Below are 47,760 nucleotides of genomic sequence, written 5' to 3' on the forward strand. Positions count from 1 at the left end.
GCCTCAACTCCTGTTATTCTATTGCTCCTAAAACAATATCTTGGTTGAAATAATGGAAAAATATTATCATTTTCCAATCCTTCCTTGAGATCTGTTTTTATAATAATATCAAAAGAATCAAGGTTATCGTATTGTTTGCTGTAAAAACTGATTCTGCTTTTGTCTGTTTTTGATTTATTAAGAGCAAGATTAGCTTTACGAATTAAATCTGAAGTATTTTCAGCATCTTTTGGATAAAGAGAAATTCCCATTGAAATATCTATTTGAAATTTTTGCTTATCAAAAACAAAGGTTTTTTCACAATTTAACAAAATTCTTGAAGCTATTTCCAAAGACTCTTCTTCTGTTTCAATTCCAGGAAGAACAACAGCAAACTCATCTCCCCCCAATCTGCCCACAATATCATGAACTCTGCAGGATTCTCTAATCCTTGCTGAAACCACCCTCAGTACAAAATCTCCGGCCCGATGCCCAAAATTATCATTAACTTCCTTAAATCTATCCAGATCCAGTTTTATAAAAGCTGTGGAACTGATTTTTTTATTTTCCAAAATTGATTTAAGTTTTTTAATTATAAAAGTTCTATTGGGAAGCAAGGTAAGAGAATCGTGGTAAACTCTGTGTCTTAGTTGCTTTGTCCTTTCTTTTACAGTCTTTTCAAGTAAAACATTATTTTCTCTTAAAATTTCGTACAACTCAATACTTTCAAGAAAATTTGAACATATAAGAAGAGTAATTGAAAGAAGAAGAAGGGAAATATCTGGAATTTTTTCCCTCTCCTTTTTTGCAAAGCTCCCTATAAATATTCCACTTATTCTGGAAGAAGTTGTCATAACATGGAGCAAAAGATCTATTTCAGGATCAAGAGAGCTGGTAATTACAGACCTTTTTTCCCTTAAAGCCCTGGCAAATGTCCAGTCCTCTACAAGCCTTTCAACTTCCCGGAGTATATCAGCTTCTTTTAAACAATCGCTTTTATAGGCAAGTTTGAAATCGGAGCTGCTTTCATCAACAAGAAAAAAGGAAATATTTTTAAGAGGAAGAATTTTTTTTATTCTGGATTCAACATCTTTTAAAAAATTTAACTTATCATAATCTTTGTTTGTTAACCTGTCCTTAAAACTAAAGTCAAAAAGATTAAGGGCCTGCTCAAGCATTTCAGCAGAATAGCTGTTTGTTTTTTCAAGATGTTTAATTTTTTCTTCCAAAACCCGATCTTTTTTTGTAAAAAGCATTTGCTTTTACCCTAACTTAAAAATTCAAGAACTGTTCGCATTTCAACCTTGAGATCCCTTATTATTACTGGAATAGAGTTTGGAGATAACCCTAAGATACCCCATGAGTAATCGTCAAGAGAAAAAATCAGCTTTTCACAAGAAAAACCAAGTTCAGCCGCATTGACTATTAGTTCTGCAAGATGGACTACAGAACATTGCAAAGGAAATTTAGACTTCCTTGGATTATGATGGTTTTTTACAATATCTGTTAATAAATCAGGGAGTTTTGATTTTAAACAGATTTTTGCTCCAACTTCACAATGGGTAAAGCCAAGATATTTTTTCTCTGCTTCAAAGAGAAACAAATCCTTTTCCCAGGCTTTTTTAATTATAAACATTGTTTTTAAAGGCATTCTTTTCAAAATCACAAGTTTACCTATATCATGAATAAGACCTCCAACAAAAATCTGGTTGTAATCCTGACAATCAGCCTGTCTTGCAATAATTTTTGAACAAAGCCCAACAGCAAGAGAATAAATCCATAGTTTTTTCATATCTATATATTTTGAAGGAATTCCCTTAAAAGTTTTAATCACTGAAAAACCCATTGCAAGGAAACCTAACTGCCTTATTCCCAAAATAATAACAGCATTGTAAATTGAATCAATTTTTTTAGAAAACCCATAAAACGAACTATTAACAAGCCTTAAAGTACCAAGAGCAAGAGAAGGATCTTTTTCAATAACTTTTGCAATGTCAGAAGCATTTTTTCTTGGGTCATCAAGAACTTCCATTAGTTTAAAAAAAACATCAGGAAAAACAGAAAGTCCTTCTTCATTGTTAACAAAATCTTCCAGGGTTACTTTATCATAGATTTCAATATCTTCATTTGATGGAAAATTATGAATAAAATTTTTGAGCCCGGAAATATTCATTTGATTTTCATAGGGCAAAAGAAGTTTAATTAATTTTTTTATACAAGGATTATCTATATTTGAACGACAAAAACGGGCATTTAATCTTTTGGCTAATCCTTCTAATCTTAGATTTTCTCCAAAACTCTTTTCTTTTAAATCTTCTTTAAAAACAATATCAACCTCATAAACTCCCCACATTTTGAGTATGCGAAGATGGGAAATTTTTACTATTGAATCTTTATTTAAAAGCACCCGCCCGTTTCTGTCTTTAATATCTTTTTTTACAATCATTCCTGGAACGAGATCGGATGTTGATATTTTTGCCATAACTGATTCCTGTAAAAAAATTTACAATAAATTTAAACCTGAGCTTTAATGACTCACAATTCATCTGCCTGATTTCAATTTAAAACCGGATAATTGAATTTATCTTATCTAAAGAGTTTACTGCCTCCACAATTTCCAATAATTAACTTCTGACTGACGAGGTTCCATAAGATTTCCAGCAGAAGGGGGGGGAACTCCAGGAACAAAACCAATTAAACCACCATTATTAAAATCATCTTGGCCATAGTCTTTTATATCACCCCTTGAAAGCTGAATAAGATACCTGAATTTTGTTTTAGGATTGATTGTAAATGGATCGTTGTCATCATCGCTAACACTACATAAGCTTTTTAAAATCGTCTTGCCTGTGGCACAATTTAAAGCCCAGGATCTTGACTGCCCTCCGCATTCACAAACTGCATTGGTAGGCATGGCTGTGTTAAAAAACACAAGATTATTACTTCCGATTACAGCATCTGAATAACATCTTTCCCTTAAATATGGTGAATCATTTAAATCCAAAGGGATTTTCCACCCAAGATTTCCAGATTTTATATCATCAAGATCGCTGCATTTAAGATCATTTGCTTTCTTAATTGATTTAGTTCCTATAATTTTTGACTCGTTTTTTTCATTAAATGGAAATGGGATTCCATACAAATAATTCCTGTTTTCCGAACCTTTCTGAGTGTCATCATTTGGAACAAAATATCTGCCTGTACCAAAATAAACATACGGATACTTGGTCAGGTTGGTAAAGCATCTGGACACAAGAATAGAAGCTGTAACAGGGTTCCCTTTTGCCCCTTCAAAAAAACTAGTATCATATTCCCACTCAGAGGGGCTGGCTGAACCTGTGTGTATTTTAATTATCCCGCCACCCATTTTTTTATACTTATCATCATTTTTTCCATTGGCATTATCTGTATAACCAAGAAAAACAAAATCTGTCTGTCCGTCATTATCTATATCCAGGCCATCTGTAAAAAGGCTTCCTCCAAAGGCATTTTCTATACCTGTTGAATGTTTTTTTAATTCTGCCCCTGTTAAAAGATCAATTGTAAAGATTGAAAGGGGCTGAACTGAAGTGCCATCATATCCTGTAGTGCCTGATGCAAAAATTAAAAAATGCTTGTATTTTCCATCTGTTAATTTTCTTTTTACATAAGCTGGCCCTGAATATGAAAAACCAAGTTCATCAGGAGCGTATCTCCAAAGATATTTAGGATTCTGAGGATCGGTAATGTCTAAAGCAAAATATGCTGAACGCCCCACAGTTCCAGTATCTGAAGGAGGTTTAATTAAACCATTTTCTGTCCCCCCGCCCAATCTCATTCCGCCTATAAGTATTATTTGTGAGTCTGTATTGACTATGTATGGTGCCAGATCAACAGTATAAATATGTTCATAATCAGGTGATGCCAGGTAACGAAGGTAAGGCATTGAATCTTTAGGAACAAAAGCCCACTCCTCTTTACCGATTTTAACCTGGGTGCAGTCCACAGACTTTTTATCACAAATTTCTGAGGGATTAAGTTTGTCTCCTGTACTTTTTAAATATCCCAGTCTAAAAGCATGGAGCATTCCGGAGTTGCTTCCAAGATAGACCATTGAATAATCACCATAGCCTACTATAGTTGGTGTAGAATAAATAATATCTCCTAGTTTCCACACATTTTCTGAAAAAGAATCACTGGTTGTTCTTAAGCGGCATCCATCAAAATCTTTGCCCCTTGTATAATTTATAAGCTTTTTAAAATCAGGGTTTCCAGCTTGGTCCAAAAGGCATGGCTCATAACCAGCATTTCCTAAATTTGACTTGAACAAATGACTATTGGAATCCTTAAATTCTTTCAGTTTATCGTCTTTATCCACTCCCCAAATTTTTCTGTCCTCTGGTTTGGTTGTTTTTAACTTTTCTCCGCAATCAAAAAGATTATTAACCTTCTGAAGACTTGAATGAGAACCTTCAGGATCTGTATCTGCTTTAACTCCATGTTTATTTGACTTATAATAATTAACCTTGAGAGAATCATTTTCCACTAAATATTCAATTATCCTGTCTTCTTCAATATTAAGAATATAATTTTTATTTGTATCTTCCCTTATATTTTGAACTATTTCTGTTACACCTGAAGCATTTTTAAAATAATCGTTCAAATACCAATTGGCAACAAAATCACTTGCCCAGTTTATCTCTTTTTTATTCTCAAATTCTTTATTTGGATAAAAAGCAGCCTGGCCAAGAACTGACCCCCCTGAAACCCTTGATGTAAGTGAAGTTACAGCAGTTCCTGAAGATGCTCCGTGGCGAATTTCGCTAAAAATTGCTGTAAAAGCACTTGCCATTGCATCTCCGTCACTGGCTTCAAAATAATTATCCGGGACTCCATCTCCATCTTTATCCCATTCTTTGCAGCAGTTGTTATATTTGCCTTTAGGATTGCAATTATCCGTAGGAAATTCAAACGTCCTACTATCTTTGACTTTATCAAAATCGTAGGGTTTATCAGAGGAACAACCGTCCAAGTCTTCGTATTTACCAAAGGCTGCAACAGTTTTCATGGAATTTTGACCTTTTTCATCATCTGAAAAAGCAAAAAGGGAATAAACCTCTGCATTTTGTTTGCCCGGAAAATCATCTTCAGTTCTTAAATCATTTAAATGAAGATTGTGTGCAGGTTTATAAGGATCTAAAGCTCCATCATTATATTCACCATCTGAAATTAAAACTACATAGCTTTTTCTGCACCAGGCAGCCTCTAAATTACCATTGGAATTTTTTTCATAATATGGATCTTTTTCAGTTTCCGGAGCAAAATATGAACTATTATAGTCTTTCATCTTAGATTCAAAAGAAGTTTCATACCAAAAATTATGAGTAGTATAACTCTGGCTAAGGTAATAATGAGCTTCTCTTAGAGCCTCTCCTGTATGAGTTCCATTATACGGAAGAGATTTTTCAAATTGTTCAATTAATGTATCCATATTTTTTTCATGAAGCCCGAACTTAATTTTCCCCTCTTTAACATTTTTATTACCGCTATTTGCATAGGCCATAAAACCAAATCTGACCTTATTAAAATTCTCCTGAATTATTCCTTTTCTGTCTTCTTTATCTACTTTAACACCTGCATAAACCCACTTCTTTCCAATTTTAAATCGCATTTTTTTATCTAAATAATTACCGCTGCTGTAATTTTCAGGAGCAATTTCAAACTTCCTTTCCTCATAATTACTTATTTTAATTATTCTTCTTGCACCCTGAGGTTCTAAGATGCAATAAGTTGAATAACATTTTCCTTTTCCTCCAAAAAGACCCTTAAATGCAGCATCTACTCTTGACATCAGAATAAAATTAAAAAAATTACCAGACACACTGTCAGTGTAGGAAGTTGGTACATCTTTTCCAGTTCCTGAAGGATTAATTTCCCAATATTCTTCGCTCTCATTATATTTGTAAAATTTGTATGAATCAAAATACCCGTAATATTTTTTTGTCTTGTCATATTCTCGATCCGAACTCCCACAATAGGAAACATTACTGTTGTAATATTTTTTATGACTTCCATAATAAGCAGGAGCCTGCATACTCCCCGAAAAGTCCATAACAAACAAAACATTAGGCTTAACATCAGCACTTATAAAAGGGGGAAGAGCAGCATAATCTGAATTTGCGGCAAAGGCAGAAAAACTATTAAGACAAATAAAACCAAATCCAAGGAAAAAAATTGTTTTTTTAATCAATTTATTAAATATCATTTCTTTTTTCCCTTTCAAAATAAATTAAAACAAGATTGCCCTTATTTGACAAAACATGAACAAAATCATATTTTTTAATGATTTTAAAATTTTCATTTACATCAATTGTTCGAAGGGTTCTATAGTTGACTGGTTTTTGTCTATAAAATAAAATTTGATTTTTTGATTTTCCAAGGTATTGAACAGGCCCTACAATAATTTTATAACCCTGATTTTCAAGCTTAGTTAAAAGAAGGGTTAAAGGAGATTCACTTTCAGGTTCAACCATTTGTTTTTCACAAAAGCCATTGCTGCTAAAGCAAAAAATCAGACAAATTATAATTAGAATATTTTTCATTTTACCCCCGTATTCACCTGTTTAAAATTTATTCCTGCCTTAAAAAAAAGAAAATATTTTCAGGCATTCCAGCACTTGTTATTCCTTGAGGATTTACAACAAAGGGAAATTTATCAATTGAAAGAACCCTTGCCACAAGGCGATTGTAATCTATTGAGTCAAAATTTAAATTTTCATCTTTGATTTCATCATTTAAATTTTCACAGGAGTTGTTTATAAAACATTCAATTGCTTTATTTTTGTCTTTTTGAGCAATTGAAAAAACTTTCCTTGTTTTTTCAATACTGGTTTTAGAAAGAACAGGAACAATTACAAAAAAAACACTGAATTCATTATTTACTTCTGAAAGTTCTTTAACTTCCTTTGCAAGCTTATGACAATAATAACATTCAGGCTCTGAAAAAACATAGGCCTTTTTTTCACCTGTTCCTATTTGCAGCCCAAACATTTTTTCCGGTTTGATGCCTAAAAACTTAAACTCTATTCTGTTTTTAAGATAATCCATTTCAGGTACTGAATTAATTTGTCTTCCATTCCAAATATCAAAAAGCTCTCCTTGAAAAACATATCTTCCCTCATCAGAAATAAGATAATTAATTCCGGCTTTTGTTTTAACAAAATTAAGTTTACCCAGGTTGATTCTAGTTTTTTCGATTATATTTTCAGGGGGAATAAATTCGGAAAAAGATAAACAAGGTAAAAGAAAAATAAAACAAATCACAAGCAAATTTTTGTAAAATTTCATATTTAACAGCCTTAAGTGATTAATAGGAAAAGCCAGCTTCAACAACTACATTACCCCCGTGTTTTTGAGAACGGGCTAAAACAACAAACTCGTAATCCTTAGAGGGATCTGAGCTTATTTTTTTATAAAAAAGAACATAACTAGCAGTTGGATCTATTGAAAGTTTGTCAGGTTTTATTAAAGAACCCCAATCCTTGAGAATATTATCAACCTCAATTGTATTAAAAGCGGACTTGGTATTAGATAAATATTTACCATCCACCTTATCTATATTCAGCCATGCTTCTGATTTTTCGTTTGAAATTTCTAAAAACATTGGTTGAGTGGATATAAAATCTATAAAAAGAGTTTGTCCTTCATTAATAGCTGCGTCTGCAAGAATTAGATTTTCTTTATATACTTTGTAATTACGGGTTATCTGTAAATCTATGGATGAGGTTGAAATGGAAGCTATTCCAATTATTGTTAGAAGTAGCATTATAACAACAGTGGTTAAAAGAACCGAGCCTTTTTCATTTTTACCTGATGATAGTTTGTAAATTAAAAGATTTTTCATAAAAACTCTCTTCTTTTTTAGAAACCTTTTACCCAGGGAAAACTTAAAAAATGATCACGTTCGCCCTCTTTCCAGGAAACTTTAATCTCTATATCTAAAATTAAGCCAGGATTGTTATTTTTATTAACAGTCCATTGAAGATCATAACTTCTATTGCCAGCTTTTTTTACTTCCTTATGGGGAGAGTTTGGGTCAAGGGTTAATTTGAAATCGTCATTAGTAGAGTCTGAGTTGGACAATTCCTCTATTTTATTCATGGCAATATCAGTGGCATGGACTATACTTCGTGAGTCAGCAAGACCTTTTGCAAAATGAGCCTGCATCATGCTAAGAGCAAAAAGGCCAATTGAAAACAAAGCCATTGCAAAAAGAACTTCAACTAAAGTAAAACCTGATTCATTGTTTTTTAACATTGGATACTTCCCCAACTATTTGTTTACCATATTTCTCAGATAAATTTCATTTTCAAAACAATAAGTATTGTCAAACTCCTCTTTATAAGCACCTGTTATTTTTCCACATATTTTTATTGTTACCATTCTTGTTTTATTTAAAGGTTCGTTGGTTCTTGGGATTTTGTTTTTAAGTAAATATTTAAAAACTACAGAATCTATACTACCTTTTTCCGTGATGGCTTTAAATTCTGGATTTTGATCTAAACGATCTTTAAACTTTATAGTTCCTTCGACGCTATCAAACCAGTAAGTAAGATTATAATCACAACTGCCTTTTGTTTCATAACTGTATTTAAAAGAAATACTATTCTCACTTGTCTCATCATTATTAAACCCAGCATTTGCACCTCCTGTAGGATCAAGACCAGCCATCATGATATCCCGAGACATCATTTCCATAACAGCTCTAATATCTTGCTGAACCCCTGCAACTTTTTCATAGACAGTGTTTAATTTATTGGTTGAAATAAAAAAACTTATAAGAGCAACAAGAAAAAAACCTGAAACTGCTAGAGCAACTAAAATTTCAATAAGAGTAAAGCCTTTTTCTTTGTTAAATTTACAACTGAACAGCCACATAAAAATACCACCTTTTTAATTTATTTTAATTCTGCCGGTGGGCGTTACTTCTATAGTTATTCCATAACCAGAATCATTGGTAAATTTTACTTTTGAAGTATCAGTGATATTCGGCAAACCTCTGGAACCAAATAAAAAAAAATTCTTCGCAAAATTAACATTTTTAAATTCAAGACCTGATTTACTATCTGCCTTAAAATTAAAAACAATTTCATCATCTGTACTTTCGCATTTATTGTCTTTATTTCCATCAAAACATGCTTTTGCACTTCTTCCTGAATAATTAAAAACAACAAGACAATTTTGGTTTTTTTTAACTGCGGCCATTTTTGCTTTTTCAAGATTTGACTTAAGCTCCCTTGCAGCTGACTTTACCCTTGCTTTTGGAATAAGTTCTTTATATCCGCCTATGGCAAGGGAAACTACAATTCCAATTATAGCAATTACAATTAAGAGCTCTATCATGGTAAACCCATCAGAGTTTTTTCCATTTAAAAACATATTTGATTTAGCCTGCATTAACATTTAAACTCCGGTTTTTTATGAAAAAATTATTTTACTTTAAACCAGCTGCCAACAATAAAACTTTATTTTACTTAATTTTGAAACTATTTTAAAATATTTAAATACCCTAGAGGCTAAACTTTTGATTTTCCTGAACTTGAATAAATATATATTTTCTAACTAACAGCCAAGCCATAATTATACTTAAAAAACTTTTAAAAAACAAATACATTCATCGCTAGAGATAACAATGTTAACCTAAAGTTTAATATTATAAAGAGCTTAAAATAAACCAAACAAACTTAGTTAAAATATTTATTTTTTGTTAAATCCAAAGACATCAAAGCTTTAACAAGTTTGCCATGAAATAAGGCAAACTTGAAGTTTTAGCTTAAAAGATTGTTTTTACAAAGAATCAAGAACAATTTTGGAAAAATAAATCAAATCTTTATCAAGGGATTTCTTTTTTGAGGCATAGGAAAGATTAAATGTACAAAAAGGACAGGCTGTGGCAATCTGTTCTGTTTTAGAGCTTTTGAGAAGTTTTTCAGCAAGCTTTAATGATAATTCAGGATAAACAGATCTTATTCCCGCCCCTGCTCCGCAGCAAGATGCATCTTTTCCAAACTTTTCCATTTCCTTGAGATTGGCTCCACAGGCTTTTAAAATATCCCTTGGTTCTTTGGTCATATTTTCCATTCTTGCAAGTCTGCAGGGATCCTGGAAAGTAACTTCTCTTTCAACTTTTTTAAGTATGTCTTTTTTATCTTCTAAAAGATTGAAAATTGTTTCAACGGCATGCTCAATTTCAAGTCCTGTATCTCCAAGCATTGCAGGATAAAAATATTTAAAGCATTTAAGGCAGCCATTGCAGGGAACAACTAGTTTTTTTATTCCAAGTGATTTGAATTTTTCCAAATTTTTTTCAAAATATTCCCTGGCAAATTCTGTATTCCCACATTCATAAAAATATGTTCCACAGCAGCCCTCATCTTCAATTACTCTAAAATCATAGCCAAGTTTATCAAGCACCTGCAAGGTTGCATAGGAAGAATCTTTGGCAAGATATGAAGGAATGCATCCAAGATATAAAAGAGTATCTGAGTCTGAATTAAGATACTTTTGTTTTAAGTTTTCATCTTCAAGCCAGTTCATTCTTTTTTGAGGATCACCACCCACAGAGTTTTCATTTTTAATTATACCGTTCATTACTTTGTGGTGATTTTCAAGAGGACCGATTTTATTTTTTACAAGAGTTTCTCTTGTTTTATGGATAATTTCAACAATATCCAATTCCTGGGCACAGATATTTTCGCAAAGCATACATTTTGGGCAGCTGTAAATACTTTCAATTTCCTCATCAGAGATTTTTTCTCCGGAAAAAACTTTTTTTGCAATCGCCACCCTTTTTTGGGGTCCAAAAAGCTCATTTCCAGTAACCTCAAAGGTTGGACAAACATCATTACAAACACCGCATTCAATACATAATTCAACCTGCTTTTTAATTTCTGTCATTTTTAACCCCCAGTATAGTTATTACTGATTTTGATCAACCTTGAAATAAAGCCAGATATTTTTATACAAAACCAGACTTCTATGAAAAGCCTAAAAAAGAAACTATTTTTTCTCAAGAACTATCTTAATTAAATCACCTTCAAAGTCTATAATGTCTCCAGAATAAATTTTTTTGGCTTTTCTTGTTTCAACTTCCCCATTTACTTTAACAAGACTTTCAGAGATTACAAACTTTGCCTCTCCACCGCTTTGAACCTGATTGTCTATTTTTAAAATCTTATAAAGTTCAATAGGCTCTTTTTTTATATAAAACTTTCTTAAATCCACTTATAATTTTCCCCTTATCTTAACTCAATTGGATTTTAAACTTGCAATAATTTTTTTAAAAACTTCCCAGGACTCCTTTTTTAAATCAGGCTGAACATCAAGGGTATCAAGAGAATGGGTGGAAAAAACAGGATATTTTTCAATTATATGATTTAAATCCTTATTAATTATTTCAAACATAGAGTTACCAAGGAAGCAAATACATTGGGGGTTTATAAATTTTATTGTTCTTTTTAAAAAATTTTTACATGGAAGATTTAAAAAATCATTTTTTTTAGCCTGAACATCTTCTGGTAAAAACTGACATTTTAAAGCAGAAATTACAAAAACCTGATCAACCCTAAGGTTCATGGCAGATATAATTTTTCTAAACATCACCCTTTCATTACTGGAAAAAACCCTTTGATTTTCAAAATCTTTTGGCATATCAACAATAAAAAGCAACTTTATATTTAAATTTGAAAACTTAATTGGTTTTATTTTTTTTGCTTTATTGCAAAAAGAACAAGTCATAATTTCATAATTTAAAAGCTTTGGTGAATCTTTTTTTAAATTAAAATACTCAACACCGTATTGTTTAAGCGTTTCAAGATAGTTTACTGAGTCATTCAGAACTTTCTCAAAACTTAAATCTTCATTCATTTTTTGTTTCCAGAATTGAATCAAGGATTAAATTGGCAAGAATTTTTTTATCCATCATTTCAAAAACCTTAGGTTCTTTCTTTTTAGAAAAAACTGTAACCTTGTTTAGATCAGATCCAAAAGCTGAGTTTTTAAAACCTATTTCATTTGCAACAATTAAATCAAGATTTTTTGATTTAAGCTTTTTTAGAGCATTTTCTTCAAGATCTCTTGTTTCAGCTGCAAATCCAACAAAAATCTGCCCCTTTTTTTTAGATTTCCCAAGAGTTTTTATAATATCAGGATTTTCTTCTAAAACAAGATCAAACCTTCCGTCTGATTTTTTTATTTTATTCTCTGCAGTGTTTTTTATTTTATAGTCTGCAACTGCAGCAACCTTTACTATTATATCAATATTATCCATTCTTTCCTGGCACTGGAAAAGCATTTCATCAGCTGTTTTTATATTTACAACTTCAGTGTTATAAGGAGGCTCAATTGATACCGGGCCTGAAACTATTACAACTTCCGCTCCTCTCTTTTCAAAGGCCTCTGCAATTTTATATCCCATTTTTCCTGAAGAATAATTACTTATAAATCGTACAGGATCAATTGCCTCAACAGTTGGCCCTGCTGTTACAAGAATTTTTTTACCTTTAAAATCTTTTTTTGAAAGCATGGCCTCAACTCTGTCTGCAATATAAACCGGCTCAGGAAGCCTTCCAGGGCCTATCACATTACAGGCAAGAAAGCCTTCGTCAGGCTCAAGAATATAAAATCCATCATCACAAAGAGTGTCAATATTTCTTTGAACGGCCATTGATTCATACATCCATGAATTCATTGCAGGACAAATCATTGCAGGAGATTTTACAGCCATTATCATGGTGGAAAGTGCATCATCTGCTATTCCGTTTGCAATTTTTCCGATTATATTTGCAGTTGCAGGAGCAATTACAACTCCATCTGCTTTTTCCGCAAGATCTACATGCCTTATTTTACTAGGAATTTCTTCCTTCATTACATCTGTATAAACATTATTTTTTGAAATTGCCTGAAAGGTGAGCTCTCCTACAAATTTAGATGCATTTTTAGTCATTACAACAAAAACTTCAGCACCCTTTTTCTGCAAAATTCTTAAAAGTTCAATACTTTTATAAGCCGCAATACCCCCAGAAACACCCAAAACTATTTTTTTACCCTCCAAGCCTGACATAACTCCTCCAAAAAAAACTAAAAAATTGCATTCATGCAGTTTACTGCAGATAATAATAAAATTACTGTAGTTAAAACAAAAATCAAAAAAGCTAAAATTGTATTAAAAGCATTGTCTGACCTTTTTTCAATATACCCAAGAACAAAACCTGACAAAAGACCACCTAAAAATCCTCCAAGATGACCTAAATTGTCAATTCCGGGAAATAAAAGCCCAAAAATAACAAGAGAGACTATCCATCCTGAAACCTGTTTATATACAAGAGTTCCATGAAGCCCTCCCCTTGATTTACCATAATAGAATAAAGCACCTATAAGTCCACAAATAGAAGCAGAGGCTCCTATTGTTACTGAAGTTCCTGAAAGATAAGAAAGAACAAACCCTGAAATTCCGCTTATAGAATAAATTATAAAAGTTCTGGTATTCCCATAAAAATGGTAGGCATATTTGTACAATTGGGAAAAGGCAAGCATATTAAAACCAATATGTAAAATGCTTCCATGAAGATAGGAAGCTGAGACAAAACTCCACCAAAGATTGTATGTGTCAACAGGGATCCTTCCTGAAGCACCCATAAAAATAAGGGCTCTTGTATCTGGAGAAAGAAAATTAAGTGGATTTGATGAAAAAGAAATCCCTGAAGAAATAATAAGACTTAAAATATAAAAAAATATATTTACTCCAATAATTAGCTTAATTACAAAATCGCTATCCCTTAAAAAAGTAAAAACCATATTGTTTTTATACCAGATGCCTGGATTTTTAAGCCCGCAATAAGGGCAAACTGACTCATCTTTACTCACAAGCTTTTTACATCTTGGACAAAACACTGAATTCAACCTGCTCTTCCCCCTTTTAGTTTACCTGCAAGCTGACCACAGCCTGCATCAAGATTTTCTCCCTTTGCCCATCTTTTTCTAACAAAAAGCCCATAACTTTCCAGTAAATCAGAAAAATCTCCCAGATCTTTATCATTGCATCCTTTGAAATCACAGCCTTCTACTTTATTATACGGAATAAGATTGACTCTGCAGGGAATCCCTTCAAGAAAATTTACAAGCTTTAAGGCATCTTTTTTTCCATCATTTAAACCTTTGAATAAAGTATAAGTGATAAATATTATTCCTTTGGGTTTTAGAGGATAGTTTAAAAGGGTTTTTCTTAAAGTCAAAAGATTAAACTTATTGGTAACAGGCATGATTGATTTTCTTAAATCATTATCTGCTGAATTTATGGAAACCGATAAGTTGGGCTTTATGTCAACATCTTTGCCAAGTTTTTCAATTTGATTGCAAAGTCCTGAAGTTGAGATGGTAATATGTCTAAAGGAAATATCAAAACCCTGTTGCTCATTTAAAATTAAAATTGCCTTTCTGACATTTTCATAATTATCAAGAGGCTCTCCCATTCCCATGAAAACAATATTTCTTATATCATAACCCAAAACAAATTTAGCCGTATAAAATTGGAGAAGAATCTCATGGGTCAAAAGATTTCTCTTAAATCCCATTTTTGCTGTGGCACAAAACTGACAATTCATTTTACACCCAACCTGAGAAGACACACAAAGAGTATCCCTTGTTTTCATTTTAATGATCACAGTTTCCACTACACTTTTATCATCTAGCTCAAGTGCAATTTTTATTACATCTTCAGACTCTTTTTTTTCTAAAACTACAGGATTTGGGAATTTAAGATCTTCCTTGATTTTAAGGGGAAGATCTTTGGTTGTAAAACAATCTAAGTTTTCCAGGTCAGATTTGCCTGTTTTATAAAAATACCTATAAATACATTTTGAATGAAATTTGCCCTTCCCAAAGTTTTTATTCAAATAACTGGTCAAATCATCTAGGGTAAAGGACAAAATTTTAGACATTTTTATTTTTCTTTCCTTGCAAATTCATCAATCATGGAAAGAATCATTTCTGAAGGCTCAACCTCTCTGTTTTTTGCTATTGTGCAGATTTCTTCCCATAAAACCTTTTCTATTGGAAGAGATACATATCTTTTTGCCTTTTCAACGCTCATTCCTGCAGCAAGCCTGTTTCTATTGTTCATTTCAACAGCTTTTTTGGGATCATTTTTGCTTAAATATCCCTTCATTAAAAATTCAACAAGATCATCAATATCAAGGCCAAGCCCTTCAGCCTTTTTTTCAAACCATTTTACAACTTCGTTATTTATTTCAACACACATTTTCATAAAATTTGCTCTCCTAAATTAATCCATAAAGTTCACCGCTTTTTTTAAAAAGCAAATCAACTTTTTCTTCTGTTTTATCATCTAAAACAAGTTCTTTTGCATGCCAGGGTTTTACTCTTGAATCAATAACAAGAGGGCCTTTGCATCCAAAATGCTTGAATTTTAAAAAACTATTTATTCCGTTTACATCGTGGGAAGGGTTTGAACGGGTAAACACAACCCATAAAAAATTAGCTAAAGATTTTGAAACAAAGTCAGAATCATCACAAACAGCAATAAGAACAAAATCATCTGAACTTAAATTTACCACTCCTGAAGAACAAAAACTTTCAATATCCTCATAACCAGAGTTATCTGTAAACTTAGGGCCCTGAACAGCAATTACTCCAGACATCACCACTTTAGGGTTTGTAAATCCCAGGGGAAGTTTTAAGTTTTCTTTTATTTTTGACTTTAAAACTCTTTTCTTTTTACCGCATGAACAAATAGCAAGCTTTGAGCCCCGGTTTAAACTTTCACCTGAATAATCCAAGGTATCTATTGTTGTTTTTGTGTGAAAATTAAGATCGTTTTCCAAATCTACTCTTTCAAACATATGAGTTAAAAATTCTTTTTCATCATAAATATTCAAGCTTGGGTTGTCTTCTTCTGCTGCAACAAAAAGATATTTGGTTAAAGAGCATTGACCAAAGCCTAAAATTGCGTTGGAAGCTGTAATAAGCTCGGCAGGAATTCTTTTTTCATAAGGAGTGTATCTTTCATGTGCAATGGCAAACATAAGAGGATGAACACCTGCAAGATCAACTGCATGAATTTTTTCCACCCCTGGAATTGTTGCAGAAACAGCCGGTTTTGTAATTTCATGAATAAGCTCACCAAAAACCGAATCTTCCTGGGGCGGTCTTCCCACCACAGTAAAAGGCCAGATTGCATCTTTTCTATGGTAAACATTTTTTATCTTTATAAATGGGAAGTCATGGACAAGGCTGTAATACCCCAGATGATCTCCAAAGGGTCCTTCTTTTTTTGTTGAATCAAGGCAAACCTCACCTGTGATACAAAAATCTGAATCAAGGGAAATAAACTCATCGTTTGTTCTTTTGTAATTAAATCTTTTTCCTCCCAAAGCCCCTGCAAAAAATATTTCAGGAAGATTGTGGGGTAAAGGCATAATTGCAGCAAGTGTGTGTGAAGGAGGCCCCCCAACAAACACAGAAACATTGAGCTTTTTGTTTTTTGACACTGCCCTTTGATGATGAATCCCTATTCCTCTTTCAATCTGATAATGAAGCCCTGCTTCCTTGTCTTTTAGATAATCATTTCCTGAAATCTGAACCCTGTACATTCCAAGGTTTGAATTAAAAACATTGTTTTTATCAGGATTTTCAGTGTAAACCTGGGGTAAAAAAACAAAAGCTCCTCCATCATCGGGCCAGCACCTGATTTGGGGAAGACTTGAAAGATTTGTTTTTGAATACAAAACTTTTCCAGTTTTTGATTTTTTTGGAAGAGCATTGTAAAGAGTTTTTAAAATTTGCGGCCAAAAAAAAGGCGATGCCAAAATTTCAAATGGATCTTTTTTTGACCCAATAAGTTTTTTTACAGGCTCAAGGCTATGCCTAAAAAGATAAGTTGCCCTTTCCATGGTTCCAAAAATATTTGAAGCAGCTTTAAAAGGAGAGCCTTTTACATTTTCAAACAAAATTGCAGGCCCTTTTTTTTCATTTATTCTTCTGTGTACTGCTGCCATTTCCAGGTTTGGATCAATTTCAGTTTTTATTTTTACAAGCATTTTCTTTTCATAAAGATCATTGCATGCCTGATTTAAAGATGAATAAATCATAATTGATCTGCTTTTATTATTGTTTTATTTCCAAATCCCTTAAGATTTTTTGTGTGTACAATATATTCAGGCTCAAAACAAAAAAGCTCAGTTTTAAATTTCTTTTTAAATTTTAAAAATTCATAGCCAGAATCTTTTAAAAGGAAAGAAAATTTTTTTATATATTTTGTAAATATCTTAACTGATTCTTTAAGCTCAGGTTTTAAAATTTTGCCCCTCATTTGAACTCCTGTTATTTTTTTTATTTCATCTCCATCACAAAATATGGAAGATGAAGCTTTCTTATCTAAACCATATAGAATATGAATTGATTGAGGTGAAGAAAAAAAATAAAATTTTTTATCAAAAACAAAATATACAGGAGCACACCATGGCAGATTATTTTCAATTACACAAATATTCATTGTTTTTGCTTTTTTAACAAGCTCAAGAAAACTTTTTTCCATTAACAGCCAATCTTTTCTCTAAATTTATTTTAATTAAGTTTAAACCAGGCAATTTTGATTTTGGGTTGAAAACTTTTATTTAATCTTTATTATATAACACTTTATAATTATTGATTTACAAAAAAGCAATCAAAGGAATTAAAATGAAAAATGAGTACTCAATAAACAAAACAAAGCAGCTTATACTTAAAGACTCAAAGATGCTTTCCAAAATCATGGATGAGTTTATTGAGGGTTTTGAGACCATGACTGAAATTGGCCCTGCCATAAGTATTTTTGGTTCTGCACGATTAAGTCCAAACAACGAAGCCTGTTTAAAAGCTGAAGAAATAGCCTTTAGAATTGCAAAGCTTGGTTATTCAGTTATCACAGGAGGCGGAGGCGGAATCATGGAAGCAGCAAATAAAGGTGCTGCAAGAGCAGACAAAAAATCTATAGGATTAAATGTCAGGCTTCCATTTGAGCAAATCCCAAATCAATATTCAAACATTAACCTTGAATTTAAATATTTTTTCGTAAGAAAAGTAATGTTTGTAAAATATGCCCAGGCCTATGTAATTTTACCCGGAGGTTTTGGAACCCTTGATGAGATGTTTGAAACCTTAACCCTTATCCAGACTAAAAGAATAAGGTCTTTACCTGTAATCCTTGTGGGCAAATCCCACTGGACAGGTCTTGTGGAGTGGCTTAAAAAAGAACTTGTTCCAAAAAAACTTATATCTGAAAATGACCCTTATCTTTTCAGGGTGGTTGATACTCCCGAAGAAGTTGAAAATTCAATAATAGAACTTTTACCTTCAGTTAAATAATGTTATCTAAAAACACTTTTCAAATTGATTTAATTTTATATTTAATATTAATGGAGGAAATAAAATGAAAAAATTTATTATTCTTTTGAGTGCAGCTTCAGTAATGCTTCTTGCAGGATGCAATAACACCCCTGAAAAAGCAGCTGAAGCCCATTACAAAAAAACAATCAAGGCTCACTCAGGCCTTAAAACCGAAGCTGTTGAAGTTACCAAGATAAGTGAAGAAGGCGAAGAAGCTGTTGTTAATGTTTCTGCTGATTTAAAATACAATGAGCAGCTTAAACTTGTTAAAGAAAATGGGAAATGGGTTGTGAAATAATTAGATAAATTATTTTGATCTAAAAAAAGCTCCGGAATTCATTCCGGGGCTTGTAAAAAAGGCTGAAACAGCCCAGTCTTTTATTACAATTACTACAGCTAAAGCTGAAAAATAAGTTGAGTAAATAAATTCTTTTTGAAAATAAAGCTGATTAAAAATAAAAACAATAAACTTTTAAATTGTTATTTTTTTTAAACCATCAATTAAAACATAAATTTCATCTTTTAAAATAAAAAGCTCGGCTTTAAGATTGGATTTACCTGAAAGCTCTTTATGCTTACCCCTTAGACTTATAAGATCTTTTGTTTCAAGAATTTCTTTTAAAGCCTCAACCAAAACTTCAGTTTCTTCATCAGCCTTGTTTTTAAGACAAAGGGAAAGCTTTTTTTCATACTGCTTTTTAATTTCTGTTTTTATACAATGTTTTGAAAGATCAAGATCAAGCTTTTTCATTGAATTTGTTTCCTGATTATTTGAAATCAAATTTATATCTATATTTTTTAAGATAAAATATTTACCCTTGTTTATATTGATGAAGAACAATACCTGAAGGAAGAGATTCTCCAAAAGTTGCAGCTTCCTCCCTAGATTCCATTTCTATTATTTCTTTTAAATATTTTGAGTTTTCAAAATCTTCAAAGGAGTCAAGAAATTTTATTATATCATTTCTTTTTCCTTCATCAATATCCCTTGTTCTGTCTCCGGTAAGTCTTGCCATTCTTGAAATAGCATACCTTGCTTCAGGAATTTTACCCCATTTATCTGTTTTTAAAAAATCAACCCATTTTAATGCCAAATCAGAAGGAACTACTTTGTTTATATCACCATACAAAGGCTCTCTTGCTCCAATCCTTCCAAAAACAATTAAAAGTCTTGGCTCTAATCCTTCAGGTTTAAGCTCGTTTTTAAGCATATTCCCAAACCTTTGCTTGTCATTTGAATGTAAGTACTCAAAGTTTCCCACAGCAGCCCACAGCTCTGTTTTTTCTTTTAAATCAAATTTGTTTTTTTTAAGAACTGAAGAAATGTCCTGAATTATCTGCCTTTGGTATCCAGGTTTAAGTCCAGCAGCTATTCTTCTCCACAAAACCCACCATTCGTTTTTATTTTGAATCTCATTTGGAAAAACAAGACCTTTGGAATAAATTGACCAGATTTTTTTAATTCTTGCCTCATCAAAGGGATCTCCAATTCCAGGCCTTAAACAAAATCCTGAGAAATTAAGCCATCTTGCTTCATGCACAGGAGATTTTTCCCGCAAATGAGAATTATCAACTAAAAAATCACTTATTTTCCTAATAAGCATCAAAGGCCATTTGTTTCTAGACATCTTTAAATGCCTGGAAACATCCTTTGCAACTGAATTAACCTTTGTCTTATCCCCATTAAAAGCTGATTCAACCAGGGATAAAACTTCCATAACCTTTGAATTTTCAATTACAACAGAAGTATCAACTCCTGTGTCAATTTTAGATGAAACTTCCCTGGTTCCCCTTAAATCAAAAGACAAATCCCAAGTATGCTGACTTTTAACAGAATCACACCAGATTTGAAGATTTCCGGTTTCTGTATATTTTGCCTTTAATTCAATTGAAATATCTGTTTTTTCATCTTTTTTCCCATAGCTTATAATAGTGTGCAAAGGAGGCAGCTCTGAAAAGGATTCATCAATATTTTCTATAAAATCGCCGCATTTATCTCCTGACCTATAGCTAGATGAATAAAGAGAAAATCTTACAGGCATATTTGTTTTTACTGAAAACTCATAATCTTTTGGAAGCTTTATTTCACTTCCTTCTTCAAGCCCTCTTTCAACAAGGCATAAAACACCTTTTTTATTATCTTTAGTTTCAATCCCAAGATAATAGCTTCTTGGACTTCCGCTTCCAACTTTTACTCCCAGCCCAAGTTTGACCTTCCCATAATAGGAAGCTCCAAGGGAAACTGCAGACTCAGATTTATTGTTTTCTAAAATTTGGGGTAAATCAGACAAGGGATCAAAAAAGCTTTGAATTGATTTAATTATTGCCTTCTGGATTATCTCTGGTTTTAAAGAACCTCCGTTAAACAAAATCAAATCAGGAAAAGGTGTTTCTTTTCCTGTTGCTTTTTTTACATCTTCACTATGTCTTAAAAGAAATTTAATCAAATGCTTTGTAATTTCCGGTTCAGACTCATAGGGAAGCCCAAATTCTGTAATCCCTTTTCTTTTATTTTTATCTTCAAAAGTCTCTTCGGGCAGCACTTCAGGAAAAAAACCTTTAATAACAATATCTTCAACTTCTTTTTTTTCAAGATAAACTGAAAATGTATTTTTTATAAGTTTTGAACCTTCACCTACAATTGTAAGTCTTTCTTTTTCTGAGTTCCCTTCAAGAATATTTTCCTTTGCCTCCCTTGAAAGATGGCAAAGGGTTTTCCACTTATCACCTTTAAGAAGGTTATTTTTACCCTGGGTTTTTGATTCTGCAAGTCTTGCCAAAGCCAGATCTATATTATCACCGCCTAAAATAAGATGATCCCCAACAGCAATTCTTTCAAATTGTAAAGATTCATCCATTTTTCTAAGGGCAATTAAAGTAAAGTCAGAAGTACCGCCGCCAACGTCACATACAAGAATAAGCTCATTTTCCTTTACATGGGAATCAAACTTTTTTTCTTTTTCATCAAGCCATGAATAAAATGCGGCAAGAGGCTCTTCAAGAAGCACTACATTTTTAAGGCCTGCAAGTTCGGCTGCCTTTAAAGTAAGATTTCTTGCAGCTTCATCAAAGGAAGCAGGAATGGTTAAAATTATGAACTGATTTTCAAAATAAAGCCTGTCATCTTGTTTTTTATCCAGATTCCAGCAATTTTTAAGATGAATAAGATATTGAGCAGAAACCTCAACCGGTGATCTTTTGGGGACATTTTCATCACTTCCCCAGGGAAGAAATTTTGAATTTCTGTCAACCTTGTCATGGCAAAGCCAGCTTTTTGCTGAAGAAACAAGTCTTTTAGGGATTTTACCCCCATAATCCCTGGCAAAGGCTCCTGCAAAATCATCTGTTTTTTTTGGCCAGGGATGATTGATATCTGAAGCTGAAAGCTCATAAGTTCCCGGAATATACAAAAACGAAGGCAGAACTTTTAAAGGTGAAAACTCATTTTTCCTGGTTATCTGATAAATTGGAAACTGTTTTATTTTTGCATTTTTGCCTTCAATAGTATCAATAAAAGATACAGCTGAGTTAGTTGTTCCAAGGTCTATTCCAATTATGTATCTAAAATCGGTTTTATTCAAAAATCCTCCGAGAAAATCAATTGTTTTGCTGTCTTAAATTAAATTCAAGCTTCCATTTTCTATCATCTTCAAGGGATACGCAGTAAAATTCCAGGGTACCAATTTCTGTAACATGGGTTTCAAGTACAACAGGAACCATGTCTCCCTGATTTCCTTCAAGAAAAGTTTCAATTTCAGTAAGTTTTTCAAGATTATTTTGAAAATCTTCTATTGTTTCTCCGGGTTTGTCTTCTTTTCCCATGGAAGATTCAAACAAATTAAAGGAAACATCTTCTCCAAGGGTAAGCATATATTTTTTATCTTCAATTTTTACAAAACTTCCTTCCTCCATTCCAAAAGGAGCCACACAAAGAGCTTTTGTTGGAACCGGAATTCCAGGAATTGCAGGCATGGAAGAGCTTACCTCTATATAATATGTTTTGTTTAGTCCGCTTTTTATTCTTATTCCACCGGAAAGCTTGATAAAGGAATAATAAGCTGCACCAAGGGCAACTGAAATTTCAGAATTGTTATTTTCAAGCTCTTTTATTTCAGAGGAATCATTCCATGAAGAAAGAACTTTAGAAATATGATCTCTTAAATCCTTTGATTTCATTACTCCGCCGTTAAAAAGAACGTAAGCAGGAAAAGAAGCTGAAGCAAAGTTTGAAGTAAATTCTGCCAGATGTTTTGTAATTGCAGGATCTGACTCATAATTAAGCCCTGCTTCCATAAGACCTGTTTTTCTATTATTTACAGGTTTTTCTTCTAATTCACAATTGGGAAAAAACCCATTTTTTACAATTTGATCCAATTCTTTTGATAAAATTTCACTTTTAATTGTACCTGCAATAAGCTTCATCCCTCTGCTGTGAACTGCAATTTCATATTTTTCTTTTGTTCTGTCTGAAAAAAGCTCTTCTTTTGCTTCTCTTGCCTTGTTTACAAGGGATCTTAGCTGCCATTTATCAAGTTTTTTACCTGAGGAGACAATTTTTGAATTTAAAAGATAGGAAATAGAAAGATCCATATTATCACCGCCAACCAAAAGATGGTTTCCAACAGCAGTTCTTTCAAGCTCAAGGTTACCGTCTGTTTCAAAAATTTTAATCAGGGTAAAGTCACTTGTACCTCCGCCTATATCACAAACAAGAACGGACTCGTCTTTTTTAACTTTTTTTCTCCAGGTCTCTTCATTTAAAAGAAGCCAGGAATAAAAAGCCGCCTGGGGTTCTTCCATCAAGGTAAGATTTTTTATCCCGCATTCCCTGGATGCCTTCAAAGTAAGTTCCCTTGCAACAGCATCAAAAGAAGCAGGAATTGTAATAGTTATATTTTGTTCAACAAAAGAGCTTTCCTCTTCATCTGAAAACTTGTAGTCCCAGGCGTTTTTTATATGATTTAAAATTTCAGTCTGAGCTCTTACAGGAGAAAACTTTTCCTCAACCTGATCTGAATCCCAGGGAAGAATTTTATCTTCTCTATTAACATGATTATTACAAAGCCATGATTTTGCAGAAGAAATAACTCTTGAAGGAATTTCAGAGCTTCTTTTTCTTGCATATTCCCCTACAATAAAAGTTTCGTCCTTTGTCCAGTCAAGAGTAAAATTATCCCTGTTTTTTTCATTATCAGCAGGAAAGTAAATAAAAGACGGCAGAAGCGGTCTTGAAAGGATTTCCCCGGGCCTTATAATTTGGGGGATTTCAAAAACCTTGAATTCGGGCTTTTCATCAATCCCTGTTAATTTTGCATATGAAACAGCAGTATTTGAGGTTCCAAGGTCAATTCCTATGAGATATTTTGCGTTCATTGTAAACCTTTTCATTCTAAGTACAAAACTAAAACCAAAATTTCACTTCAACCAAAAAAATCTTTACTTAAGCTGGGTAAGAAACTTTGATTTATAATTATCATTATTCTATTTCTATTTCAGCAGGAACAAGAAAAGAAGCATCTTCAATTTTTTTAAGATCAGGCAGATTTATATTTTCTACTTTCCAGCCCCTGTGTCTTACAATTCCTTTAAAAGGAGGATTTCCAACAACGTTTCCTGTAAGCCTTATTTTGTCAGGATTAAAACTTTCTTCTATTTCAATTTCAGAACTTTCTTCATTATCAAGAAGAGGTTTAAGTTCAAGGTATTTGCTTAAGGCATCCTTACATCCTTTGTGAATGCTTCTTACTGCCGCTCCTATATCATCATCATTATAGTCTGATAAATTTTCATTTAAGAAGTCAAGAAACCTTCCTTCTTCCTGAAGTACTGATAAAATATGAAGAAATTTTCTTTTTTCAAGCTCTGGGTCAATTTTTGAGCTTTGCTTGGGAGTGGAAATTTCAGTTTGAGAAGGAATAAGTGAAATAGTTTTTTTAACAAAAGCTCTTAAGATAATCCAGGAGATAAAAGTAAAAATAAGAACAACTATTCCGGCAAAAGGAATAATAAAAAAACTTATAGGATCTTCCAGATTAATTATTGAGTAAAAAAACTCCTGGTAAGCTTGAGAATCTATACTTTGAGCATCAATAGCTGAAGCTTTGTCAAATATAATAGATGAATAATAATATCCTCCAAAAAATATAAGTCCAAAAAAAATAAGGGATACAAAAAACTGAGTCCAAAAAATTTTTCTTGAAATGGATTTTAAATAAAAATTCTTCTTGTTTATCATAATAAAATCTCCAAATTTATTGGTCAAGAGCTTGGTTTTGCAAGATATTTAAGTATAAGCTTTGATTTAACTGATTTTTCAAGGCTTAAACTTCCATGGTTATTCCCACAGGGCAATGATCAGAACCATAAATATCATTTAAAATCCAGGCATCTTTTATTCTTTTATTTTCAATTAAATCTTTAGTTACAAAAAAATAGTCTATACGCCACCCTGCATTGTTTTTCCTTGCATTAAATCTATATGTCCACCAGGAATATTTTACTTTTTCAGGGTAAAAATGCCTGAATGTATCTACATAACCTCTTTTTGTTATTTCATCGAGCCACTTTCTTTCAATGGGTAAAAATCCTGATCTTTTTTGATTAGGACCGGGATTTTTTAAGTCAATTTCATTGTGGGCTGTATTATAGTCTCCGCAAATTATTATACTTTTGTCTTTTTTAAGCTTATCTGTATACTCAAAAAACTTTTCATAAAATTCAAGTTTATATTCAAGTCTTTCGTCAGACATCTGCCCATTTGGAAAATATACATTGAAAAGTATAAAATCATCATAATCAAGCCTTACAATCCTGCCTTCCTCATCAAACTTTTTTATTCCCATACCTTCTTCAACATTAAGAGGTTTTTCGTTTGAATAAGCCAAAACTCCACTATAACCTTTTTTTATTGTTGAATGGGACCAAATTTCATGCTCATAGTGATAAAGATTTACCATTTCATCTTTTATTTGATCTTTTTGAAGCTTTATTTCCTGAAGCCCTAATATATCGGCATTGATTTCTTTTAAAGAATCATGAAACCCTTTTTTTAATACAGCTCTCAATCCGTTAACATTCCATGATGACAATCTTATTTCCAAAACAACCTCCTGCTAAAAATTAAAATCCTTTGTCATTATTAAAACATTTTCTCTTATTTTTTCAGAAAACTCTTCTAGTTCATAATCTTCTATTTTTAAAAAAACCTTAACTTCATCACTAAGATAAAACAAATTGTTATTCCAATTGTTCTCAGCTGAAAAACCAGCTTTTTTTGAAAGAAAATCAGCAGCATTCAAAATATATGACAGCTCATTTGAAAGCGAATCCATTGGGTTATGATGAAATCCTATAGCTTGAGTTTGAATTTTTGGAAGCTGCCAGCTTTCAAGAAGCTTAAGCCCAATTTCTGAGTGGGAAAACCCAAAAATTTGTTTTTCTGCAGCCCAGGGTGAAAGTTTTTTTTCAATTATCAGACTTTTAAATTTTTCTTTTTCCTTAATTAAATAATCATTTAATACAAGCTTTCCGCAGTCATGAAGTAAACCTGCTGAAAAAGCATCAAGGTGAAATAAAGGCATTTTTTCATATGCAATAAGTTCTGCAGCTGTTGCAGTTGCAACACTGTGATAAAAAAAATCCTCAGCTGAAATCTTATAGCCTTTAAGCTCCTTATCAAGCATTTTACTCATTTGAGCTACAAGGATTATGCTTATAAGGTTTTTTTCTCCCAAAAGCAGACATGCTTCGTCTATTGAAGGAACCGGAGGATTAAAATTAAAATATGCTGAGTTGGCAAGCTTTAAAACCCTTGCTGCAATTGCCTGATCAAGAGAAATCAGCGAACTTAACTCTTTTGTACTGTATCCGTTTGCTTTAATGAGCTTTTTTGCTTTTATAAAAATATCAGGAGTTGGGGGAAGAGATGGATTGTTTTCAAGAATTTCTTTTTGAAGCTTATTTCTAAACAAATTCACCTCAGATTTTGTATCAACACTTAATTTAGGCTTTTTAATAGGATTTATTTTAATTTTTTTACCGCAGCCAGGGCACAAAAATGAAAAAGATCTTTCTTTTGGATAGGAGCCATCCTTAATATTTATATTCTTTTTGCATCCTGAACATTTAATTTTCATCTAATTCTCTTTAACTAAAATATGGATCAATATTTTTAGAATAAAAATTGCTGTCCGCTTAAAAATAAAATCTTATTTTTCAAACGGACAGCAGAAATCATAAATTGCAATTAATGGTAATCATGGGTGCCTAAAATAACATCTATTCCGGTTTTAGCTTTGATGAACTCAGCTTTTTCTTCAGGGGTGGAATAAGGACAATCTGGTTTTGCTCCTACCATACAAGATGAAAGATAAATTGCATCAGGCTTTAGCTCTCCAAGTTTTAAAGTCATTCCAATATTTGGAACCATGGTTCTTCCAGGGCATTCACACTTTACAAAGCCTATCACAGCTGATGGTTTATCAAATTTTCCTTCACCCATGGCAGCAGCCTTAAGGCATCTCCACTCTCCAGGGCATCCATAACCGCTGTTCATATACGCTCCGCAACCAACTACAACAACTTTTTTCATAACCAATCCTCCTTATTTTAAATAAATAGATCAAACTATTTTAACTATATTTGTTAATTCCAAACTTTTTTTTCAATTAGAATTTTAGCAAATTTATATTTATTTATTTACAAACCTTTTTCTATTTCTTATTTTACTTTTTGTATATAAAGGTTTTTATTAATAGCTATTAATTTAAATCTTTGTTTTTTAATTTAAAATTGAACCAAAATAAAATCCCCAGTTTTTGTTCGTTTACCATATATCAACCTGCTTTTAAACTTTTAAAAAAATCAGAAAGACCCTAAAATGAAATGGATAAAATTTTTTATTCGCCCTCCAAAAATCACCTGGGAGCAGGCCATGGAAAAAATTTTCAATGATAAAAACAAAAATATAATTCTTCTTGATCTAAGACAGCCCTTTGAAATTAAAGAAAAAAAGATTGAAAACTCTATTTCAATCCCTCTTTCTAAAATTAACCAAGAATATTTTAAGCTTGAAAAAAATAAAACTATTTTTCTTTTCTGCCGTTCTGGAAAAAGAAGCAGTATTGCAGCAAGGATTTTAAAAACAAAGGGATATGAAAATTTATTTAATATAAAAGGCGGGATCAAAGCATATAAAAAAACCGACCTTAATTAAAAAGACTATTTTATCCTTGATTAAATCAAAGACAAAATAGTTTTAGTCTTTTTATTATTTATTTAAAAAGCTCAATTTTTCCTTCCTTTTCAACTTTTAAAGGAAAGGCTTTAAAAAAATCAGGGCCTGGTTTTATTTCACCTTCAAGATTAAAAGCATACCCTGCGTCAGTGCTGGAGGTTAACATTTTATAAAAAGCAATTCCTGCGTTTGCAAAAGAAACATTAAAAGGAAATTCTATAAGTTTTTCACTTTTTGGCTCAATTATAAAACCTGTTCCAGACTCTCCTCCTGCTAATTGACGCTCATTTAGTTCAAACTTATAATTATAGTTTTTCAAGTTCACTGAAAAATTATTTGGATTTACAAATTTAATGCCAAGTTTAAGTGAGGCAGCAAAAAGATTGATCTGCTCAATTTTAAGACCCTCAACTTTTAAATTGGGAAGCCTGGGAATTGGAATTTCACCTGTTGATAAAAAAGGGATTCTTGGATTACCGCCGCCAGGAAGATTAATACTTACACCTCCTTCAAAAACATAAGCAATTGAATCCTTATCCTTTACTTCCACTGCAGATGAAAAAAGCTTTTTAAAATTCAAACTTAATGGAAAAATAACCTTAGTTGAAGTTTGAGCCTCTAAAACTATTGATTTATTTTGTTTTCCGCTTAAAAGCTCATTTTCATTAATTTTCAATGAATAATCAAGCATACCAATTGAAACTGAATAAATATTATCATTTAAAACTTCTAATTCCACATCAATATCAATTTTTTCAAAATCCAGGGAGGTAATTTCAATTGAGGAAACTTTAACCTCAGGGCTTTTCCATAAACCAGCATCTTTAAGCATTGAACAGCCGTTTAAAACAAGAATTAAAAATAAAAAGATGAAAACCCTGGTCAGTTTTTCCATTTAAATTTTCCTTTATCAAAAATTAAATACTGGGCCTTTTAGAGCTTTAAAATGCAAGGATAGTTCTTATAAAAGTTATTACAAAAACAATTTTATGTAAACTCAGAATTCTTTTTCTTTAACTAAAGTTCATTTTTTAATTACGCTTTTTATCTCAAAGTAAAAATACAGCAAATTCAATTTTAAAAAAATAACTTTAAAAAAACAAAAAGATAAATAAAACAAAAACGAGGCTAGATCTTTTAAAAGATAAAGCCTCGTTTTTTTAAGTAACAACTTATAAATCTGAAACTGTTTTTTTGAACCATTTTTCAAACAAATTTAAACGGACTAAATTCAGTTTCAGTTAAATATTAATTTTAATTAAGTGGCTTGAACTCAACTCTTCTGTTAAGAGCTCTTCCTTCTACAGTTTTATTTGTTGCTCTAGGATTTGAAGGGCCATATCCTTTTGAAACAAGCCTGTTCGATGAAATACCTTTATTTTCAAGATATTTTTTTACAGAATCTGCTCTTTTCTCTGATAATTTATAGTTATAGGCCGAATTCCCTGTGCTATCAGTATATCCCTGAACTTCTAGCTTGATATTTTTGTTCTCTTTTAAAGTAGCTGCCAGTTCGTCAAGAGCTGCTGCTGTTTTTGCATTTATTCCATCCTTCTCGGTACCAAACTGAATACCTTTATATAACCAAGTTCCTCTTTCAGTTATAGTAACTTTATCAGATACTGAAAGAACAGGACATCCGTATTTATCTACTTTAGTACCTTTTGGTGTATTAGGACACTTGTCTAGGCCATCATAAACTCCGTCACCATCTGAATCAATTGGACAGCCGTGTTTGTCTACTATTGCACCTTTTGGTGTATTAGGGCACTTGTCCAGACCATCATAAACTCCGTCACCATCTGAATCAATTGGGCAACCGTATTTATCTACTATGGCACCTTTTGGAGTTCCAGGGCATTTGTCCAGGCTATCTATAACTCCATCACCATCTGAATCCAAAACCTTGGTGTAAACCAAACCAGCAAGCATTCCCTTGATTGCTTCATTATTATTCAAAGACTCAGCTTTATAAAATTTGCCGCATCCTGCTGATGAAGCAATACCTGCAAAAACTTTTTCACCTTCTACAGAATTTCCCACATGCACCGGATAGACGCAGACATTGTTTCCATAGGCTCCCTTGATTTTATCAATAGATGCAAAAACTTTTTCATTGGCATCACGTCCGTCACCAAAAATAAAGATTGCGGTTTTACCTGATGTATTGCCAAGCATATTGCAAGCATCGTCAATACTTAAATCCAAACGAGATGTTCCTCCTGGCTCTGAGACTTTTGCCTGGGCATTGTTAAATCTTGATTTGGAAAACTTGCTTAATTCAAGATTTACAAGGTTTGGCTTAGGAGAAATTGACATAAGATGGCCATATGTAAGATATGCTGAGTTAATGTCAATATCAGACGGCAGAGCTGAAATCATCTTGGTTATAATGTTTTGAGTTGCACTGAAACAAGTATGATTTCCAGAGCATTGCTCCATGGAAGAAGATGTATCAGCTATGATTATAAGGTTATCCACTTTTTTTGAATAGTTGCTCCCATCAAAAACAGGGGGATTCCCAGCGGGAAGATCACTGCATTGTTTTACTGAACAGCCAGAAACCAGAAAACCAATGGCAAATAAAGCTATTGCAGTTGTTTTGAAAAATTTCATATTACCTCCGTTGTTTGTTAAATAATCAATGTTCTAAAATTGAAAATCATTAGTGCCCGCTTTTAGTTTTTAAGGCAAACTGAATTATTCTCAATTTTAATTAAAATTACAATTATATAATCGCTTTTAAAAACATTTTACTCTTTAAGCTAAATTGAGCATTTTATATTTTCAAGATAAAAATGCATTTAAAGGTTTTCAAAAAAGTCATTGCCCTTGTCATCTATTACAAGAAAAGCTGGAAAATCATTTACTTTAATTTTAAAAACCGCCTCCATTCCAAGCTCTTCAAAATCTATAACCTCAATTGATTTTATACAATTTTTTCCTACAAGTGCGGCAGCTCCGCCTATTGCTCCAAGATAAAATCCTTTATATTTTTGGCAAGAGTTTTTTACAATTGAGGCTCTGTTCCCTTTGCCGATCATTACAAGAGAACCTTGGTTCTTTTGAAATGGTTCAGTATATGAATCCATTCTTGCTGAAGTTGTCGGCCCAAAAGAACCAGATGGAAACCCCAAGGGAACCTTTGCTGGACCTGCATAATATACAGGGTGATTTTTTATATAGGCTGGAAGTGTTTTTTCTTTTTCCAAAATTTCCAAAATTTTTGAATGGGCAATATCTCTGGCTACAATAATAGTTCCATTTAAAAGTATAGGGCTTGAAACACTTAATTTTGAAAGCTCTTCTCTTATTTTATCCATTGGCTGATCAAGATTTATTTTAGCAGGATTTTTAAAATCAACTTGTTCGTCGGGAAGATACTTTGAAGGATCTTTTTCTTTTTCTTCAAGAAAAATTCCATCCTCATTAATAAGCCCAAATTGATTCCTGTGAGCATAACAGCTGACCCCTATACTTACAAACACAGAAGCTCCATGCCTTGGAAGGCTTATGGCTTTGGTTGATAAAGCAAAGTATTTTCCTCCGTACTGAGCTCCCATTTTCGTGTTTACGCAGATATCAGAAATAATTTTTTCAATTTCAAAATCTCTTAAAGCATAATATTCACCTGATTTTGAAGGCTTGACATGTTCAAGCGAACCTGAAGTAAGGAGTTTTAAGGTTTTAAGATTCATTTCAGGAGAAGTTCCTCCAATCACAACACCGATATTATAAGGAGGGCAAGCTGCTGTTCCTATTTTTTTTATATTTGCTTCAAGAAAAGTTCTAAATTCAGCTGGCTTTAGAAGGGATTTATTTTCAGTAAAAAAGAATGTCTTATTGGAAGACCCTCCTCCTTTTGCTACAAAGTTGAATTTAAAATCATTTCCTTTTCCTGAATAAATATCTATTTGAGCCGGAAGATTTGTTTTTGAATTTATTTCTTCATAAAAAGATAAGGGAACAAGCTGTGAATACCTTAGGTTTTCATTTTTATATGTTTCAAAAACCCCTTCGCTCAAAGCTTTTTTTTCATCAAAATCTGTTAAGACTAAATTTCCTTTTTCAGCTGAAATTGTTGCAGTACCAGTATCTTGGCATAGAGGGAAAATTTTTGAAGATGAAATCACAGCATTTTCAATTAATTTTCTTGCAACAAATTTGTCATTTTCACTTGATTCTTTATCTTTTAAAATATCTGATAATTTTTGAAGATGAGATTTTGAAAAAAAATAGTTTATTTCTGAAAAACTTTTTTCTGCAATTGTTTTTAAGTCATCATACTCTATTTTAAGATAGTTTTTGTTATCAAACTTTAAAACAGAGCCCCCTTTACCAGAAACTTTTTCAAATTTTACGTTCCCAAAATCAAACATAGGATAAAGGGGTAAGTATTTAAATTCAGACATGTTTTGTAACCTTATTTAACCTAATTGATTTAAATATCTACCAGCTTAAATTTCACCAAACTTATAAAAAATTATCCCTGAAGTTTAAATTCTTAATTGAAATAAAACAAACTTCTAACTTTTGTTCAATCACTTACTAAAAAACAAAAAGTTGCTAACAAGGAATTATAAATAATACTACAATTTTGAAAAGATTGGAACATTAATCTACTAGACTTTAACTTGTCAATTAAAACAATGAGAACGGAATTTAAACAAACTTTATAGTTTTTGGTATAAAAGGAAAAAACTTGAATAAAAGCTGTTACAGGCTTGGGACAAAGAATTTTGAGAAAGGTTTGGGTAACCAGCCTCGGTCAAGGCTGGTTAATCTTACTATAGTTTTTAACTATTTAACTATTGGACCAGGAAGAGGTAAGACAGTCCTATTAAAAACAGTATTATTAGTAACTGCACCAATTATATAAAGAGCAATAAATCCTGCTGTAATCAGAACCCATCCTATAATCGGTTTTACCCCAGTTGAAGCAACCCCCATGTCAAGCAAAAAAATAAGCCATAAAGCTATGTCAAGGAGAATAACAACAATAAATAAAAGCAAAGATGTTTTCAAATAAGCAGGTGTTACTACTGTAAGAAACAAAGCTCCTGCCATCCAACACCATCCCTCGATAACTACATGAGGTGTAATCCCTGATTTAATCATGAAAAACTTTGCCAAAGTACTAAAGCAAGCAGCAAACATGAAAAAGGCACAAAAAAAGAGAAATACATTACCTCCTGTAACATTATGATCTTTTAGCTCAATAACGGCAACTGTAAACTGAACAATTCCGCCCCCAAAAAGCCAAGCAGCAAGCAAAGGCAGACCTGCTAATTCTATTTTACCAAGAAAAACAGCTCCAAAACCAAAACATGCTACAACAAGTGCTCCAAGCCCTGCAGGTGCAGGAGTTGCGAAGGAATGCTTAATTTCTGTCATAAAAATGCTCCTTTAATTTTAATGCTTTCAAGGGTAATTAAAAACTATTGTCTTTTGCTCATATATATTTAGGAGAGATATAAAAGCCTTAGTTATACTCATAAAACCCGCGACCTGTTTTTCGACCAAGCCTGCCTGCTTCAACATATTTTCTAAGCAATGGGCATGGACGATACTTGGAATCACCAAAACCTTTATGAAGAGTTTCCATGATTGCAAGACAGGTATCAAGACCAATGAGATCTGCCAGTGCAAGCGGGCCCATTGGATGATTCATACCAAGCTTCATCGCTGAGTCTATAGCCTCTTTTGTTCCCACACCGTGATAAAGTGTAAAAACAGCTTCATTAAGCATTGGCATAAGAATTCTGTTTGCTATAAATCCAGGAAAATCGCTTGACTCCGCAGGAGTTTTTCCAAACTTATCAATCAGGCCAATTGTAATATCAAAAGTTTTTTGATCAGTTTCAAGACCTCGGATAATTTCTACAAGCTTCATAACCGGAACTGGATTCATAAAATGCATTCCAATTACTTTTTCTGGCCTTTTTGTCTGGGATGCTATTCTTCCTATTGGAATGGAAGAAGTGTTTGTTGCAAGAATAATATCTTTTTTACAAATCCCATCAAGGTCTTTAAAAAGCTTAAACTTAAGATCTTCTCTTTCAACTGCAGCCTCTACAACAAAGTCAGCATCCTTTAAACCAGATAGATCTGATGAGGTTTTAATTCTTTTCATAATTTGATTTTTTTCATCATCAGTCATTCTTTCTTTGGATACAGATCTTGAAAGATTTTTTTCTATAACTGAAAGACCCTTTTCACATGCTTCATCGCTGATGTCATACATTATTACATCTAGGCCACTTTGAGCTGCAACCTGTGCAATTCCATTCCCCATTTGACCGGCCCCAACCACACCAAAAAGTTTAATTTCCATTTTGAATCCTTATTTTATTGATTTAGAAAATATTTACCTTTGTATTTTAAGATTAAGATATGCAATCACTATGCCACAGACTCCATCCCCAACTAAATCAATATATTAAAATATTAGAGCTGGAAATAAAAAAAGCAAACTAGCAAACCACAGCTACCATGTAACCAAACGGTTACCTTAGATGCTGTTAAAAACACGAACATTCAGGGTTAACAGTGGTTACATGATTGAAGGGGTGTTATCTACACATAATGTCACAATGAGCTCTAGCAAACTTTTCAAAAAAACCAGGACTTTATCTGGACTTATTTTGAGTTAACTGCTCTGTCCCAAGTTTTTAATGCACATAAGTCACCACACATTGTGCAAACATCTCTTTTACTGTCTTCAGAAGAATTCCTTCTTTTTCTTGCAAGCTCAGGATCTATTGAAAGTTCAAACATTTTTTCCCAGTCAAAATTTCTCCTGGCATCAGCCATTTCAAGATTTCTTTCCCAGGCACCTTTCACACCTTTTTCTATATCTCCTATATGAGCCGCAATTTTTGAAGTAACAACACCCAGTCTTACATCTTCAAGATCCGGAAGAGTAAGATGCTCTGCAGGTGTTACATAACAAAGAAAATCAGCTCCATTGGCTGCGGCAACAGCACCTCCAATTGCTCCGACAATGTGATCATATCCTGGAGCGACATCTGTAGGAAGCGGGCCTAAGACATAATATGGAGCATTTTCACAAAATCTTTTTTGCTGTTTCATATCCCCTGCAATTCTATTTAAAGGAACATGACCAGGCCCTTCAATCATTACCTGAACTCCCCTTGCCCTTGCTCTTTTAGTAAGTTCACCAAGAGTTATAAGTTCAGAAATTTGAGCTCGGTCCTCAGCATCACAGATTGCTCCAGGTCGGAGTCCGTCTCCAAGTGAAAGGGTGAGATCATATTTAAGGCAAATATCAAGAAGCTCATCAAAATATTCATATAATGGATTTTCCTTTTTATTTCTCACAATCCACTCTGCAAGAAAACTGCCGCCTCTTGAAACTATCCCCATTTTTCTATCACAATTTTCAAGAACTGAAACAGTATGCTTTGTAATTCCGCAATGAACTGTAATAAAATCAACCCCTGATTTTGCATGAAAAAGAATTTCTTCAAAAAGGTCTTCCTTAGTAAATTCAAGAGCCTGCCTTCCGCTTGATATATACTTTGACACAACCTTATAAATAGGCACTGTTCCTATCATTACAGGAGATTTTGAAATAATTTCTTTCAAAATTTCAGAAAGATTTCCCCCAGTGGAAAGATCCATAACAGCATCAGCTCCTGCCTCAACTGCTGTTTTAAGCTTTAAGAGCTCTGATTCCATACAATGACGGCTTGGAGAAGTCCCAATATTGGCGTTAACTTTGGTTTTTAAACCCTCTCCAATTCCAACAGCTCTAAAACTTCTGTTTTTATTTATTGGAATAACAACTCTTCCTGACTTGACCTTTTCACAAATTTCCTCAGGGCTATAATTTTCATCTTCTGCCACTTCTTCCATTGCTTTGGTAATTTTACCTTCAAGTGCATAAGTTAGCTGGGTAGCCATAATCTTTCCTTTTATTGTATAATTAAAATAAAAAAGCCGTTCCCTATAAAAAGAAACGGCTTAAATTCAATACTTTCTAAAATTTAAACTCGTTTCCCTACGCAGGCATAATCCTGATCAGGTGTTAAGGGTCACTCAAAGTGAGACTCTCAGTCATTAAGACACCCCTAACGAGTAAAAAATATTTTCAGTTGTTTAAAAACTTATGTCAAAGCAAATATATCATTTTTTTATTTTTATTTCTGGATAAAGTATTTTCACACAATCTGGGGAAATTCCATGGGAAAAAAGGCTTAGAAAACACTAACACACAACTTTATTTCTCCCTGTATTTTTAGCTTCATAAAGCTTTTCGTCGGCAATGGTTATAATATCGTAGGGATGATTATCATACAGCCAGTTTCCAGCGACTCCAAAGCTCATTGAAATTTTAAATTTCTCACTACCCCAGGAAAATTCAAAATCAAACAATTCTTTTCTAATTCTTTCCGCAACATCAAAAGCAGAATCAGCTTCAAGATCCGGTAAGACTAGAAGGAACTCTTCTCCACCCCATCTGCTGGCAAGATCTCCATCTCTGATTTTACTTTTCATAATTCGGGCGGTTTCTTTAAGAACATAGTCTCCGCAATCATGTCCATAAGTATCATTAACTTTTTTAAAATGATCCAAATCACAAAGGATAAAAGAAAAAAATCTTTTTATTTTTTTTTCTTTAACCTTTTCAAAATACTCGTGTACATATCTTCTGTTAAAAAGACCTGTCAACAAATCCCGCATTCCAATATCTTCTATTTTTTCATGCATCTTCCTTGTGAAAGAAACTACTATAATTGATATAATAATAATTAAAGCAGAATTAAAATAGATTTCAGCCCAGTTTATTGAAGTTTTTTCAAATCCAAAAAGATAATGGAAAAGATTAAAAACCTCAACCATCCACAGGGAAACTAAAATAGAGACAAACCCTAAACATTCTATAATAAGTATTTTTTTTAAAATTGTTCGCATAAAAACCGCTTAAATAAAGTCCATGGATTTAATCAACCTAAAGTTTTTAATTAAACTGTTAAAGTCAAATTGAGCATTTTTTTAACTCCAAAAACGCTCAATTCTAAAAAATTACCTGGTAAGCTGTCTGTATTTTATTCGCCTGGGAATTTCAGCAGCCTTTCCAAGTCTTTTCTTTTTGTCCTTTTCATAATCAGAATAGTTACCCTCGAACCAGACTAAATTTGAATCTCCTTCAAAAGCAAGAATATGGGTTGCCACTCTGTCAAGAAACCACCTGTCATGGCTTATTATCACAGCACAGCCTCCGAAATTTTCCAAAGCTTCTTCAAGAGCCCTCATTGTATTTACATCAAGATCATTTGTAGGTTCGTCAAGAAGTAAAACATTGGCTCCGTCTTTTAAAATACAGGCAAGATGAACCCTGTTTCTTTCACCGCCTGAAAGCATTTTTACCTGTTTTTGCTGGTCACTGCCTGAAAAATTAAATCTTCCTACATAAGCTCTTGAATTAACTTCTCTGCCTCCAAGCTCAATAGTGTCATTTCCTCCTGAAATAACTTCCCAAATGGATTTTTCAGGATCAAGAGTTCCCCTTAATTGATCAGCATATGCAAGCTTTACAGACTCGCCTATTGACAAAGTACCTGAAGTTGGCTTTTCCTGCCCTGTTATCATTTTGAAAAGAGTTGTTTTACCAGCACCATTGGGCCCGATAATTCCTACAATCCCACCGGGAGGAAGCATAAAATTCATATTTTCAAACAAAAGTTTATCATCAAAAGCCTTTGAAAGATTTTCAGCTTCAATCACCTTATTTCCAAGCCTTGGCCCCGGCGGAATATAAATTTTAAGATCTTCAATTCTTTTTTCACTGCCCTGCTTTAAAAGGGATTCATAAGAGTTTATTCTTGCTTTTGATTTTGCCTGTCTTCCTTTTGGAGACATTTTTATCCACTCAAGTTCCCTTTGAAGGGTTTTTTGTCTTTCAGTTTCTTTTTTATCTTCCAGGTTCAGTCTGTTTTGTTTCTGCTCAAGCCACGAAGAATAATTTCCCTTCCAGGGGATACCATAACCCTGATCAAGTTCCAAAATCCATCCTGCAACATTATCGAGAAAATACCTATCATGGGTAACAGCAATAATTGTACCTTGATAAGTATGAAGATGATGTTCAAGCCAAGCAATAGTTTCAGCGTCAAGATGGTTTGTGGGCTCGTCAAGAAGAAGAATATCTGGCTTTTGAAGCAAAAGCCTGCAAAGAGCCACTCTTCTTTTTTCACCGCCTGACAATACTTTTGTTTTTGTATCTGAAGGAGGACATCTCAATGCGTCCATTGCCATTTCAAGCCTTGAATCAACATCCCAGGCATCAAGAGTGTCTAATTTTTCCTGAAGTTCGCCCTGCTTTTCTATAAGTGCAGTCATTTCATCATCAGACATTGGTTCAGCAAATTTTTCACTTATTGAATTGTATTCTTTTAAAAGATCAACAAGCTCCTGCATTCCTTCTTCAACAATTTCTCTTACTGTTTTTTCAGGATCAAGCTCTGGTTCCTGCTCAAGAAATCCAACCGAATATCCAGGTGAAAGAACTGCCTCACCATTAAATTCTTTATCAACCCCTGCCATGATTCTTAAAAGAGTACTTTTCCCTGCTCCGTTAAGTCCTAAAACTCCAATTTTGGCTCCATAAAAATATGAAAGTGAAATATCTTTTATAACTGGTTTATTCTGATGAAATTTACTGACTTTCATCATTGAATAAATTATTTTATGCGGATCATTACTCATACTGCAAAACTCCTTGGATAATTAAATGGATAATTAAATTTTTAAGAATCTATATCTATACCAAGACAATAGGCTTTTGAACAGACTTTAAAGCTATGTTTTCAGCAAGAAATAAAAATCTAAAGAATCTAAGCCAATTTACTTTAGATTAACAGGAAACAGATGAATTAAATTTCAAACAAATTTAGCATTCCTCAACTGTAAAATACTTGCTTTTCTCCCATGATCAGGCTAATTTTTTTAAAAGCTCCCTAGGCAGCCCTAGAAAATAACATTTAAATACAGCACTAATTAAGCCTTTACAAAGAAAGCTCTGCTATTAGTTTTTTTAAAATTAAGCCTAATTTCAAAACTTTGCCTAAACAACAACCAAAAAAATTGATAAAAAAGCTATAATTGCACTCGGAGCTTTTTTTATCAAAAAATGGGCCTGGGCAAACACAGTTTCCTTATGTGCACATAACGCCCCTCAGGCTCCCTAATCCTTGTTAGGCAAAGTTACCTGAGTTATCAACCTCACCGCAAGTAACCCAATAGTTACATAATCCACGATTTTCCCGCTGATTTGTTTATTTAAGCTTCTACTTTATTGCCTGCAATTAGACAACTTAGTTGATAGAAAAAATTTATGGCACATAGATTGCAATGTATCTAGTTGCAGTACATTGCTAAATATTTCAAGACAGTCAAACTGCAAACTGATTAACAAAAAAACCTAGGATGAAAGCTAGAGTTTTTGGTGTAACCAGATATGCAAATAAAATTTGAGTTGAATAGGTTCTAACTCAGTCTAGTCTTGATTTAAAAAGGCATGAGATTAATTTTTAAACATTCAAAAAATTTTCAATTGTAAGAAAAAAGTTTCCAAATCTACATCAAACAAAAATGAAACAAAAGAATCTCTAACGGCTAAGATCACATTAAAATCAAATTAGAAATTAGGAGGTTGTTAATATTATGGGTAAATGGGAAAAAATCTATAAAAGCAAACTGGCAACGGCAGACGAAGTTGCTAAAGTTGTAAAATCAGGTGACTGGATAGAATATGCCTTTGGAGTATGTGCCTCTGATGCTTTTGACAAAGCTTTGGCAAAACGCAAGGATGAGCTCAATGATGTCAAAATTCGTTGTGATATCGGTGCATACCCCCATTATACACTGGAAGCTTGCACTGAGACTTTTACCTGGAACAGTTGGCATGTTGCTGCCCATGATAGAAAATGGATCGACAAAGGGCTTTATTACATTCCCATGAAATTCCATGAATGCCCTTTAATGACCCGAAAAGATTGTGCACCAAACGATATTTTTGTTTCCCAGGTGAGCCCCATGGATAAGCATGGTTATTTTAGTTGGGGAGCTGGTAATCCTAGTGCTATGGCTGCCTATGAAATTGCCAAGATTCGAATTCTTGAAGTAAACCCCAACATGCCCAGAGTACTTGGTGGTGGTCAGGAAAGTATTCATGTCAGCCAGATTGACCATCTCATAGAGGTGGACAATAATATACCCGTCCTTCCAGACGCTGAGCCCAGTGAGGTTGATATAAAAATTGCAGAACATATTATCCCTCTACTGAGAAATGGTTGCTGTATTCAATTAGGTATCGGAGGCGTACCAAACGCTGTTGGCGGAATGATCGCCGCTTCCGATCTAAAAGACTTAGGTGTTCATACTGAAATGTATGTTGATGCCTTCGTAAAAATGACAGAAGCTGGAAAAATTACAGGAAAATGCAAAAGTCTTGATACCTATAAACAGGTATTTTCATTTGCCATGGGTACACAAAAAGTCTATGACTTTATTGATGATAACCCGGGATGCATCTCGTATAATGTTGATTATGTAAACCACCCAAAGGTTATCGCCCAACTGGATAATATGGTATCCATCAATGCTTGTGTTGAAGTGGACTTGTTTGGACAGGTATGTTCTGAAAGTATTGGTACTCGTCACATCAGCGGTACAGGCGGGCAGCTAGACTTTGTAGAAGGAGCATACAAGTCAAAAGGTGGTCAAAGCTTTATTTGCACCCCATCAGTAAAGGAAGTTAAAGGGAAAAGAATTTCTTCCCTCAATCCTACTCTTGCCATAGGGGCCATAGTAACAACCCCCAGAACAGCCGCTCATATGATAGTAACAGAAAACGGAATTGCCAATCTAAAAGGCAAAAGTACCTGGGAGCGTGCAGAAGCATTGATTGCCATTGCTCACCCTGATTTTCAGGATCAACTGGTAAAAGATGCCGAAGCAATGAACATTTGGAGAAGATCCAACAAATAGCAAGCCATACTCCACCAAATAAACCCGGTGGAAATCAAGTAAATTTTTAAATCATCCTACTCCAGCTCTTATTGAGCTGGAGTTTTTTTAATTTAAAGATATAAGACCTTCAATTAGGGAATTAAATTTGAGCTAAATCCAAGTCTATAACTATTTATTTTATATGAAACTGTAAAGTTTAATACTATTTATCAAAAACTCAATAATGATATTTTTTACGATTCCCAATAAAAAACAACAAAGTAACAAAAACAGCCATAGCTTCTGCCGCCACAATAGATATCCAAATTCCATCCACTCCCCAGAATAATGGAAAAATTAAAACAGCAGCAACTTGAAACACAAGAGTTCTTAAAAAAGATATAAAAGCAGATGTCAACCCGTCGTTCATTGCAGTAAAAAAGGAGGAACCATAAATTCCAAATCCTGCAAACAAAAATGAAAAGGAAAAAATAAAAAACGCCCTTAACGTCATGGCCATCAATACTTGGTCATAGCCTACAAACAAAAGAGACAAGGGTCGTGAAAAAACTTGAGCAGCAATAAACATGAAAAAAGAAAAAACCCCAATAATGACAATACTCTTTTTTGTCAATCCCTTTAATTCATCATTATTATCAGCACCATAATGATAGCTTATCACCGGAGCCGAGCCAACAGAGTATCCAATAAACATAGCAATAAAAATCAACTCAACATACATGAGAACACCAAAGGCAGCAACCCCGTCTTCACCCGCATATTTCAGCAACTGCATATTATAAAGCATTCCAACAGTTGACATGGAAATAACATTAACCATTTCAGAAGAGCCATTAATAGATGCCTTGAGCAGTGTTTTTCCGTCAAATTTAGTTTTGGTCAATTGAAGAAGACTGGTGTTTTTCTTACTAAAATAAATTAAAGGAACAATACCTCCAACACACTCGCTTATAACAGTAGCTGCTGCTGCACCCACAAGCCCCCAGGAGAAAACAACAATAAACAAGATATCTAAAACTATATTAATTATGCCTGCCGCAACAGTAATACCCATTCCAATTTTGGGTTTTTCTGCAGTAGCAAACAGGCATTGGAACTCAATTTGAAGGACAAAAGCAGGAATTGAAATTAAAACAACTCGTCCGTAGAGAATACTGCCTTCCAGCAACTGCCCCTCTGCCCCAAGCGCAGCAGCGATGGGTCGAATAAAAACAATACCAAAAATAGTTAAAAAAACACTGATCACTATAGATACATAAATCAGAAGAGAAAAAATCTGATTTGCCTTTTCTTTTTCACCCTGGCCTATGGTTTTGGCAATCAAAGCACCACCACCGGTTCCAAACATAAAACCTACACATGCCAAAATCATAAGAAAAGGCATAATAAAGTTGACGGCCGCAAAGGGGGTTTTCCCTACAAAATTAGAAACAAAAAAACCGTCAACCACTCCATAAATAGAAGTAAAAACCAGCATGACTATAGATGGGAAGGTAAACCTTAATAATTTTTTATAGTTAAACCGGTCAGATAACTGAATCAACTTCTGTTCTTCCGCACCAGGATTTTACAAATTCAGCTACTACCGGAGTTAACTCTTTAATATTCCAATCTGTGGTATTTAGAGTTAATTGATAATCGTATCTGTCTCCCCAACTGTTCCCTGAAATAAGCTCGCAGACCTGAGCTCGATTTTTATCAACCCGACGAATCTTTTTTTCTATTTCTTTGGCAGTCAACTCCCTATATTCGGGATCAATTTCTATACAGCGAGAAATTTTTGCTTTCATATCAGCACAAACAAAAATATTGAAGGGCTTGTATTTTTTAAGCAGCACATCCGCATTTCTTCCCACAATGACAAAGTCTTTCCCGGTTGCTGCAATCTGCTCAATTACTTTTTTTTGTTCTAAGAGCAAACCTGTCTGGACAGAATGTAGAGAAATTCCAGCAATGGCTTTACGGAAAGTCAAGGGTCTTTTTTGCCATGTTTCCTGCTCTATGGCCCGTTCTACATAATTTTCATCCATACCCTTGTTTGAGGCTATAAAAGTAATAATTTCTTTGTCGTAATAATCACAGCCAAAAAAATCAGCCAACCTTTTACCAAGCTCTCTTCCTCCGCTGCCAAACTCTCGACTAATAGTAACGATTTGCATGCTCTCTCCCTTTATTAGAGCTCTTTAAATTTCTGCCTTACTAAAATACAATACTTAATTTGGGTTAAAGACTTTTTACGAATAAGATCATACAGAAAAAAACTTCCATCATTGTCAGCAATTTTAATTGTGTAGCTGGTCATTTGTTTATCTTCTGCAACAATTTACCTTAATAGTAAAGAAACTTTAGCAGCAAATTTTTACAAAAGACCAACCAGTTAAAAAAACTTGATGATACAAAAAATAAAGGGGAAATCAGCAGCATCTTTAAATGCTCGATTTCCCCTAAATAAACAAAAACTATTAAATTTTCCCATATAAAAAAGTTAGCCTGATAATAATCGCCTAACCCTTTGGAACCAATCTATTACCATTTATTCTTAAGGTATCTGTGCTCCATAGCCTTCTACAGCTCCAAAAAGATCAAATACTTTTTCATAGGGATAACGGTTACCATACATGGAAACCCGAACAGTTTCTGTTCCCTGCATATTCATCCCCAATGCATTTCTAAACTGGTTTAACGATGAATTTGGATTGAATGAAGAGGTTTGTGTGCCTGTAATTCCTATAAATCCTTTAAGATAAGGAGCCACTATTTTTTTACTAATGGCAGTTACTTCTTCTTCATTCATTTCTCTATTATTTTCGTATTTAACAAGCTGCTCTACATCTTCAAAGTTTTTTGCAAGAACATAGGTCCATCCACCACCGCCTGAAGGCATTACCAAATCGCCATTTCTATTGCCAAAAAACAAGTTGTTCCAAGCCGAAGTTACCCGCTTAGCTTCTTTCCTTTTATCAGCATCAATATAGGTACGATCCAAGGCTCCGTAATTGCTGCAGCCAAATATATTATTATAAACATCGGCATCAATACCAGTCATATAGCGAAACCCGTACCCCATGTCTTCCATATGTTTTGTGCGGCACCAAGTAAACAGCACTGTATTGTCATGAAACTCAACAAAAGACTCATTGGGTTTTGCCAGCCCGCTGCGCATCTCGCAGGCAGACATCCGGTTTGCTACAAATAAATTGTTCTTTATTTCAAAATGACCGCCTTTGCAGGACATTTGTATGGCAAAATGATATCCATTAAGGAATACACAATTTTGAATGGTAAGCTTACCTTCTGCCTCGCCGCTGATAAGCTGAAAGGCACTTTTCATACCCTCGGGCTGAACCACGGGAACTCCCTGTGGTGATTCTCCCACACCTACAATACGTCCGGTTTCGCAACCTTCGGGAGCAGAAGCTACTGGATTGTCATAAATAGGCATTACATAGGTATTTATTTGTCCCCGATCAAAAACAATCCCATCTACAAGTATAACTCCATCTCTTTTTCCAACTACCCGGATATCCATTATTCCCTGATTACCCGAAGTCATTTTCTGTGCAACACCAGGACGCATTGTAGTGCGAAACTTGATAGGATCTCTTTGAGTAAAATCATTGGAAAAACCGCCTACAATAGAAACATATTTGTTTACCTTTACCCAACCCTGCTCCAAATAGCCTAGATAATTTCCTTCAGCAACACAAATAACAGCACCTTCAGGAGCCTTGTCAATGGCTTTTTGCAAATCTTTTATGGGTTTAGCTAAACTACCGTCATTTCGGTTGCTGCCGTTAGCTACTGATACATATAAGGTCTTTGTTCCCTTGGGGATTTCAAACTGGGTATCAATTTTTTTTGCACTGACCTGTCCTTGAAATACAAAACCAAATACAAATAAACAGGCTATGGCCATTACTACTCTATTAGCTGTCGTTTTCATATTTTTGAATTTTCCTTTTAATGGTTATTCTTTTAGTTAATCAGCAATCAAGAACCCTTTTATCCTGTTTCAACTTCGAATTTAAAACTTAAACCTCAAATCAATCTTATTTTTCATCAATTACTGATTATCTAATTACTAGATCCACCCATTTTTTTAATCATCCTAAATACTTTTAATTCTTAATTTTCCTAATTTGTTTTTAAAAAATAAATTAGGAAAAAATTACTCATAACAATGCTTAGTTACCGCTAGTTTTTCAAACTGCACAAAAATCAATTCTTTAAACATTGTTTTTTTATTATCCATTCTATCTCCTTTTCCTTTTTTTTATTTATTTCTATTTGTTAGTGCAGGCATAATAAAAAGTCAAGAATCGTAGTTGATGAGTTTTATTAATAAAAAAAGAATTGGATACTTATCTAAAAAACTGGCGAGCAATTTTTTTGCTGGTTCCCAAACTCCAACTTTTTTCTGTTGGTTCCCAAGCTAGAGCTCTGCCCTTTACCCACATCTTTTATTCGAGGCTCGTTCCCAAGCCAGAACTTGGGAATTAGCAGAAAAGATGTGGGTAATGGGCAAGACTGGAGCTTAGAACAAGTTCAGAAAACTATTCTGATAAACAAAGGGTGTTGTTTTTCATTAAATATCTGGTATTGCAAGATAAACATTTGATTTCATATTCTGATTCAAATTTAAGAGTTTCACCACATCTGCAAACCCAGCCTATTTGCTTAGCTGGAACACCTGCCATAAGTGCAAAATCAGAAACATTTTTATTAACCACTGCTCCTGCTGCAATAAGGGCATATTTACCAATGGTTATTCCACATATTATTGTTGCATTGGCTCCAATTGAACATCCCTTTTTAAGAAGAGTGTTTTTGAACTCATCTTTTTTTTCAATAAAAGCCCTTGGATTAATCACATTTGTAAAAACACAAGAAGGCCCGCAAAAAACGCCGTCTTCAATTTCAACTCCATTGTATACAGATACATTGTTTTGAATTTTACAATTGCTTCCAATTTTTACATTGGGCCCTGCAACAACATTTTGTCCAAGGCTTGTATTGTTTCCAATTGTAGTGTTTTTAAGAATATGACAAAAATGCCAGATTTTGGCATTTTCACCAATTTTGCAGTTATCATCAACATAAGAAGACTCATGGACAAAGTAATTTTCAACCATTATAAAAATCCTTTATGCTTGAACAAACAAACAAGATATCTTTTTCTTCAAGAAACGGATGCATTGGCAAAGACATTACTTCCCGGCTTAGTTTTTCAGATACAGGAAAGTTTTTGGTATTTTCATTTAAATATTCAAAAGCTTCCTGTCTGTAAAGAGGAATTGGATAGTGAACTACTGTTGGAATATCTTTTGATTTTAAAAACTCCTGGAGTTCATTTCGTTTTTCAACTCTTATTGTATATTGAGCAAAAGTTGACAAATTATCTTTTAAAACTTCCGGAGTTTCAACTATCCCTTTTAAATTCTCGGTATAAATATTTGCAGCTTTATTTCTAAGGGTAATTTCATCTTTAAAATATTTTAATTTAACCCTTAAAACTGCCGCCTGAATTGTGTCAAGTCTTCCGTTTATTCCAATATATTTGTGTTTGTATCTTTTTTCCTGACCATGATTTAAAATAATTCTCATTTTTTCAGCTGTTTCAAAATTATTTGTAAAAATTGCTCCTCCGTCTCCAAAGCATCCAAGGGGTTTTGCAGGAAAAAAGCTTGTTGTTCCAATATCAGTTAAAGTGCCTGATTTTTTATTTTTATATTCTGCTCCAAAGGACTGGGCCCCGTCTTCAATCACCCATAAATTATGCTTTTTGGCAATTTTATTTATTTCATCATAGTCTGCACATTGCCCATAAAGTGAAACACTTATTATTCCTTTGGTTTTAGCAGTAATTTTTTCTTCAATACTTTTTGGGTCTATATTAAAAGTAATTGGGTCAATATCTGCAAAAACAGGTTTTGCTCCCAAAAATGCAATGGTTTCAGCAGTTGCTATAAAAGTAAAAGCCGGAACAATAATTTCATCACCTGGTTTTACATTAAGAGCCATCATTGGAATAACAAGGGCATCAGTTCCTGAAGAACAGCCTATGGCATTTTTTGAACCGGAAAATTCACAAAGCTCTTTTTCAAAAGCTTTTACATCTGGCCCATTAATAAAAGCTGTGTTTTCTATTACATTTTTAATAGCAAAATCTATCTCATCTTTATATTTTAAATATTGTTTTTTTAAGTCTACAAATTTCATAATCACCTGCGGATTAAGTTAAAAAAGTTTGCTGTAAATTAATATTGATGGACTCGTAAAAAGTCTATTTTAAATAACCAGCTAAAATTATTCAATATTTTAAATCATTTTCTTATTGATTTTTACTACAATATTGTATATATATCTAATAATATTAACATGTTAAAGATAGAGACTATGATTCGCATTAAAAATCACAATCAAAAAGAACTCTTTGCACCATGGGACTTTCTAAGCCCAAAACGTAAAAAAATGCTTTCAGAATCCTGGGCCGGCTTATTTCAAGAAGAAATTCTTCATAAATTACCAGTAAAAGAACTATCAGCTTACTTTAACTCTGGGTTTGGCAGGCCAACAAAAGAACTTCATACAGTTTTGGGAATTCTCATAATCCAGCAAATGTTTGACCTTACTGATGAAGAAACTGTGAATCAGCTGGCATTCAATATGCAGTGGCATTATGCATTAAATCTAACCGAAGAATCAGATGATGCCAAATATATATGCCCAAAAACTTTGTGGAATATGAGAAAAATAGTTATAGAAAATGCTTTGGATGAACTTCTTTTCAGCAATATAACTCAGCATTTAGTAAGTATTTTTAATGTAGATACTAATAAGCAAAGAATAGACTCTGTTCACATAAAATCAAATATGCGCAAGCTTGGAAGAATCACTATCTTTACTTCAGCTATTAACAAGTTTCTCGTTAATATGAAAAGAAGTCATAAAAACCTGTTTGATACTATCGATCAAAAAATTATAGACACATATTTATCAGAAAAATCCTTTAGTTTTGGTAGCCTAAAATTGACCCACTAAAGCACAAAATTGCAGCTGAAAATTGACCCACCCAAAGAAAACTTCTGATAATCTGAAAATATACAAAGACCAGATATCAGGAGAGAGGG

43 protein-coding genes and 1 riboswitch (1 of these 44 cut by a window edge) are annotated in these 47,760 nt (G+C 33.3%); of the genes, 5 read left to right on the forward strand and 38 right to left on the reverse strand.

Annotated elements, in window-relative coordinates; all coding sequences use genetic code 11:
- The 18 genes from RBR53_08685 to RBR53_08770 all read right to left on the reverse strand — a co-directional run.
- Window positions 1–1,235, reverse strand: the 5' portion of a protein-coding gene (locus RBR53_08685) for a bifunctional diguanylate cyclase/phosphodiesterase (protein ID MDY0132731.1). It extends 667 nt beyond the left edge of the window; only the first 1,235 of its 1,902 coding nucleotides appear in the window; its start codon is at window positions 1,233–1,235; its stop codon lies beyond the left edge, outside the window.
- An 11-nt stretch (window positions 1,236–1,246) separates the two neighbouring features.
- Window positions 1,247–2,461, reverse strand: a complete 1,215-nt coding sequence (locus RBR53_08690) for an HDOD domain-containing protein (protein MDY0132732.1) — start codon at window positions 2,459–2,461, stop codon at window positions 1,247–1,249.
- 117 nt (window positions 2,462–2,578) lie between these two features.
- Window positions 2,579–6,223 carry a PilC/PilY family type IV pilus protein gene (locus tag RBR53_08695; GenBank protein MDY0132733.1) on the reverse strand — a complete coding sequence of 1,215 codons (3,645 nt, stop codon included), beginning with the start codon at window positions 6,221–6,223 and terminating at the stop codon, window positions 2,579–2,581.
- Window positions 6,213–6,560 (reverse strand): hypothetical protein, encoded by a 348-nt coding sequence (locus tag RBR53_08700; GenBank protein ID MDY0132734.1) that lies wholly within the window; start codon window positions 6,558–6,560, stop codon window positions 6,213–6,215. The genes RBR53_08695 and RBR53_08700 overlap by 11 nt, the downstream gene beginning before the upstream one ends.
- A 28-nt stretch (window positions 6,561–6,588) precedes the next feature.
- Window positions 6,589–7,305, reverse strand: coding sequence for a thioredoxin fold domain-containing protein (locus tag RBR53_08705; GenBank protein ID MDY0132735.1), 717 nt, complete (start codon window positions 7,303–7,305; stop codon window positions 6,589–6,591).
- A 19-nt stretch (window positions 7,306–7,324) separates the two neighbouring features.
- Window positions 7,325–7,861: a pilus assembly PilX N-terminal domain-containing protein gene (locus tag RBR53_08710; protein ID MDY0132736.1), complete on the reverse strand. Its 537-nt coding sequence runs from the start codon at window positions 7,859–7,861 to the stop codon at window positions 7,325–7,327.
- Window positions 7,862–7,878: 17 nt separating this feature from the next.
- Complete coding sequence (locus RBR53_08715; GenBank protein ID MDY0132737.1) at window positions 7,879–8,274, reverse strand: prepilin-type N-terminal cleavage/methylation domain-containing protein; 396 nt, start codon at window positions 8,272–8,274, stop codon at window positions 7,879–7,881.
- 15 nt (window positions 8,275–8,289) lie between these two features.
- Window positions 8,290–8,895: a prepilin-type N-terminal cleavage/methylation domain-containing protein gene (locus RBR53_08720; protein MDY0132738.1), complete on the reverse strand. Its 606-nt coding sequence runs from the start codon at window positions 8,893–8,895 to the stop codon at window positions 8,290–8,292.
- A gap of 15 nt (window positions 8,896–8,910) precedes the next feature.
- Entirely contained in the window at window positions 8,911–9,414 is a 504-nt protein-coding gene (locus RBR53_08725) for a prepilin-type N-terminal cleavage/methylation domain-containing protein (GenBank protein ID MDY0132739.1), read from the reverse strand.
- A 390-nt stretch (window positions 9,415–9,804) separates the two neighbouring features.
- Window positions 9,805–10,914, reverse strand: coding sequence for a (Fe-S)-binding protein (locus tag RBR53_08730; protein MDY0132740.1), 1,110 nt, complete (start codon window positions 10,912–10,914; stop codon window positions 9,805–9,807).
- 102 nt (window positions 10,915–11,016) lie between these two features.
- Complete coding sequence (locus tag RBR53_08735; GenBank protein MDY0132741.1) at window positions 11,017–11,241, reverse strand: RNA-binding S4 domain-containing protein; 225 nt, start codon at window positions 11,239–11,241, stop codon at window positions 11,017–11,019.
- Window positions 11,242–11,265: 24 nt separating this feature from the next.
- Window positions 11,266–11,883 carry a uracil-DNA glycosylase family protein gene (locus RBR53_08740; protein ID MDY0132742.1) on the reverse strand — a complete coding sequence of 206 codons (618 nt, stop codon included), beginning with the start codon at window positions 11,881–11,883 and terminating at the stop codon, window positions 11,266–11,268.
- Entirely contained in the window at window positions 11,876–13,078 is a 1,203-nt protein-coding gene (gene coaBC / locus RBR53_08745; protein MDY0132743.1) for a bifunctional phosphopantothenoylcysteine decarboxylase/phosphopantothenate--cysteine ligase CoaBC, read from the reverse strand. Before coaBC ends, RBR53_08740 begins: the two co-directional genes overlap by 8 nt.
- Before the next feature lie 17 nt (window positions 13,079–13,095).
- Complete coding sequence (locus tag RBR53_08750) at window positions 13,096–13,908, reverse strand: rhomboid family intramembrane serine protease (GenBank protein MDY0132744.1); 813 nt, start codon at window positions 13,906–13,908, stop codon at window positions 13,096–13,098.
- Window positions 13,909–13,913: 5 nt separating this feature from the next.
- Window positions 13,914–14,954 (reverse strand): 23S rRNA (adenine(2503)-C(2))-methyltransferase RlmN, encoded by a 1,041-nt coding sequence (gene rlmN, locus RBR53_08755; protein MDY0132745.1) that lies wholly within the window; start codon window positions 14,952–14,954, stop codon window positions 13,914–13,916.
- 2 nt (window positions 14,955–14,956) lie between these two features.
- Window positions 14,957–15,280 carry a hypothetical protein gene (locus RBR53_08760; GenBank protein MDY0132746.1) on the reverse strand — a complete coding sequence of 108 codons (324 nt, stop codon included), beginning with the start codon at window positions 15,278–15,280 and terminating at the stop codon, window positions 14,957–14,959.
- A gap of 13 nt (window positions 15,281–15,293) precedes the next feature.
- On the reverse strand, window positions 15,294–17,123 hold the full coding sequence (locus RBR53_08765) for a UbiD family decarboxylase (protein ID MDY0132747.1): 1,830 nt from the start codon (window positions 17,121–17,123) through the stop codon (window positions 15,294–15,296).
- Window positions 17,120–17,569, reverse strand: coding sequence for a hypothetical protein (locus tag RBR53_08770; GenBank protein ID MDY0132748.1), 450 nt, complete (start codon window positions 17,567–17,569; stop codon window positions 17,120–17,122). Before RBR53_08770 ends, RBR53_08765 begins: the two co-directional genes overlap by 4 nt.
- 143 nt (window positions 17,570–17,712) lie before the next feature.
- Between RBR53_08770 and RBR53_08775 the strand changes: the two genes are divergently transcribed.
- On the forward strand, window positions 17,713–18,378 hold the full coding sequence (locus RBR53_08775) for a TIGR00730 family Rossman fold protein (GenBank protein ID MDY0132749.1): 666 nt from the start codon (window positions 17,713–17,715) through the stop codon (window positions 18,376–18,378).
- Between the two features lie 37 nt (window positions 18,379–18,415).
- The gene (locus tag RBR53_08780) at window positions 18,416–18,697 is read left to right on the forward strand and encodes a DUF4878 domain-containing protein (GenBank protein ID MDY0132750.1); all 282 of its coding nucleotides are present in this window, start codon (window positions 18,416–18,418) and stop codon (window positions 18,695–18,697) included.
- A 174-nt stretch (window positions 18,698–18,871) separates the two neighbouring features.
- Here RBR53_08780 and RBR53_08785 read toward each other — a convergent pair whose 3' ends face one another.
- The 7 genes from RBR53_08785 to RBR53_08815 form a co-directional block, all read right to left on the reverse strand.
- Window positions 18,872–19,150 carry a hypothetical protein gene (locus RBR53_08785; GenBank protein ID MDY0132751.1) on the reverse strand — a complete coding sequence of 93 codons (279 nt, stop codon included), beginning with the start codon at window positions 19,148–19,150 and terminating at the stop codon, window positions 18,872–18,874.
- A gap of 61 nt (window positions 19,151–19,211) precedes the next feature.
- Window positions 19,212–21,980: an Hsp70 family protein gene (locus RBR53_08790; protein ID MDY0132752.1), complete on the reverse strand. Its 2,769-nt coding sequence runs from the start codon at window positions 21,978–21,980 to the stop codon at window positions 19,212–19,214.
- Window positions 21,981–21,996: 16 nt separating this feature from the next.
- Window positions 21,997–23,772 carry an Hsp70 family protein gene (locus RBR53_08795; protein MDY0132753.1) on the reverse strand — a complete coding sequence of 592 codons (1,776 nt, stop codon included), beginning with the start codon at window positions 23,770–23,772 and terminating at the stop codon, window positions 21,997–21,999.
- Between the two features lie 103 nt (window positions 23,773–23,875).
- Window positions 23,876–24,634 (reverse strand): DUF2760 domain-containing protein, encoded by a 759-nt coding sequence (locus RBR53_08800; GenBank protein MDY0132754.1) that lies wholly within the window; start codon window positions 24,632–24,634, stop codon window positions 23,876–23,878.
- An 85-nt stretch (window positions 24,635–24,719) separates the two neighbouring features.
- On the reverse strand, window positions 24,720–25,499 hold the full coding sequence (locus tag RBR53_08805) for an exodeoxyribonuclease III (GenBank protein ID MDY0132755.1): 780 nt from the start codon (window positions 25,497–25,499) through the stop codon (window positions 24,720–24,722).
- A 12-nt stretch (window positions 25,500–25,511) separates the two neighbouring features.
- A complete protein-coding gene (locus tag RBR53_08810; protein MDY0132756.1) occupies window positions 25,512–26,534 on the reverse strand; it encodes an HDOD domain-containing protein in 1,023 nt (340 codons plus the stop codon).
- Window positions 26,535–26,644: 110 nt separating this feature from the next.
- The gene (locus tag RBR53_08815) at window positions 26,645–26,989 is read right to left on the reverse strand and encodes a CGGC domain-containing protein (GenBank protein MDY0132757.1); all 345 of its coding nucleotides are present in this window, start codon (window positions 26,987–26,989) and stop codon (window positions 26,645–26,647) included.
- A gap of 288 nt (window positions 26,990–27,277) precedes the next feature.
- Between RBR53_08815 and RBR53_08820 the strand changes: the two genes are divergently transcribed.
- Window positions 27,278–27,613, forward strand: coding sequence for a rhodanese-like domain-containing protein (locus RBR53_08820; GenBank protein ID MDY0132758.1), 336 nt, complete (start codon window positions 27,278–27,280; stop codon window positions 27,611–27,613).
- A gap of 58 nt (window positions 27,614–27,671) precedes the next feature.
- Here RBR53_08820 and RBR53_08825 read toward each other — a convergent pair whose 3' ends face one another.
- The 8 genes from RBR53_08825 to ettA form a co-directional block, all read right to left on the reverse strand.
- On the reverse strand, window positions 27,672–28,529 hold the full coding sequence (locus RBR53_08825) for an LEA type 2 family protein (GenBank protein MDY0132759.1): 858 nt from the start codon (window positions 28,527–28,529) through the stop codon (window positions 27,672–27,674).
- 359 nt (window positions 28,530–28,888) lie between these two features.
- Window positions 28,889–30,250, reverse strand: a complete 1,362-nt coding sequence (locus tag RBR53_08830) for an OmpA family protein (protein MDY0132760.1) — start codon at window positions 30,248–30,250, stop codon at window positions 28,889–28,891.
- A gap of 188 nt (window positions 30,251–30,438) precedes the next feature.
- Window positions 30,439–32,046, reverse strand: a complete 1,608-nt coding sequence (locus tag RBR53_08835) for a FumA C-terminus/TtdB family hydratase beta subunit (protein MDY0132761.1) — start codon at window positions 32,044–32,046, stop codon at window positions 30,439–30,441.
- Between the two features lie 388 nt (window positions 32,047–32,434).
- Complete coding sequence (locus RBR53_08840; GenBank protein ID MDY0132762.1) at window positions 32,435–33,028, reverse strand: GPR1/FUN34/YaaH family transporter; 594 nt, start codon at window positions 33,026–33,028, stop codon at window positions 32,435–32,437.
- An 88-nt stretch (window positions 33,029–33,116) separates the two neighbouring features.
- Window positions 33,117–33,968, reverse strand: a complete 852-nt coding sequence (locus tag RBR53_08845; GenBank protein MDY0132763.1) for a 3-hydroxybutyryl-CoA dehydrogenase — start codon at window positions 33,966–33,968, stop codon at window positions 33,117–33,119.
- A 305-nt stretch (window positions 33,969–34,273) separates the two neighbouring features.
- Complete coding sequence (thiC, locus tag RBR53_08850) at window positions 34,274–35,560, reverse strand: phosphomethylpyrimidine synthase ThiC (protein ID MDY0132764.1); 1,287 nt, start codon at window positions 35,558–35,560, stop codon at window positions 34,274–34,276.
- A 77-nt stretch (window positions 35,561–35,637) separates the two neighbouring features.
- A riboswitch (TPP riboswitch) is annotated at window positions 35,638–35,739 on the reverse strand.
- Between the two features lie 124 nt (window positions 35,740–35,863).
- Complete coding sequence (locus RBR53_08855) at window positions 35,864–36,571, reverse strand: GGDEF domain-containing protein (GenBank protein ID MDY0132765.1); 708 nt, start codon at window positions 36,569–36,571, stop codon at window positions 35,864–35,866.
- Window positions 36,572–36,682: 111 nt separating this feature from the next.
- Window positions 36,683–38,365, reverse strand: a complete 1,683-nt coding sequence (gene ettA / locus RBR53_08860) for an energy-dependent translational throttle protein EttA (protein ID MDY0132766.1) — start codon at window positions 38,363–38,365, stop codon at window positions 36,683–36,685.
- 957 nt (window positions 38,366–39,322) lie between these two features.
- On the opposite strand from ettA, the gene RBR53_08865 reads away from it, so the two are divergent.
- The gene (locus RBR53_08865; protein MDY0132767.1) at window positions 39,323–40,648 is read left to right on the forward strand and encodes an acetyl-CoA hydrolase/transferase C-terminal domain-containing protein; all 1,326 of its coding nucleotides are present in this window, start codon (window positions 39,323–39,325) and stop codon (window positions 40,646–40,648) included.
- A gap of 199 nt (window positions 40,649–40,847) precedes the next feature.
- Here the strand turns inward: RBR53_08865 and RBR53_08870 are convergent, their stop codons facing one another.
- From RBR53_08870 to RBR53_08890, 5 genes are all read right to left on the reverse strand, one after another.
- A complete protein-coding gene (locus RBR53_08870) occupies window positions 40,848–42,107 on the reverse strand; it encodes an MATE family efflux transporter (GenBank protein MDY0132768.1) in 1,260 nt (419 codons plus the stop codon).
- A gap of 49 nt (window positions 42,108–42,156) precedes the next feature.
- Entirely contained in the window at window positions 42,157–42,789 is a 633-nt protein-coding gene (locus RBR53_08875; protein ID MDY0132769.1) for a cytidylate kinase-like family protein, read from the reverse strand.
- Between the two features lie 380 nt (window positions 42,790–43,169).
- A complete protein-coding gene (locus RBR53_08880; protein MDY0132770.1) occupies window positions 43,170–44,573 on the reverse strand; it encodes a hypothetical protein in 1,404 nt (467 codons plus the stop codon).
- 610 nt (window positions 44,574–45,183) lie between these two features.
- Complete coding sequence (locus RBR53_08885) at window positions 45,184–45,762, reverse strand: acyltransferase (protein ID MDY0132771.1); 579 nt, start codon at window positions 45,760–45,762, stop codon at window positions 45,184–45,186.
- Window positions 45,755–46,849 carry a DegT/DnrJ/EryC1/StrS family aminotransferase gene (locus RBR53_08890; GenBank protein MDY0132772.1) on the reverse strand — a complete coding sequence of 365 codons (1,095 nt, stop codon included), beginning with the start codon at window positions 46,847–46,849 and terminating at the stop codon, window positions 45,755–45,757. The genes RBR53_08885 and RBR53_08890 overlap by 8 nt, the downstream gene beginning before the upstream one ends.
- Window positions 46,850–47,026: 177 nt before the next feature.
- Here RBR53_08890 and RBR53_08895 point away from each other — a divergent pair, with 177 nt between their 5' ends.
- Window positions 47,027–47,671, forward strand: a complete 645-nt coding sequence (locus tag RBR53_08895; protein MDY0132773.1) for a transposase — start codon at window positions 47,027–47,029, stop codon at window positions 47,669–47,671.
- Window positions 47,672–47,760: the final 89 nt, after the last annotated feature.

The sequence above is a fragment of the Desulforegulaceae bacterium genome (genome assembly GCA_034006035.1).
GTDB lineage: Bacteria > Desulfobacterota > Desulfobacteria > Desulfobacterales > JACKCP01 > JACKCP01.

Excerpts from the sequence above, each read along its gene's own strand:
- RBR53_08690 (MDY0132732.1), bottom strand. The coding sequence starts at position 2,461 with ATGGCAAAAATATCAACATCCGATCTCGTTCCAGGAATGATTGTAAAA.
- RBR53_08695 (MDY0132733.1), bottom strand. The coding sequence starts at position 6,223 with ATGATATTTAATAAATTGATTAAAAAAACAATTTTTTTCCTTGGATTT.
- RBR53_08700 (MDY0132734.1), bottom strand. The coding sequence starts at position 6,560 with ATGAAAAATATTCTAATTATAATTTGTCTGATTTTTTGCTTTAGCAGC.
- RBR53_08705 (MDY0132735.1), bottom strand. The coding sequence starts at position 7,305 with ATGAAATTTTACAAAAATTTGCTTGTGATTTGTTTTATTTTTCTTTTA.
- RBR53_08710 (MDY0132736.1), bottom strand. The coding sequence starts at position 7,861 with ATGAAAAATCTTTTAATTTACAAACTATCATCAGGTAAAAATGAAAAA.
- RBR53_08715 (MDY0132737.1), bottom strand. The coding sequence starts at position 8,274 with ATGTTAAAAAACAATGAATCAGGTTTTACTTTAGTTGAAGTTCTTTTT.
- RBR53_08720 (MDY0132738.1), bottom strand. The coding sequence starts at position 8,895 with ATGTGGCTGTTCAGTTGTAAATTTAACAAAGAAAAAGGCTTTACTCTT.
- RBR53_08725 (MDY0132739.1), bottom strand. The coding sequence starts at position 9,414 with ATGCAGGCTAAATCAAATATGTTTTTAAATGGAAAAAACTCTGATGGG.
- RBR53_08730 (MDY0132740.1), bottom strand. The coding sequence starts at position 10,914 with ATGACAGAAATTAAAAAGCAGGTTGAATTATGTATTGAATGCGGTGTT.
- RBR53_08740 (MDY0132742.1), bottom strand. The coding sequence starts at position 11,883 with ATGAATGAAGATTTAAGTTTTGAGAAAGTTCTGAATGACTCAGTAAAC.
- coaBC (MDY0132743.1), bottom strand. The coding sequence starts at position 13,078 with ATGTCAGGCTTGGAGGGTAAAAAAATAGTTTTGGGTGTTTCTGGGGGT.
- rlmN (MDY0132745.1), bottom strand. The coding sequence starts at position 14,954 with ATGTCTAAAATTTTGTCCTTTACCCTAGATGATTTGACCAGTTATTTG.
- RBR53_08760 (MDY0132746.1), bottom strand. The coding sequence starts at position 15,280 with ATGAAAATGTGTGTTGAAATAAATAACGAAGTTGTAAAATGGTTTGAA.
- RBR53_08765 (MDY0132747.1), bottom strand. The coding sequence starts at position 17,123 with ATGATTTATTCATCTTTAAATCAGGCATGCAATGATCTTTATGAAAAG.
- RBR53_08770 (MDY0132748.1), bottom strand. The coding sequence starts at position 17,569 with ATGGAAAAAAGTTTTCTTGAGCTTGTTAAAAAAGCAAAAACAATGAAT.
- RBR53_08775 (MDY0132749.1), top strand. The coding sequence starts at position 17,713 with ATGAAAAATGAGTACTCAATAAACAAAACAAAGCAGCTTATACTTAAA.
- RBR53_08785 (MDY0132751.1), bottom strand. The coding sequence starts at position 19,150 with ATGAAAAAGCTTGATCTTGATCTTTCAAAACATTGTATAAAAACAGAA.
- RBR53_08795 (MDY0132753.1), bottom strand. The coding sequence starts at position 23,772 with ATGAACGCAAAATATCTCATAGGAATTGACCTTGGAACCTCAAATACT.
- RBR53_08800 (MDY0132754.1), bottom strand. The coding sequence starts at position 24,634 with ATGATAAACAAGAAGAATTTTTATTTAAAATCCATTTCAAGAAAAATT.
- RBR53_08810 (MDY0132756.1), bottom strand. The coding sequence starts at position 26,534 with ATGAAAATTAAATGTTCAGGATGCAAAAAGAATATAAATATTAAGGAT.
- RBR53_08815 (MDY0132757.1), bottom strand. The coding sequence starts at position 26,989 with ATGAAAAAAGTTGTTGTAGTTGGTTGCGGAGCGTATATGAACAGCGGT.
- RBR53_08820 (MDY0132758.1), top strand. The coding sequence starts at position 27,278 with ATGAAATGGATAAAATTTTTTATTCGCCCTCCAAAAATCACCTGGGAG.
- RBR53_08825 (MDY0132759.1), bottom strand. The coding sequence starts at position 28,529 with ATGGAAAAACTGACCAGGGTTTTCATCTTTTTATTTTTAATTCTTGTT.
- RBR53_08830 (MDY0132760.1), bottom strand. The coding sequence starts at position 30,250 with ATGAAATTTTTCAAAACAACTGCAATAGCTTTATTTGCCATTGGTTTT.
- RBR53_08835 (MDY0132761.1), bottom strand. The coding sequence starts at position 32,046 with ATGTCTGAATTTAAATACTTACCCCTTTATCCTATGTTTGATTTTGGG.
- RBR53_08840 (MDY0132762.1), bottom strand. The coding sequence starts at position 33,028 with ATGACAGAAATTAAGCATTCCTTCGCAACTCCTGCACCTGCAGGGCTT.
- RBR53_08845 (MDY0132763.1), bottom strand. The coding sequence starts at position 33,968 with ATGGAAATTAAACTTTTTGGTGTGGTTGGGGCCGGTCAAATGGGGAAT.
- thiC (MDY0132764.1), bottom strand. The coding sequence starts at position 35,560 with ATGGCTACCCAGCTAACTTATGCACTTGAAGGTAAAATTACCAAAGCA.
- RBR53_08855 (MDY0132765.1), bottom strand. The coding sequence starts at position 36,571 with ATGCGAACAATTTTAAAAAAAATACTTATTATAGAATGTTTAGGGTTT.
- ettA (MDY0132766.1), bottom strand. The coding sequence starts at position 38,365 with ATGAGTAATGATCCGCATAAAATAATTTATTCAATGATGAAAGTCAGT.
- RBR53_08865 (MDY0132767.1), top strand. The coding sequence starts at position 39,323 with ATGGGTAAATGGGAAAAAATCTATAAAAGCAAACTGGCAACGGCAGAC.
- RBR53_08870 (MDY0132768.1), bottom strand. The coding sequence starts at position 42,107 with ATGCTGGTTTTTACTTCTATTTATGGAGTGGTTGACGGTTTTTTTGTT.
- RBR53_08875 (MDY0132769.1), bottom strand. The coding sequence starts at position 42,789 with ATGCAAATCGTTACTATTAGTCGAGAGTTTGGCAGCGGAGGAAGAGAG.
- RBR53_08880 (MDY0132770.1), bottom strand. The coding sequence starts at position 44,573 with ATGAAAACGACAGCTAATAGAGTAGTAATGGCCATAGCCTGTTTATTT.
- RBR53_08885 (MDY0132771.1), bottom strand. The coding sequence starts at position 45,762 with ATGGTTGAAAATTACTTTGTCCATGAGTCTTCTTATGTTGATGATAAC.
- RBR53_08890 (MDY0132772.1), bottom strand. The coding sequence starts at position 46,849 with ATGAAATTTGTAGACTTAAAAAAACAATATTTAAAATATAAAGATGAG.
- RBR53_08895 (MDY0132773.1), top strand. The coding sequence starts at position 47,027 with ATGATTCGCATTAAAAATCACAATCAAAAAGAACTCTTTGCACCATGG.